This is a genomic window from Methylotetracoccus oryzae (genome assembly GCF_006175985.1).
Lineage (GTDB): Bacteria > Pseudomonadota > Gammaproteobacteria > Methylococcales > Methylococcaceae > Methylotetracoccus > Methylotetracoccus oryzae.
Genome location: NZ_SRSH01000020.1, coordinates 1 through 57,671 on the forward strand (window position 1 = coordinate 1; position 57,671 = coordinate 57,671).

A 57,671-nucleotide genomic window follows, 5' to 3' on the forward strand; every position below is an offset into this window, starting at 1 on the left:
GGGTCTGCTTCTTCTTCTGGTCATAGGCCAGCGAGGCGAAGGTCGTCTGTTTCATCCGGTCACCGCGTTCACGTGCTCTGTTGGCGATAGCTTACCAGCCGCATTTGTTCAGAGGCTCCTTAGATAAATCCTATGCGCCGCTTTTCGCTGCCTTCACGTTCCCGTGCAGGTGTCGTGCGCAAGGCAGCCAACAGGCTGGCCTGGTCCAGCCTGTCCTTGCCAGAGCGCGCTGCGAGCCTTGCACCTTCCCGCACAACGAAAGCGACATCAGACAACGGCCGTCCAGCGAGTTCTTGCGCCAGCGGCTTGGAGTCCACATCCGACTCCTTTGGCAAAGCAGACAACAGCTTGTCCAGAAGCGACTGCACCTCGATTTCGCTTGCAAAGTCCACCTTGATGATGTGATCGAAGCGTCCCCGGCGCTGGATGGCGGGGTCGATCATGTCGATCCGGTTCGTCATCGCGATGATCAATACCTCGTTCTTCACGGCCTCCGGGATGCGCCGCAGGAACTCAGCCACCTCTTCGACGCGGTGATGGCCCGATCCCATTTCGCGGTCAGCAAGAAACGCCTCCATCTCGTCGATCACGAGAACTGATGGCGCGTTTTCCATCGCCTTGTCGAACACCTGTGCGACCTTCTTGCTGGTCTCGTGGATGTACGGGCTGGCCACGCTGGATGCGTCGATCTGAAAGCTTGGCCACCCGAGGAAATCAACCAGTCGCTCGACCGCAAAGGTCTTGCCGGTGCCTGGAGGGCCGTACAGGATCACGGCTGATGGGAATTCAATACCGAGCGCCTTGTAGCGGTCGCGGTGCAGAATGATGTCGACGATATGCTCGTTGAAGAAGGTCGCCAGTTCGGGACGCCCGGCGAGTTCGAAGACCTTGTTGGGCTCTGGCTCGGCGCGTTTGACTTCCTCCACTTTCTCGGCAGGAGCAGCTTCCGTTTTTTCGGCAGGAGCCGCTGGCTTGCGCTCCAACGGGATGATTTCCGCAACTTCGAAGCCCGCCGCCTGCACAACATCCTTCAGGTGGCTCGCGCCCAGCCAGCTCATGGTCTGGCGAAGACGGCGGAAGGACGTGGCCGGAATGCTGGCGCCGCCTGTCAGCCAGTAGCCGAGCACGACGTCATCGCCAGTTCGGGAGCTGATGCTGTAGGTTGGCAGCAGCCGCGTGATCTTCTCAACGTAGAGCGCATCCTGGAGCGCCGAATCCGCATCGATATCGCGTGTTGCCTTCAATGCAAGAGCGAAGGCGAGCGCCTCGGCCTTGGTATCGGGTGACTTCGCCTCGCTGACCGGGCACAGCGTCTGGCTCGGACCGCAGGAGATGGACCGAAGCTGCTGATCGCCGAACTGGAAGGCGTTGAAGGTCCCGTCATCGATCAGCCCGGCATCTAGCCAATGCTCCGCCAGTGCGTCGCGTACGACGAGCGCCCGCCCACCGCCTTGGGTCTCAAGGATCTGCCAGTCCGCCCCTTCAAACAGGGCGACGCGCGCCTTCGCACCGTCGGGCAACTTGAAACCGATGGGAAGCCACGCGTCGAGTGCCATGGGTCAACTCCGCACGATGTTCGCGCCAGCAAGCATGTCGTCTTCACCCGCAGAGCCGATGCGGATGGAGTCGAGATGGGCTACTACGGCACGAAGCTTGTCGATGTCATTGGCCTTCAACGCCTCCGCTCCCGCAGCCACCAGCTGGGCATGCTCGCGGGCATCTGGGAAGAGGTAGGTATCCTCGGCCAGCCACTTGAAGCGCTCGATGACGAACCAGTCCTGACGCCACAGGATCATGAAGTTGCGACTGCGCAGATCATCCAGGTGCGACTCGAAGTCGCCACTGTTGTTGTCAATCGCGCGCTGCGCCGTCTTGACCAAGTTGTCGAAAGACGAGGCTTCGGTGGGTCTGGCGTGCTGGCGCACCACCTTGTCGAAGAAATCGACTGCCTTGTCCAGTTCCAGCTGGCGAATGTCCTTCAGATGCTCCTTGCGGGTCAGCGCCAGCAGCCGTTTGGCCTCCTGAACGTGATCCATCGCCTGCTTGGCCGTCTCGGGGTCGGCCTCGTCAGTTTTGATAGTGCTCGCTTGCTCGAGCTTCTCGCGGGCCTGCTCAAGACGTGGGTCATCGACCTTGGACGCCATCTCGTCGAGCCGCTGCAAGGTGTGGTCCGACTGTTCTTGGATGTTCTTCGCCTGGTTGGTGTAGTCGACCTTGCCTTCCTGGCTGGAGTAGAAGTTACGCCCGCTCTGGAACGACCCGCTGATTGAAGGGACTGAAACCTCCAGAACGATGTTGCCGGAGTCGAGCACTTCGTACTCGCAGATCAGCTCGGCACCGGCGGCAATAACGCCGTCGTCGAAATCCGTTCCCTTGATCTCGAACATGCCGATGAATCGGTTGTCGTTGATGGGGTCGGAGATGTCGCCCTCCCACAACTTGAACTTGATCGACCCAGCACTTCCAGCCTTGAGAGACTCGCCTGCCTTGAAAGTCTTCTTGCCTTTCTTGGGCAGCTGATCGCCCTCCCGAACGAGATAATCCAAGCTCAAGCGACCGCCCACCTTGTCGCGCGCTTCCACTCCGACGGAATGAGATGCCGGGATCGCATCGATGCTAGCGGCGGTGCGAGCAATGACAATCTTGTCTTCACGCAGCGATACGGGCCCGCCGTTGGAATCGAACACAAACACCTTGAAGGTGTTGTCGCCAGGCTTGGTCAGGTTGAGTTCGATACCTGCGCCATCCTTCAGGGCGATGCGTCCGGAAGACCACCCGGTGTCCAGACTGTCGATCTGAAACTCGACTCCGGCCGGAGCAGAACTTCCCAGTTTGGCGACGATCTTTGCCTTCGAGTCCGGCGTGCGCGCGATGTAGTTGAACGACAGATCAAGCGCGCCACCGGCGCTGATGGCTCCTCGGGCGCTCTTGCGTCCACGGCTTTGCGACGCCCAATCGATGGACTCGGCGAAGACCGCTGCGCCTTCCGCAACGGCGGTCATCGGGTTCACATCGGTGGACGGCGCGATACCTAGCTCGAAGGCCACCTTGTCACGCAATGGCTTGTAGTGGGTTGGGCCACCCACAAAGACAACACGCTCGACGTCGTGTGGGCTCAATCCAGCCTTTTCGAGGGTTTCGCGGGCGGACACGATGGACTCTTCCACCTTCGGCCCGATCAGGCCGTCGTATCGTTTGCGATCAATGGTGATGTCGATGTAGATCTCCTCACCAGCCTGATCGCGGACACCGAGTTCGGTCTCGGGCAGACTGACGACGGCCTCTTCCTTCTGCGACAACTCGATCTTTGCCTTCTCTGTCGCCCATGTAGCCATACGCAGCAGGGACTTGAACTGTGGGTTGGTCGTCAAGTCTTCCGGAAGATCAAAGTTTTCCAGCAGCCACGGCTTCACGATGTTGTCGAACAGAATCCGGTCGAAGTCGCGGCCGCCACACATGGCGATACCACCGTGCGCGAGAAGTGTCACGCGACCGGAAATACTCTCTGCAATTGCGATGTCGAGCGTTCCACCGCCGAGGTCATAAACGACAAACACGCCGTCATTCTTTCGCTGCCGCATGACGCTCATCACGGCGGCCACCGGTTCTTGCATCAAGGCCACTCGCCCCAGCCCAGCCGCATCAGCGGCAGCCATCGTCGAGTCCTTCTGCATCTGGTTAAACGCGGCTGGAACCGTAATGACGGTGCCGGTGTCGCCATCGCCTCGAATCTCTTCGGGCAGGTAGCCGTACAGCGCACGCAGCACCTCGGCAGAGCATTCCTCTGGTGTCATGGTGAGGTTCACCGCCGGGAGCTTCACGGGCGTGCTCGTACCCATGAGCCGCTTGAACAGCACTGCCGCGTTGTCTGGGTTGCGTGCGGCATTGTTGTAGGCGCGCGAACCGACGTACTTGTTGCCGCGCCGGTCAATGAAGATGGCCGACGGCGTGACGTCGTGCTGTTCTGGACTCTTGTAGAGCCGGATCGACTCGCCGTCGAAAGAGCAGATGGCACTGTTGGTCGTGCCCAGGTCGATACCGACGTACTTCATGCTTCCACCTTCCTGAGCATTACCGTGCCTTGTTTGCGCAGGCCGTTCGGCCCCATGATGATTGGCTCCACCATCTGATCGACAAGCAACACGTCGTCAGGGCCGAAGTCCCCGAGATTCAAAGCGGATGCCGCCATGCCCACGTCGTAGGGCTGCCCCTCGACGTTGACCAGTTTGAGGCCACTCGAGTCGAGGCTCTCCTCGACCTTCTTCTGGAAGTAGCGGAGCTGATTGACGTAACGACCCGACTCACCCGCATCGAGTTTGCTGACGACCTTTCCGAACAGACGCGAGAAACGCCAACTCTCGACAGCGATGTCGATCAGGGACTGCTCCATCTGCTCACTGCTTTCGGCCTGCTGGGTCATCAAATCCTCCTGTGGTTACGTCTTATCGGCTTTTCCGCCCTGCGTTTGCTGCTGAATCCATTCAGTGATCTCCGCCTTGGAGAACCGCCATGTCCCGCCAACCTTGAACGCGGGGATCTTCTTGGCTGCAGCCAGCCTGTAGATCGTCCGGTCCGTGACCTTCAGGAACTCTGCAACCTGTCTGAGGGTGAGGATCTCTCCCTCGTCGGCACTGGATGTCATGGTTCTGACCAATCGTGATCAATTGTGGGTAGAATAGTACAATCTTTTCATGGTCATAACCACATGCGTATGGCTTATTGACCCCGTCTGAAGGGCTGGCCCAGCGCGCCAGGCACACCAAACACCGATCCTCACGTTGTAACCGAGCGCCCGCAGCCCCTTGCTCGTCCGCATGTTCCTTGGTGGAAACTCGTCTGAACGAAGGGGTCAGTTCTTTACTCTACACCTACCGAAGCTTCCAGCGAGTTCCTTTCCCTATTCGGTTCTTCAACTTCCCGCTGGATTTGCGAAACGCGCGACACGGAGACACCCGCCATCGCTGCTACCTCCCGTAAGGGCAGATTGCAGCGGCGACGGAGCAGCTGAACCGCCTGTCTGAAGGCCATTCCGCTCGACCGGTCCAGGACCTGCGTCTTCGGAAGTCCGTATTCCTTGCCGATCGCCTCCAGAATTTGGTCCGCGGAAGGGCGCAGCAACTGGCGCTGAGCCCGAAGAACGTTGGCGGTGGCATGCGAGGCCACCCTGCTTTGCGGGAAGCAGGGGGTCAGGGAAGCAGGGGGTCAGTTCTTTACTTTTTACCCTCCGGTACTTCCATGGATCGATGAAACGCGCGACACCGAGACTCCCGACATGGCCGCCACCTCCCGCAAGGGGAGATTGCGGCGGCGGAGTCGGTGAACCGCCTGTCGGAAGGCCGTTCCGTTCGACCGATCCAGAACCTGCGGCTTGGCCAGGAGTGGAGCAGGGGCATCCGACCCCACGCTCCCTTGGCTCAGGATCACGCTCCGGCGTAGGATCCGAATTCATTGCCGTCTCGGGTGAGCAACTGCAGCAGTTTCGGATGAAGGTAAAGTTTCTCCCGTCCGATCGCCATTTCTCGCAGTATTCCGATTCCGCACAGGTCCTTGAGATAGCGTGAGGCGGCCTGCCGCTGAGCTACCTGCTTTTCCACCAGGTTACCGATCCGGCAATAGGGCTGTTCGAAGATCACATCGACCAACTCACGGCTGTAGATCTTCGGCAGGCGTTCGCGCACGTAAGCGGTGGTGTGCTCGACCAGTGCGCGTATCGCCGCAATTTTTGCCGTGGTCCAAAGAGCGGTTTGCTCTACCGCTTGTAGCATGAACAGCAGCCATGGCTCCCAATGTTGACTTCGGGTGACATCGAGAAGGAGCCGGTAGTAATCGGCTTTATGGCCGATGATGTGCCGGCTGAGATAGAGAATGGGCAAAGTCAGCAACTGCTCCTGGATCAAGTAAAGGATGTTCAGGATGCGTCCGGTCCGGCCATTGCCGTCGATGAACGGATGAATGGCCTCGAACTGGCAATGCCCGACCGCCATGCGAACCAGCGGGTCCAGGTGAGTTGCCTCATGGAGAAAGCGTTCCCAATTGGCCAGCAACTCGCGTAAATGCGCTTCGCCCTCGGGCGGGGTATAGATCACTTCGCCGGTGTACTGATGCGCCAACTGGATGCCGGGAACGCGACGAATGTCGATCTCTGCGGCCTTGATGATGCGGCAGACATCGATGGCTGTCGCCGTACACAAGGGCCGCCGGTCCAATGACTGAAAGCCGATGTGCAAGGCGGTCCGATAGCGGAGCGCTTCCTTGGTCGCGGCGTCCGCTTGGGTCTCGCTCCCCTGAGCATGCTGAAACAACTGGTCGGTGGTGGTGACGATGTTCTCGATCTCGGAGCTGTCCTTGGCTTCCAGGAGCGGGATCGTATTGATGAGCATCGTCTGGTTCGGGATCAATTGGGCGGCCTGTTTCAACTCCGCCAACGCGGCTCGCGCCGTGATGCACTGTTTGAGCACCAGTCGGGTTTCCAGTTCGACGGGCGGAGGAAGTAACGGCAACTGGTTGAAAGGACGCTCCGGTCGCCAACCCAGGGTCTCGTTCATGTTCTCAAAAGTGGCTTTTTACGACAGATGGGGCAGCGTATGTCGCCGTTGACGACACGTCAACAAAATGTGTCGATAGTTTCGCCTTATTGCGACATATCGACCCAGCCCATCGTCGGAGACGATCTCAGGTGAGGAGTCCAGCGGCCGGGTGCGGCAGGCGACGGTGCCGCTCGGAACGAGGGGGTCACCCTTTAGCCCGCTAAAGGGTGACCCCCAGCTCCCTCAAGTAGCTCCAGAACTGACCCTGAGCTCCGCGCAAGACCTACTGGTCGGGACGCGATGGTGCGTGCCGATGGGAAACAGTCGCTGAAGGGATCGGGGAGATCGATGACTCAAAAGTCATCGTATAAAGCGGGCTGATTGGCGGACAAAACCGGTGCCGCACCGTCGGCGCCTCGAGGCTGTTTTCCGTTTGGATTCCGTACGGAAAAGGCTCGGTATCTCTAGGTTGTTGTCTTATTGGTCGGGGTGAGAGGATTCGAACCTCCGGCCACTGCCTCCCGAAAGCAGTGCTCTACCAGGCTGAGCTACACCCCGAAACTGGGAACGGTCAGTACGTGCGATCGACCGAGAATCGTGCGAGGCCGATGAGGGCCTGCTTGTAAGTGGATGCCGGGAGGATGTCGACGGCGGCGATGGCTTTGTCCGCCTCCTCTCTGGCACGCCGCGCAGTGTACGCGATTGCGCGTGTGGATTCAATGATCTTGAAGACTTCGCCGAAGACTTCGCGGTTGCCGTGTTCGATGGCGTGCGTCAGCAGTGCGCGATCGGCTTCCGATCCGCGCTCCATCGCGTAGATCAGCGGCAGGGTCGGCTTGCCTTCGGCCAGATCGTCGCCGAGGTTCTTGCCCAGCTCGGCCGGATCGGCCTGGTAATCCAGCGAGTCGTCGATCAACTGGAAGGCGATGCCCAGATGCAGGCCATAGGCGCGCAGGGCCGTCTCCACTTCGGGCGGCTGTTCGGCGACCACCGCGGCCAGCTGTGCCGCCGCGCTGAACAGGATCGCCGTCTTCCGCGACACCACGTCGAGATATTTCTGCTCGGTCGTGGCGGGGTTGTTGCAATTGAGCAGCTGGAGGACTTCGCCCTCGGCGATGGCCGTGGTCGTGCGGGACATGATTTCCATGATCCGCATCTTCTGCACCCGCACCATCAGCTCGAACGCGCGGGAGTACAGGAAATCGCCGACCAGCACGCTGGCGGAATTGCCCCACAACGAGTTGACGGTGTCGCGGCCGCGGCGGAGCGAGGACTCGTCGACGACGTCGTCGTGCAGCAGCGTCGCGGTATGGATGAATTCGATGACCGTGGCGAGCGTGATGTGATTTTCGCCGCGGTAGCCTACGGCCCGTGCGGCCAGCAGCAGCAGGTTGGGTCGCAGGCGCTTGCCGCCGCTCTGAACGATGTACTGCCCAATCTGATTGATCAGGACGACGTCCGAGCTGAGTTCGGCCAGGATCAGGCGATCGACCGCGGCCATCTCTCCCTGGACCAACCCCTTGATTTCCGCTATCGACGGGGTGTTTTCCGTGGCGACCGATGCGGTGGTGGAAGCTTCATTCATCAAATGCGCTGACGCGGCTCAGGGTGGTCTTGGCGGTTGCCCCAAAATCGGAGCATGCTAAGTACGCGCAGGGCTGCTGTCAAGGAAGTGTTGCTGGGACGCGAACCGGGAAACTGAGCGCCGGGCCCGCGCGAGCCGCGGCAAAGCGGTTCAGGTCAGGGGGCCCGGTATCCTGTTCGCCGGGCCGGCGAGTCGATGCCCGAGTGCGCCATGGCCGGCAGCGGCGATCAGGCGGGACAACTCAGGCCGGACCCGGGGCCAGCCACGAGTCGACCGCGGCCAGCATGCGCCCCAACGGCGACTGGGCCAGGATCAGTCCGATGGCGACGCCGAGTCCGTTGGCGACGATATCGAACAGGTCCGCGACGCGCGCGCCTGTGAACCCTTGCAGCAGCTCTATCGTGATGCCCAGGCCCAAAAGGAACGCCGGCCAACGCCAGTGCGGCGCGAACGCCTGGCGGAACCAGAACATCAGGCCGGCATAGGCCGTCAGGTGCTGGGCTTTGTCCCACGCGAGCAGGGATGGCGGCTGTGGCGGATGCGGCGTTAGACTCAGCCACATGACGACGACGACCATCACCCAGCCGACGCCCTGCCAGAGGCGTGGAAATCTCAGTCGGGTTCGGGGATTGCGGCCGGTGGTCAGCGGCGAATGCGGGGAGGCGTCGTCCAAGCAGGAGTCTCCGGGAAGGAAGGGAAGCCCGCGAATTATAACGGCTGACGGTTTCGGGCACTGGCCGGTAGCCCTGCGGTGCGGTCGTCGGTGGCGAGCCCAGGGCTGCGGCCGTTGTCACTCGCGCTGCCCTGGTTCTGGCGGGGTCCTGGGTGATGCGCGTGGTGCGGGCGGTTTGGCATGACCGAACGATACGCCGCACTCCGCGCCTGGGTTCCGGCGCCCTTCGTCCAGGGGTCGATCTTGTTCCAGGTGGGCGGCTGGCCGCTGGCGCTGTCGGGCCTGGCGGGCGCGCCCTGGCTGGACGAGGCGCTGATCCTCAATCATGTGCTGCTGTTCGCGGCGAGTCTGCGGCCGCAGGACAGTCTGCTCGGTCCCAACCTGGTGCGTCTGCCCTCGGCACGGGCGGTACGCAGCGAGGTCGCCCTGACCTTCGACGACGGGCCTGACCCGGACACGACGCCGGCCGTGCTGGATCTGCTCGATCGGTATCGCGCGCGGGCGAGTTTCTTCTGCATTGCCGAACGCGCGCGGCGTCATCCGGAGCTGACCCGGGAGATCGTGGCGCGAGGGCATCGGGTCGAGAACCATAGCGAGCGCCATCGCAATGGCTTCGCGTTCCAGGGGCCGCGCGCCGTGCGCGACGAGATCCGCCGGGCGCAGCAAACCCTGGCGGAGTTGACCGGTCGCGTCCCCCGGTTCTTTCGGGCGCCGTTCGGCATACGCAATCCCTGGATCGCGCCGGTGTTGCGGCAGCTGGACCTGCGTCTGGTCAGCTGGACCCGCCGGGGCTACGACGGGGTGCTGGGAAATCCGGAGCGGGTTCTCGCCTTTCTGGTGCGCGGACTGAGCTCCGGCGACATCGTGCTGCTGCACGACGGCTATGGCCCGCGGGATGGCCACGGCCGGCCGGTCGTTCTGGAGGTGCTGCCCCGTCTGTTCGATACCTTGGCGGCCCGCGGACTGAGCGCGGCCCCGCTCGACCCGGACGACGCCTGACCCATAGCGGTTCGGCCCCGTTTCGCGGGTCGGCTCCGCATCGGTAGTCGCACGGATTGCGCGCGACTCGGCGCAGCTCGCATGCTGGCGCAGACCGGGACGGCCACGGCCGGCCCGGCGGCTTCGAACAGCGACCGACCCGGACGATGGAGGGCGCCATCGTGAATCCGCATCAAGTCCCCGTCAAAGGCTCGGCCTGTCTGGCCGCGCTGCTCTGGTTCGGCGTGTCGACGGCATCAGCCGCCGGCGATTGCTGGATCGAGGTTTTCGACCGCACCGATTTCGCCGGCAATCGGGTCCGCATCGAAGGTCCGGCTGTGCTGCCGTCACTGACCCAACTCGGCGGCGGCGACTGGAGCGACCGGATCGAGAGCCTCGTGGTCGGTCCCGCCGCCTCGGTCACCGTCTACCGGAATGAGGCATTGCGGGTCGACCCCGAGCCCGGTCCCGCGTATCACGGCGAAGCGATCAAGTCCTGGGGCGAAACCCCGGATGCCTACAGCGACCAGCAGGCGACCTTTGGCCCCGGCAAACGGGAGCACCATCTGGGTGAACTCCGTTTCCACCAAAACATCCGCTCGTTGAAGGTCACCTGCGGTCCGTGAGGCCGAGCGTGACGGCCGTTCGCCGTCACCCGCCAAGGCGCCGGATTCCCGTTGGTGCGGGAATGATGTGGTGGTCGGCCGGGTGAAGGGCGGTGTGTGATCGCCGAAACTTGAGAACCCTTTTCCCGACGGCCTGCGCTCGACGGGATCGGTCTTGTTCTTCCAGCGCCAGCAGGGGGCTTTTGGGCGCGGCAGCACCGTTCTCGGGGCGAAAGACACTCTCTGCGACAGCAGTAATCTGATCCTTTGCGTCACTGACGCCGACGCTGCTCGGGCGAATATGTCATTATTTGACTGGAGCGAGACCCGGGGTCTGCTCGTCTAAACGGTTTCGTGATCACAGGGTGTCGCGTTCCGCGGTCCACCGCTCATTCGGTAACACCGGTATGCTGCAGACGCCGCGCCACGAATTGTTCGGAAACAGGAGGTTTTCATGGATTCGCGTTCCATCATCGATCTGTTGTTGAAGTCGGGCCAGGACCTGGTAAGCCACGGGCGGACACTGGCCGAGGCCAAGCTCAAGATTCCGGAGTCAGGGCCCGAGCGCGACGCCATGCTCGCCGGCCTGGGGAAGGGCGCTGCGGTCGGCGGCGTGTTGGCCGTGCTGTTGGGCACCGGTGCCGGGCGCAAGCTGACGGGGACGACGCTCAAGCTGGGGAGTCTGGCCGCCGTGGGTGGGCTGGCCTACCAGGCCTATCAGCAATGGCAGCGCGGACAGAGCGCACCGGTCGGCGATCCGGGCTTGTCGGTCGACCAGCTCACGGGGCCTGCGGCGGAACAACGGGGTCTGACGCTGCTGCGGGCGATGATCGCTGCGGCGGGCGCGGACGGCCACATCGACGAGGCGGAACGCAGTCGCATCGAACAGCAACTGCAGACCCTGGGCCTCGAAGGCGCGATGCTCGACCTGCTGCAGCAGGAGTTGCGCCAACCCCTCGGCGTCACCGACATCGCAGCGGCTGCGGACTCTCCGGCCGCCGCCCGCGAGATCTATCTGACTTCCATGAGCGTCATCGACGACAGCAACGAGCAGGAACGCGCCTATCTGCGCGAACTGGCTGCGGCGCTGGCGTTGCCTCCGGACCTCGTCGCCTTGCTGGAGTCGCAGGCGCGAGCCTGAGCCGGTCGCCGCCGTCCCCGCGAAGGACGATAGCGCTGGGCGGGAGTGGGTCTGCGAGAGGGTTTTGGCGATATCCGCCGGATGGTGAGGCGGGTATCCGTTCCGGACGACGGTGATCAAATCGACAACTGGGGATGACGACATGGCTTTGAATATTCTGGAAATGCTGACCGATGCGCTGGGTGACGAGATCGTCAAGCAGGCTTCGGAGTATCTCGGCGAATCGAAGGCGGGCACACAGGCAGGGTTGAGCATGATCCTGCCGGCCTTGCTCGCCGGACTCGTCAAGCAAGGGTCCACAACCGACGGCGCCGGCAGCCTGCTGGAGACGCTGACGGGCTCGAACGTCGACAGCGGTCTGCTCGGCAATCTGGCCGGGTTGTTTTCCGGCGGGACGCGCACCGAGTCGCTGGTCGGCCTGGGTACGAGTCTGGTCAAGGGACTGCTGGGCGAGAAGGCCGCCGCCCTGGCAGGAACCGTCGCCTCCCTGACCGGCCTGAAATCCTCGTCCAGTTCGAACCTGCTCTATATGGCCGCTCCGCTGCTCTTCGGCTTCCTCAAGAAGCTGATCGGCGAGCAAAACCTCGATGCCTCCGGGTTGATGCGCCTGCTTGCCGGGCAGCTCGGCTTCCTGAAGGGCGCCGTGGATGAACGCGTTGCCGGCGTGCTGGGCCTGGGCTCGTTGCTGGATATGAAGGCGCCGCGTCCGGCCGAGATGCCACGGACTGCCGGACGAACCGCGCTGGAGGCGGTCGACGAGGAAGCCCCTTCATCGCTGCGCAAAGTGTTGCCCTTTCTGTTGGCGATCGCGGCCGCGCTGACGGCCTTCATGGCGATACGGAGCTGCAAGCCGGACGTGGAGCCAGTGGCCGTCGCTCCGGCGCCGGTCGCTGCGCCGGCCCCAGCCGCCCCGGCCCCGGCCCCGGCCACGGTTCCCGCTCCGAAACCGGCACCGGTGCCGGCAGCCCCCGCGCCGGCCCCGGTGGTTGCCGTGCTGCCGGCAAAGGTCTACTTCTCGGTGGGGTCCGCCGTCCTCGATGATACGGCCAAGAAGACCATTGCCCAGGTTGCCGCGGCCGTGAAGGCACAGGGCCAGGCGGTGGATCTGACCGGCTACACGGACCAGACCGGCAACGCCGCGGCCAACAAGGCACTGGCGAAGCGTCGTGCCCAGGCGATCAAGGGCGCGCTGACGGCAGCGGGGGTCGCTGCCGAGAAGATCAATATGAAGCCGCCCCTGACGATCACGGGCACCACGACTGGCAGTGGCTCCAATGCCGAGGCGCGGCGCGTCGAGATCTCGGCGGCACGATAACGAAGGACCCATCGCTCCGCGCGTGGCGGCATCTGCGCCGTCACGCGCTGGCGGGTCTGCCGGCCCGGGAAGGCTGATGTCTTGAGTAAGTCCGTTGGAAGTCATGGAACCTCTGCATTCCCTCGTATACGTCAGTGCCGCGGTCGACAGTTTCAGCGACGATGCCCTGCAGGAACTGCTGACGCGGGCCCGTCGGAAGAACGCGCAGTTGGACGTAACCGGGCTGCTGCTCTATGCCGATGGCAACTTCATGCAGTGCCTGGAGGGGCCACAGGCCACAGTGGGCAGGCTGTTCGAAGAAATTTGCCGCGATCCCCGTCATCACCGGGTCATCACCCTCGTTGACGAACCGGTTGCGCAGCGCGAATTCGGCGATTGGGCCATGGCCTACCGTCGCGTGGACTTGCCGCAGTGGCTGCGTATTGCCGCGGCCTCGGCTCCGGACCGGGCCGGCTCGAACCAGCCCAGCGCCGTGCGCGAAATCCTGATCGATTTCTGGCGAACCTGCTCGCGCTAGCGGAGCGCGAATCGGGAAGGCTTATTCGGAGTTCGCGCGAGTTCTCCGCTGGCGTGGGTGGCGCTGCGGTCGGTGGAACTGCCGCTCGCCCCATCCGCGACGACGCAATACAACGACCAGGAGTTGCCGATCATGCCCGTCGTTCTGGAAGTCGAGCACATCACGACCTATTCCTACGCCAACCCGGTGACTTTCGGCGAACACCGGGCCGTCTTCCTGCCGCGCGGCAACCACGGCGGGCGGATTCTCAGCTACGAAGTCAAGACCAGCGTGCCGTCCCGCACCCGCTGGATCAGCGACACCCTTTCGAACAACGTCGCGGTCATCGAGTTCAGCGAGCCGGCGACAGAGGTGATCTTCACGTGCAAGTTCCGCCTGGTGCACTTCGGATTGAAGGGTGTCGAGGCTTTTCCGATAGACGGTCGCGCCGAATCGATTCCGGTGCAATACACGCCGTCCGAGTGGACCGATCTGGTGTTGTACCTGCAGCCTTGCGATGAGGACTTCGACGGCCGCTTGTCCGCCTGGGCCAGGAGCTTCACCTTGGGCGATCGGCGCGATACCCGCGATGTGTTGCAGCGGATGATGGATACCGTCCGCGACACCTTCACCTATGAAGCCCGCGACGAGGAAGGAACCCGGAGGCCGGGCGAGACGCTGGCCAAACAGTCGGGTACCTGCCGCGACTATGCCTGGCTGATGATCGAAGCGCTGCGGCGGCTCGGTATCGCCTGCCGTTTCGTAACAGGGTATCTGTACGACTCCGCACTGGACGGTGGTGTCGACGGCAAGACCGGGTCCGGCGCCACGCATGCGTGGCTGGAGGTTTACCTGCCGGGCGCCGGTTGGCTCAGCTACGACCCGACCAACCGGATCACCGGGGTGTTCGACCTGATCCAGGTCGCGATCGCGCGGCGGCCCGAACAGGCGCTGCCGCTGTCCGGCACCTGGTTCGGCGCGACTGAGGATTTTCTCGGCATGAAAGTCGACGTTGCGGTGCGCAAGCTCGGGGTGCTGCCGGATTTCGCCTGAGCGGGCGAAGCGCTTGCCGCCTCCCCGCCGGCATCGGGGCCGATCCGTCCGCAAAACGAAGAACCCCGCCGAGGCGGGGTTCGGTTCCAGTCATCAGGCCTATAGGAGGCCGGCGCGATCAGTCGCCATCATGGGCCGTGTTCGCGTTGCCCGCCCGCCGCTGCCCGAGCTAGCAGAGATTGCCAGCCGGGCAGCGGGTGAAGACCCAAGCCGCATTTTCCGCGGGGTCGTTATGGAAGTAGTGCAGAGTCAGCACATCACCGAGTTGTGCCGCTCCGAACACGTAGGCCGCAAACCAGTTCGCTAGGAATCCGTTGTTCGAGCCGATCACACCCCAGCTGTAAGTGGTCGTAGTTATGCCGAAGGCGGTCAGGGTCGTCCCGTTGGGATGGCCGGTGACCGCACCGGTGGCCCACGTGGCGTTGAAGTAGGCACCGGCGCCCGGGGCGATCCAGTTCATGGTCCAACCGGTGCGACCGCCGGCCAGCACGCTCGGACCGGAAACCTGCACATGCCGATTCAGTGAGTCCTTGTAAATGCCGGCGCGGAATGCGGCGACATTCAGGCTGGGCGATGTCGTCACGACGGGCGAGCCCGCTCCTAGCGTCACGACGCCGGTATTGCTGACGTCGAAGCTCAGTTCGATATCCTTGTAGGTTATCTTGCCGGTCGAGTCCCGCACCGGAACGCGCGTGACATTGAGCGTGTTGCCCGAGCCGGAGACATTGGCTGACTGGAGCAGCATGTCCGGTGGTGCGGCGGAGGCTCCACTCGTGACAACGATCAGCCCGGCGGCAAGCGAAATCAGTAAGTCGCGAGTCGTCAACGTTTTGAAGTTCATTAGTGCACCATTTTTTGGATTGGGTGAATCGAACCGGCTCGGCAGCGCGGCGATCAGTTTGAATCGCTCTGAATTCGCGCCAACGTCCCGGCCCATCATAACGCTGACGCGGCTCACATTACGTGCTATCACGTACGTACTACCCCACCGTCGATAGCAAGACCGGATCCGGCGCCACGGATGCGTGGCTGGAGGTCTACCTGCGGGGCGCCGGCTGGCTCAGCTACGACCTGACCACACGGATCACCGGGGGCTTTGACCTGATCCAGGTCGCGATCGCGCGGCGGCCCGAACAGGCGCTGCCGCTGTCCGGCACCTGGTTTGGCGCGACTGAGGATTTTCTCGGCATGAAAGTCGACGTTGCGGTGCGCAAGCTCGGGGTGCTGCCGGATTTCGCCTGAGCGGACGAAGCGCTTGCCATCGCGTCATGCCCCTCGGGGTCTCACATCCCACATGGAGAACCCCGCCGCGGCGGGGTTCGGTTCAGGTCGTCAGCGTGGCACTTGTAGCCCAATCGTCAGGCGGCAACGATGTGCACGTGTTGCCAGACTGCGGCCGGGCCGCGGCGATGGTTAGCAGAGATTGCCGGCCGGGCAACGGATGAGGACCCAACTCGAGGTCTCGATTGTGTCCGAGCCAAAGTAGTGCAAGGTCAGGGCGTCAGCGGACTGCGCAGCGCCGATGATGGCTCCTTCGGTCCAGAGGAGTTCCCAGCTGTCGCGGTTACCCACGATACCCCAACTGTATTGTCCGGAGCTGGTGATCCCCGCGTTATTGAGCGTGGTCTGATTCGGGTGGCCGGTGACCGCGCCGGTCGCCCAGTTGGCATTGAATGAGTACGAAGTGGTCGGCGGATCGATCCAGACGACCGTCCAGGCCGTGCGGCCACCGGCCAGGACGCTAGGCCCGGCCACTTGATAGTGCCGTCCGTCCGAATCCTTGTAGATCCCCGCGCGGAACCCCGCGACATTCAGGCTGGGTGACGTTGTCACGACGGGCGAGCCCGGACCCAGCGTGACGACGCCCGTGTTGCTGACGTCGAAGCTCAGCGCGATGTCCTTGTAGGTGACCTTGCCGGTTGAGTCCCGCACCGGAACGCGCGTGACATTCAGTGTGTTGCCCGAGCCGGACAGATTGGCCGACTGCATCAGCATATCCGGCGGCGCGGCGGACGTGGTGCCGGCACTGACGACCAGTGCGGTGGCGGCGAGTGAATTACGGAAGTTGCGAATCCTTATGTGACCAAATTTCATGATACCCCCAAGTTGAAGCCATTAAGTCCCGTCAGGCTGCGGTCCGGCAGCCTATGCTGTCGATCGCGCATAAGACCAATAAAAACATCATCTTGGGGGTCTACACAATACGTGCTAGTACGTACGCACTAGCACGTATGCGGGGCTAGCGCGCGTGCGGTGCCCGCTTGCGCGCAGGGGCGGCCGAGGGCGTGCCGAGGAAGATTCCCCGTACGCGGGTTGCACCCATCACCCGTATCATCTCGACGACGATGCAGTAGATCAGCAGCCACAGCAGCAGGACGATATGGTTGGCCCAGAACTTGGGCCAGACGATCTCCGCCAGCAGATGCTCGGCAGCAACGGAAGCCGAGCGGAACTTGAATAGCAGCGGCACCCATTCCTCGGCCAGTTGGAACATCGAGCCGAGTATTCCAAAAACCAGCGTCTTCCACAGAATGCCGAAGATCATGGGCCGTGACGCGAAGAGGTTCAGGAAGGAACACCGGTTGAATACCAGGATCACCTTGGCGAGGATTAGCGCCCCGACCGTCGCCATCGCGGAGCCGGCGGGCGTAACGCCGTAGCTTTCCATCATCAGCCCGCGGGTGAAGGCAGTGACGTGAAAGACGATCAGGAAATAAATCGTCGGGGGCAGTACGGCTTTATATTCCTTTGCCAGGAATGCCAGGACTTTGCGCATCGCAGGGTCTCGCCAGCGGGGAAGGAGGGGTTTCTATTGGCCGAACGTGAGTCGATTGCGGTCTCGCCGCTGCGAGAATCCCGGTGACTGATGGGAAGTTCAGCGGCGTGCCGGCGCGATTATACCGGTCGCAGAAAGTGTGTGGATCGCCGTCTGAAGACTGCCTGGCTTGCCATGCAGGGACCCTGAGGATGCTCGATGGCGGCGCTCCCGCCTTAGGCAATCTCACGCATGTGCGCGTGCCGCAGCTCGTGGCAGGATGGGACTTCGCCCGGAGGCCAGCCGTCGCCCCGCCGCCGGCGGTGATGGCGCGCGGCGCGGCATGCCGTCGCCTATCAAGCTGATCCCTTTACAATTTGCAATCGTTTTTTTTATGCTTTTTGGCCGCGCAGGCCAGCCCGGGACACGGCGGCCGCTGACGCACGGATGGGTTGTCTGCAGGTCCTTCATGGCCACCGCTGCAGGCCGCCCGACAGGTAGCGCGCTCGCAATGCTCCATTAGAAACCATTTCAGACTGCATCGACCCGCTCGCCGGATCCCCGGATCGCGGCGGCTCGGCGAGGTGCGGTCGCAATACGCTCGCGCGTCGGGCGGATAACGAGGGATTACAAGGGTAGACTGGAGATGATCGAAACCTCTCAACTGACCAAACACTACGGCAACCTCACGGCTGTCGATCACATTTCGTTCAAGGCCCAGCCTGGGCAAGTGCTGGGCTTTCTCGGGCCTAACGGCGCGGGCAAGTCCACCACGATGAAGATGATCGCCGGCTTCCTGGCGCCTTCGTCGGGTTCGGCCCGGGTGTGTGGCTTCGATGTCGAAACACAGCCGCTCGAAGCAAAGCGCGTGCTCGGGTATCTGCCCGAAGGGGCGCCGAGCTACGGCGAGATGACACCGCGCGTGTTTCTCGAGTTCGTGGCCGACCTGCGCGGGCTGACGGGCGATCTGCGCCGCCGCCGTCTCGATGACGTGATCGGCCGCCTGCATCTCGACAAGGTCCTCTCGCAACCCATCGACACGCTGTCGAAAGGTTTCAAGCGGCGGGTGGGTCTGGCACAGGCGATCCTGCACGATCCGCCGGCGCTGATTCTGGACGAACCGACGGACGGGCTGGACCCGAATCAGAAGCACGAGGTGCGTGCCCTGATCAATGCGATGGCCCGGGACAAGATCATCGTGATCTCGACTCACATCCTCGAGGAAGTCCATGCGGTCTGCAACCGGGCGGTCATCATCGCCGCCGGCAAGCTGCTGGCCGACGCGACGCCGGCCGAACTCGAAGCGCGGTCGCGCTACCACGGTGCCGTGTCCCTGACGGCGGCCAATGCCGAGCAGGCACGGGCCGCGCTCGCTGCGGTGGCCGACATCGAGTCGATCGAAATCGACCCGCAAGATCAGCGCCTGACGGCCTTCCCGCGGGCTGGCAAGGCGATCTTCGCTGCGGTCAGCGAAGTGGTGAAGGCACAGGGCATTGCCGTCAGCGAACTCCAACTGGAAGCCGGGCGCCTCGACGAGGTGTTCCGCACGATTACCCAGCCGCACGTCAAGGAGGCCCGCGCATGAATCCCGTGTTGACCGTTTTCAAGCGCGAACTGCGCAGTTATTTCGCGACGCCGGTCGCGTACGTGTTCATCGAGATCTTCCTGCTGCTGTCGGGTTCGTTCACGTTCTATCTCGGTGGCTTCTATCAGCGCGGTCAGGCGGATCTCGAGCCGTTTTTCAGTTTTCATCCGTGGCTCTACCTGTTTCTCGTGCCGGCTGTCGCGATGCGCTTATGGGCCGAGGAACGCAAGACCGGGACGATCGAACTGCTGCTGACCCTGCCGATCACCATGTGGCAGGCCGTGCTCGGCAAGTTCCTGGCGGCCTGGGCTTTCGTCGGCGTCGCGCTGGCGCTGACCTTTCCGATCTGGATCACCGTGAATTACCTCGGCGATCCCGACAACGGCGTGATCGTGACCAGCTACATCGGCAGCTTTCTGATGGCCGGGGCCTTCCTGGCGATCGGTGCCTGCATCTCGGCAACGACCCGCAATCAGGTCATCGCGTTCATCCTGACCGTCGTCGTCTGCTTCCTGCTATTGCTCGCGGGTTATCCGCTGGTGCTCGATTTTTTCCGCTCGTTCGCGCCGCAGGCCGTCGTGGATGCGATCTCCGGACTCAGCTTCCTGACCCATTTCGACGCGATCTCCAAAGGGGTGATCGACTTGCGGGACCTGATTTATTTCGCGCTGACGATCGGCTTCTGGCTCTACGCCAACGCCATCGTCATCGACTTGCGGAAGGCTGACTGAGGAGGGAACCCGCCATGACATTCAACCGTAAGACCCTGACAGGCGGCGCGCTGGCGCTCATCGCCGTGCTGTTCGTCGCCGCCGTGTTGGTCAGCAACCTGCTGTTCCGGGGGGCTCGGCTCGACCTGACCGAGCACAAGCTCTACACCTTGTCGGAAGGAACCCGGAATATCCTCGGGAACCTCGACGAGCCGCTCAACCTGACGCTTTATTTCTCCGACAAGGCCACGGCGGACAGCAACCGGCCGGATATCCGGGCCCTGCGGGTCTACTACAACCGCGTCCACGAACTGCTCGAGGAAATGGCGGCGCGGGCCGGCGGCAAGCTGCGGCTGACGCTGATCGATCCGCTGCCCTACTCGGAGGACGAGGATCGCGCGGCCGCCGCGGGGATACAGGGCCTCCCGCTGGGGCCGTCGGGCGAGAAGGTCTCACTGGGCCTGGTCGGCACCAATGCCACCGACGGGCAGGCGGTCATCGCTTTCTTCGATCCAGGCAAGGAGTCGTTTCTGGAATACGACGTCGCGAAACTGATCCACGATCTCGCGGCCCCCAAGAAGCTCGCCGTGGGCCTGCTGTCGGGGCTGCCGCTGGCCGCCGGGTTCGATCCGATGACGCGCTCGATGCGCGAGCCCTGGGGCGTCTATCAGGAGCTGTCGCAGTTGTTCGACGTGAAGGAACTGGACGGCTCGACCCTGAAGGCGGTCGACAAGGACATCGGGGTCCTGGTGGTCGTGCATCCCAAGCAACTCAATGACGACGCGCAGTACGCGATCGATCAGTTCGTGCTGCGCGGCGGCCATTTGCTGGCTTTCGTCGACCCGAACGCCGAGCTCGACACGACCGGCGCCGATCCGTCGAATCCCCACATGGCCATGCTGGCGGACAAGTCGTCCGATCTGCCGGCCTTGTTCAAGGCCTGGGGCGTCGAGTACACGCCGGACCAGGTCGTGCTGGATCGTGCCCGTGCGGTCCCGGTCGGGGTGGCGCCCGGGGCGCCGCCCGTCCGCCATCCGGGAATCATCGGCCTCAAGGCGCCGGATCTGAATCGCGACGACATCGTGACGGCCAACCTGGAGTCGATCAACGTGGCCAGCGCCGGCTATTTCAAACTGGCGCAGGGCAGCGCGCTGAAGCTGGTACCGTTGTTCGAATCCAGCGCCCAGTCGATGACCGCACCCGCGCAGCGCGTCAAGCTGGTCCGGGATCCGACCGAACTGTGGGAAGGTTTTACGCCCACGGGTGTGCGCTACACGATCGCCGCGCGGTTGCAGGGTACCTTCAAGACCGCCTTTCCGGATCGCCAGGGTGAGGGCCATCTGACCGAGGCCAAGGAGCCGGGGCTGGTGGTGCTGGTGGCCGATACCGACCTGCTCAGCGACCGGATGTGGGTTCGGGTGCAGAACTTCTTCGGGCAGAACATGATGAACGCGTTCGCCAACAACGGCGATTTCTTCGTCAACGCCGTCGACAACCTGACCGGCTCGACCGACCTGATCTCGATCCGGGGCCGTGCGACATCGCAGCGGCCGTTCACGAAGGTCGAGGAGCTCAAGCAAGCGGCCGACGACCGCTTCCGCGACAAGGAGCGGGAACTGCAGAAGGAACTGACCGACACCGAGCGCAAGCTGGCTGAGTTGCAGACAGGCAAGAGCCGCGATGAGGCGCTGGTGCTGAGCCCCGAGCAGAAGGCCGGGCTCGAGCAATTCCTGAAGCGCAAGCTCGAGATTCGCAAGGAGCTGCGTGAAGTCCGCCGGCAGCTCGATAGCGATATCGAGGCCCTGGGCGCCTGGCTGAAGTTCATCAACATCGCGTTGATCCCCATCCTGCTGACTTTCGGTGCGGTGGGTTACGTCTGGTGGAATGCCAGGCAGCGGGCGCATTGAGGAGACCGAGTCATGACGCATATCAATTCCCGAACCGTTGGCCTGCTCGGCGTGGCCGCCGTGCTCGCGATCGTCGCTGCCGTGGCGTTGAACCATGCCCGGCGGCCGGTCGCTGAGCCCGATCGCTCGGCGACCTTCGCCGTGCCGGCCCTGCATGGACACATCAACGACGTCACCGGCCTGACGATCACCGGTCCGGAAAACAAGGTGCTGGTCACCCTGACGAAAAGCAGTCAGGGCTGGCGCGTCAAGGAACGTGGCGATTACCCGGCCGATACCGGCAAGCTGCGGGAACTGCTGTTGAAGCTGACCGATGCGGCCCTGTTGGAACCGAAGACTGCGAATCCGCAGCGCTATGCGGAGCTCGGTGTCGACGAGCCAGCGGGTGCGGACGCGAAAGGCGTGCTGCTGACGCTGGACGGACTGGGTCAGCCCGTGCGGTTGATCGTCGGCACGACGGCCAGCCGCGGCGGTGCGACCTTCGTGCGCCGGCCCGATGAGCCGCAGAGCTGGCTCGCGAAGGGGGAACTGACGGTTGCGAAGGCCCCGACCGACTGGCTCGAAACGGCCATGGTGGATCTGCCTGCGGCCCGCATCCGGCAGGTCTCGCTGCGTCGGCCCGACGGCAAGACGGTCCGGATCGAGAAGGCGCAGGAAAGCGATACGACCTTCCGGCTCCTCGATATCCCGAAGGGGCGGGAGGTGGCGGAAGGAGCGCCGGCGCGTCTGGCCTCCATTCCGGGAGGTTTGATGCTGGCCGATGTCATGCCCCAGCGCGATGCGGAGGTCCCGGGGAACGGCCAGGTCACGACGGCGGTCTTCACGACTTTCGACGGACTGGTGTTGCAACTCGATGCCTGGAAAAAGGACGGCAGGCCGCTGGCCCGACTGAGCACGCAAGTGGATGCCGCGCTGGCCGATGCCCGGATCGCTGCCGATCAGGCCAAGGCCAAGGCCGAGCATGAAGCACCGCAGAAGGCGACCGATCCCAAGTCAGGCAACAAGCCGGCAGGCGATGCGCTGTCGCAGGCGGTGGGTGCTCCGGCAAGCCCGCCGCTGGCCGTCAGCGATCCGGCGGCAGACCGGCGCCAGCGCCTCGACAAGCTGAATGCCGATGCGGCCGAGTTGTCGGCACGCTTCGCCGGTTGGACCTTCGTGCTGCCGGATTTCAAGTACGCCGAACTCGACAAGACGATAGACAGTCTCTTGAAGCCGTCCGCTGCGGCCGCGCCGAGCGCCGGCAAGAAGCCGGCGGCGCGCAAGTAGTTCTCTTGCGATCTGATTTGGGGGTGCCACGGCTGCCGCGCAAGGTGGCAGCCAGGGCTTCCCCCTGACCGAGGCCGGTGAGGCAACATTCACCGGCGCGCCCGCGAAGTGCTTCCCTTACGCGGTCGGGGCGAAGCCCCGTTGCGACTCCCGTGTATCGCGTGGTTGGTGCCCCGCGACCCTCCTCATCGAGCAAGCTCGCCCCAGGTGGAAACATTGCGGCGTTTATGCCAGCATTCCGCTCGCGGCGAAGTGGGGTATCGTGTTGGGGGCGGCCTTGGAAGACATCATCTCGGGACTCAAGCAGGTCCCATATTTTTGCGACGTTTCGGAGGAGACCTTGCAGGCCCTGGCCTCCAAGGCCCATGTGCGGACATTTCCAAAGAATGCGGTGGTGATCACCGAGGGTGATCAGGCCGGTCCGCTCTACGTGATCCTGAGCGGCAAGGCGCGGGTGTTTCTGTCCAGCGCGGCGGGCAAGGAGATCACGCTATCGATCCAGACACCGGGATCCTACTTCGGCGAGCTGTCGCTGCTCGATGACGATCCCCGTTCGACCTCGGTCATGACCCTCGAGAAGACCGTCTGCGGGCTGATTGCGAAAGATGACTTCAAGAGCTGGCTGGCAGCCCGTCCGGACGCGGCTGCTTCGGTCATCAAGGGGCTGACCCGGCGAGTCCGGGCGCTGACCGAAAGCACGCGCAGCCTGGCCCTGTTCGACGTGTATGGCCGCCTGTCCCGACTGTTGTACGAATTGGCCGAGGATGTCGATGGTTGCCCGACGGTGATCGAACGGCCCAGCCATCAGGACATCGCCAGCCGTATCGGTTCCTCGCGCGAAATGGTCAGCAAGATCATGAAGGATCTGGTGAGCGGCGGTTATGTCGCGAACGCGGGAAAGGCGTTGCTGATACAGCGCAAGCTGCCGGCCTTCTGGTAGCCCTCATGCCGCCGCGTCTTGCGGTGCCTGCTCGGGCCGGCGAATCCGCTGACCAAGCCATGCTGGCTGTGCATCTGATCTACGGAGACCGAAAGTGAAGTGTTCGCACTGCGGAACGGAGTCCCACCCGGGACAGCGCTTCTGCACTGGGTGCGGCCGGGAATTGGCGGCGGGGGCGCCCGGCGTTTGCGGCCGCTGCGGGTTCTCCAACGAGATCACGGCGAACTTCTGCGGTGGCTGCGGCCTGATCTTGAAGTCGAATCCGGCGCGTGTCGCAGTCAGTCCGGAACCGCGTCGCCCGCCTCCGGAAGCCGATCAGCGCAAGCGGCAGATCACGGCGATGTTCTGTGATCTGGTGGATTCCAGTGGTCTGGCGACCGCCTTGGACCCGGAGGACTATCGGTCGGTTCTCGCCGCGTATCAGCAGGCGTGCGCGACGGCGATCACCGAGTACGACGGCTACGTTGCGCAATACCTGGGCGACGGTGTGCTGGCTTACTTTGGCTACCCGCAGGTCAGTGAGGACGATGCTCAGCGTGCCGTCTGTGCCGCCATACGCGCGATCGCCGCGGTCAGTGACGTGCATCCCGGCCATGGTCTGTTGCTGCGGGTACGGGTGGGGCTGGCGACCGGCGTCGTGATCGTCGGCCGGGGTGGCGGTATGGGCGATCGGGTCGTCGTGGGTGAGGCGCCTCAGCTCGCAGCGCGCCTGCAGACGCTCAGCGGACCCAACGGCATTGCGATCGACGCGGCCACCCGGGCCCTGTTGGGCTCTGAGTTCCTCAGCGAAAGTCTCGGTTTTCAGAGCGTCAAGGGGTTTTCGCAACCGGTCGAAGCGTGGCGGCTCGCGGACGCTCAAGGGGTGCCGGAGCACCTCCGGCGGGCTCCGCCCAGACTGGCAATTCCGCTGGTGGGGCGGTCGCAACAGCGCGCCGTGCTGACCCGTTGTGCCGCGCGCCTGCACGATGGATCGGGACAGATCGTGTTGATCCGGGGCGAGGCCGGCGTCGGAAAGTCACGGCTCGCAAAGGAAGCCCTGCAGTGGCTGGGCAGCCGGCATAACACGTTTGCGATCGAACTCTCTTGTTCGCCCGCACACACGGACAGTGCCTACCATCCACTGATCCAGTGTCTGAACCAACTGTTTTTCGCGGGCCGCCGGCCTCCGGAAGCACTGGACGCCTGGTCCGGCATCTGCCGCTTGCTGGCAGAACTGGCCCTGGAAGACCTGGCAGAAGTGCCGCCGCTGTTCGCGCAATTGCTGTCCGTGCCGCTGCCGTCCGAAGCAGGCCAGGCGACCCGGGCTCCGCATGCGCCGGAGCGGCAGCAACGCCTGATACAGCAGTCCCTGTTGTCATTGATGCTGCGGCGAGCCGGCGGCAAGCCGTTGTTGCTGGTGATCGAGGACCTGCAGTGGGCCGACCCCTCGACGCTGGATTTCGTGGCGTTTGTCGCGACCCAGGCCGCCTCGCTGCCGGTGTTGGGGCTGATCACGGCCGCCGCCGACTTCAACCCCGCCTGGTTCCTGCAGCGCAACGTCACCCTGATCGCTCTGGAGCGCCTCGACACGGCGGATGCGACCGTGATGGCGGCTGCGGTGGCCGCACCGGCGACGCTGGATCCCGCGACTACCGCCAGGGTGTTGGCGCGCAGCGGCGGCTTGCCGTTGTATATCGAGGAATTCACCAAGGCGCTCGTTGCCGCCAGTGTACGGCGCGACATGACCGCTGACGACCGGATCCCGGAGCCGGGATCGCTGCGGGACGCGGTGCGCAGCCGGCTAGGCAGCGGTGCGGCTGTGGCGCGATTGGCCGCGGTGCTCGGCTACGAATTCCGGCTGCCGGTATTGGCCGCGGCCTGGTCCGGCGCTCCGGACGCGCTGGCGCCCGGACTGACCGATCTGCTGCAGGCCGGTTTTGTGGAGACCCGGGGCCCGTCGTCTGCGGGTCGCTATGTGTTCAAGCATGCCTTGATCCGCGACGCCGTGTACGGACTGTTGTCACCCACGGAGCGGGTGGCGGAGCACGCCCGTATCGCCGGTATACTCGAACGCGATTTCCCCGAGCTGGCTGCCTCGGAGCCCGAGACACTGGCCCAGCATTTTGCCGGGGGCGACATGGCGATGCGCGCGGTGGGGTGTCTCGAGTGGGCCGGGCGACGCGCGGTCGAACTGGGCGGGCACGCGGAAGCCGGCGTCCATTTCTCCCATGCACTGCGCTTGCTCGCGACGCTCCCCGAAAGTGCGGAACGTCAACGTCTGGAGCTGGATCTGCTGGTGCAGGCCGGGGTCAGCCTGTCCATGCGTTCCGGGTACGCCGCGGCGGAGGTCGAGGCCACCTACGATAGGGCGCGTGAACTTTGCCGCCTGCGCGGCGACAGCGCGGAGTTGTATCCGGTGTTGAGGGGGCTCAGCGCGTTCTATCTGGTGCGGTCCAAGCTGCAGACCGCACGTGAACTGGCCGAGGAGTGCGTGCGCCTGGGCAAGGAACTGCAGCGTGTCGATTATCTGATCGGGAGTTACGACGTGCTCGGTTATGCGCTGGTGTTCGCCGGCGAACTGGGCGCGGCGCGTTCGGCGCTGCTCGCGGGTTTCGATCTGTTCCTGACCCACGACGACGGGCAGTTCACGTATCCGACGCCCCAGCATCCGGCGATTGCCTACGGTTGCCTGCTGGCCGTGATCAGCTGGATGGCCGGGGACGATAACGGGGCCACGCGCTACATGCGGGAAACCTTGGAGCGTGCCGAATGCTCGGGACGCCCTTTCGATCAGGCCTACACGCACGGTTTTGCCGCGCTGCTCGAGACGCTGCGGCGCAACCTCGCGGCGGCAGTCGATCAGGCGAATCGGGTGATCGAATTGTCGCAGCAGCATGGGTTCGCCGTCTGGTTGCAGGCCGGCACCCTCTATCTGGCCGTGGCCGAAGGCTTGCGCGGCGGCGGGAGCGAAGCCATCAACCTGCTGATCACCGGGCTGCAGGGGTGGCGGGCGTCAGGCGGCGAAATCAATCGCTCGTTCTTCCTCGGCCATCTGGCCGAGATCTACCGCAACAACGGTATGCTGGGTCCTGCCTTCGATACGATCGAGGAAGCGGTCGAACATGCGCGGCACCACAACGAGCACCTGTACGACGCGCTGCTGTTCCAGCTTCGCGGCGAATTGCGGGCGCTCAGTGAACCCGCAGACGATGAGGCGGCGCAGGCTGACCTGATGCGGGCCATCGAGATTGCCCAGGGCCAGGGAGCCGTGATGTTCGAACTCCGGGCTGCGACCAGCCTGCACAAGCTGTGCATTGCCCGCGGTTGCCCCGAGGTGTCGCGGGCGGCGCTGGAATCGATCTGCGAAGCCGTCGGGCACGGCAGTTCGGGCGACATGCTGGCCGACCTGCACGACGCGCGCGCGCAACTCGGCAAGACGATCTTCTAGGCGATCGCGTATGCCTCGGGCATCCCCCGCCCAAGACCGTCGCCGCTCATGCCGACGTCGCGATGCTCTCCTCGGTCAATGCCTTTGCCGCCAGCACATCGACTTCTTCGGCAAAGCCGCCCGCGGTCAATTCCTCGCACAGTGACACCAGTGCAGCGCGGTCCGCGGCCGGGCGCCCGGCCTGACGGTCCAACCGAAACAGCGAGGCCAGGGCCCGCAGATGGAAGAATCGCGCGCCCTGCCGCTCGGCAAAGTCCCGCGCGCGCTCCAGATCGGACCGAGCTGCAGGCGATCCAGGGCCTTCCCTGTGCGCGCGCAGTTCCCCACGCAGCCGCAGGATTTCCGCAAGAAAAAAATGTTCGTGGAAGTCTTCGGCATGTTCGCGAGCCTGTTCGATGATGCTCAGCGCGTCGTCGTGGCGACCCGCGTCACGGTAACTCTCCGCGAGCCCTGCCAGGAAGTACGCCCGGTGCAGACCGGCGCCCTTTTCCTGCCACGCATCCAGCGACTTTTCCAGAAGGCGGATGGCCTCGTCGCTTTTCCCGAGACCGTTCAGCGCCATGGCCTGGTGGAACCGCGCGGCCTCCTCCCATAGTGTGAAGCCATAGCGGTGCGCCAGTTCCAGCGTCAAGGTCGCGTAGCGGGCACCGTCGACGTACCGCCGCCGCATGATCTGCAACTCGGCCGTGTAGCAGCAGGCGTAGGTGCGATCGAAGGGGCGGTCTAGCCGTTCGGCGGTCGCAATCGGGTCCATGCGCCCATCGCGCGACAAGGCGCGGTTGCCGGTCAGCCAGGCCAGGTGCACCAGCAGCGCCTGCCCGGCGACCAGTGGATGGTGCTGCGTGGCATAGTGATCGACCTTGTCGTGTTCGCTGCAGATGCGGACGCATTCCTGCAGCCGCTCCACGCTCGCCTGGAAGTCACCGCGGTACATCAACGCGTAACCCAGGGCGGAGAAGGTTTCCGCGAGGCAGTCGGTCCGCCGTTGATCCGTACCGAGGCGCAGACAGTCCTCGGCCAGGCCGATGGCCGTGTCGATGTCGCCGCGGACCAGATAAAAGCTCCACAGGCCCAGTAGTACCGGAAACTGCTCGATCGCCTCGCCGAGTTGCCCGCACAGGTCCCGCGCGCGCTGAAAGGCTGCACCGGCCTCCGGCGCGGTATAAACGAAGGTCGACAGGCTCATTCCCAGCTGCAGCTGCAGGCTCAGCTCGAGTGCATCGCGGTTCATCTCCGGCGGCAGTCGCGCCAACAGGCCCAGCGCCGTCGAGAAATGCTGACCTGCCTCGTAGGGCGCGGCCAGCGCATTCGCGCGCTGCCCGGCCTTTTCCCACCAGGTGATGGCCTTGAACGTCGCTTTCGCCGCACTGTAGTGATGGGCGAGCAGTTCCGGCTGCGTGTTCGCGATTTCGGGGAAACGGTTCTCCAGCGTCTCGGCGATCCTTCCGTGATACTTCAGCCGGGTGCTGCGCAGCAGCGACTCGTAGGCGGCGTCCTGCAGCAGCGCGTGCCGGAAGATGTAGCTTTCCTGAGTGGGCTCGGGATGCGCGTTGACGACCTCTTCGTCGATCATGCGCTTGAGGCCGGTCCAGAATGCATCGGAACTGCCGGTCCAGACCGCCTCCAGCACCGGCGCGCTGAACTCCCGTCCGAGCATCGCGGCGAGTTGCGCCAGAAACTTGGCATCGCCCAGGCGATCGAGGCGGGCCAGCAGCAGCTCGTGCAGCGTGGTCGGGATCGGGTTGGCGCCGCTGCGCGCAGCGGCTACATCGCCGCGCGTATCGGACATCGCGCGCGCATACTCCTGGACATAAAGCGGTATGCCGTCCGTTTTCTCGACCACGGCGGCGACGATGTCCGGCGCCAGATCGGCGCTGCCGATACTCTCGCGGGCCAGGGCCTGAGCGTCCTGGCCGGCGAGTCGGCCCAGGGGAATGACGGTCACGTGAGGCCTGAAGGTCCACGGCGGGGTGAAGTCGGGGCGCGTCGTGAACAGGGCCAGCAGCGAATCCGAGCCACCGCGTTCGACGATGAAGTTGACGAACTCCAGCGTGGAGGGATCCGCCCAGTGTAGATCCTCCAGCAACAGCAGCAGCGGCTGGCGGCGCGCCAACTGCGCCACCAGGGCAAACAGGTACTGCATGGTCAGCCGCCGCTGGCGCTCGGGTGTCATCAACGGGGCGGTGAGATGCGCGGGGACGGGTATGGACAACAGGCTCGCGAACAGCGGCAGCGCTTCCTCGGCGGGCGTCACTTCATGGCTGTCCAGAAAGGCCGTCAGCCGCGCCCAGGCGGCGGCGGTGTCCGCCGGCCGCGCGCCGCCGAACACCAGGTGCTCCAGCGTGTTGATCAGGGGAAACAACGCGCTCTTCGTGTGCAGCGGCGAACATTGGATCTCGAGCAACTGGGCGGACCATTCCGTCCGCATCCGGTCAACCAGATCGCGCGCCAGCCGCGACTTGCCAATGCCGGGTTCGCCGCCGATCAGCACCACCTGCCCGGCGCCGGCCATGACCCGGTTGCAGCGTTCCATCAACAGGGCCCGCTCGTGCGTCCGGTCGATCATGCGCGTCATGAACGACGCGCGCACTGCCTTGAAGCGGCTGTCGACCGCGCGTTGCGAGACGACCTGCCACACCTGGGCCGGTTGCTCGAAGCCCTTGAAGGCATGCTGGCCGGCATCGGCGTATTCGAATTGTTCCCCCAGCAGGCTGCGTGTCAGGGAGCCGATGTAGACCGAGCCGGGTTGGGCCACACTGGCGATGCGGGCCGCGAGGTTGGGTGTTTCGCCGACGACGCCGACTTCCCAGCTCTCACCCTTGGCGATGCGATCGCCGACTACGACCAGCCCCGTCGCGATCCCGACCTGGGGCCGCCATTGCAGGCTGATGGCCGCCGGCAACGCGGACACGGCTTCGATGATCTTGAGTCCGGCACAGACGGCCCGCTCTGCGTCGTTCTCGTGTGCCTTCGGATAGCCAAAATACACCATGACCTCATCGCCCACGAACTGGGCGACGAACCCGTCGAACTCGGCGGTGACCCGGGCACAGGTGCGCTCGTAGTCGCGCAGCAGGTTGCGCAACACTTCCGGGTCCAGGCTGTCGGCCGAGGTTCCGCACTTGACCAGCTCGCAGAACATCACCGTCAGCTGCCGTCGCTCGACCTGGGATTCATCGTGGAACGTCGTACCGCCGTCGCCGGGCTTGGTCAGTGCGGCCGCTGTCAAGTCCGGGGAGGCGACGCCCGCTCCGACTGCCAGGGGTTGTCCACAACCACCGCAAAACCGGGCCTCCGGCAGGTTGAGAAAGCCACAAGCGGCGCAGAAGTTGTGCAATGCGGTGCCGCATGCGCTGCAGAACCGGTGACCCGGGCGGACTTCAGTGGAACACTTCGGGCAATGCATGCTGGGCTACCATCGACTTGACTGACTCTGACCCGCCCGGCCCGATCGCAAAGCGGCACCGCGGTGCGCTGGCTCAGGCCGAGGGCGTGGGCGCGGCCCCGGAGTCGAGGGTGCGCGCGGGTTCCAGATAACCCACGGAAGCATACCAGTTGATGGCGTCGCGTAAAGTCTCGAGCAGCGGACGTGGCACGATCCCGAGCTGCTGCTGGGCCGGTCCCGGCGTCATCGGATAGCTGTAGCGCGCCAGCAGTGACGGCAGCGAAGGAACCGGCGAGTTCAGGCCAAGTGCGCCCCATCCGGCTTCGCCCCAAAGCGCGAGGCCCGCCGCGCATCGGGTCGAGCCGTACAGTGGGGGCGGGCGGACGCCGGCCAGCGCGCAGGCTTCCCGGGTCAGCTCGCATAGCCGCAGGTTATGACCGCACAGCGGCAGGCGGGCGCCGAAGCGCCCGTTCAGCACGGCGCGGACCAGCCCGGTCGCGACCTCCCGGACATCGATCACGTTGATCACGCGGGTGCTCGCAAACGGCAGCCGGCCGTTGAGGGTCAGAGGCAGGAAGCACAGGTCCCGATCCTTCCCGTCCCATGGGCCGAGCACGGCGGTGGGACTGATCACGAGCCCCTGCAGGCCGCGACGGGCGGCCCCCAGCACCGAGGTATCGATGGCCCGCTTGACCTCGAAATAGGGGTGTAGCCGATCGAGCAGTCCGGCTTCGATACGTTCCGCCAGCCGCCCCGGGCGCGGCAGCGTGGTGAACGAGCCGACGACGGCCAGCCGGCTGCGGGCCCGGCGCGCAGCGGCGATCAGGGCCTCGGACCGGCAGGCCGCGTAGTCCATAGGGTTCATGCCGCAGGGGCGGTCCCGGTCGAAGATACGCAAGGGATAGGGGGCGGCAGCGTCGACGACGAGATCATGGCCGCGAACCAGATCGCCGGCCTTGTGGGGGATCTCGCCGCGGACCCTGACGAAGTCGATGTCCAGTTCCTGGAGGTTCGGTGTTGGCTCTGCACGCCGGGAGGTCACGGTGACCTTCGCGCCGCATGCCAACAGCTCGCGCACGACGGCATTGCCGATGTGGCCCGAGCCGCCCAGCACGAGCGCCCGCACGATGCCCTGGCTCATGCCGGTGGCCGGAACGACGCCACTCGCCGGCGCATCAGGACGACGGGAAAGAAGCGGTGGGGCTGCTGTGGGCGCGGATCCGCCCCGAGCGGCGTTCCGGTCGGTTCAATCCGGGTCTCCATCGAGCCAGCGTCCCTCGTGGGTTCGCCAGCACAAGGTTCGAGCGAGTTCTTCGCGCAGGTGAGCGCGGAGTTGGAAAGACGCCTTCGGTGCGATGATCTGGAATCGCCGTTTTCCGTTCGGCTTCTCGTCCTTGGTCGCAAGCCCAAGGGTCTGAGCGATGGGGTAAGCGGGTGTCGTCGCGAGGCGAATAGTCACGCTGGGCTCGATGGGCGTGAGTTCGTAACCCTGCTCCACGTACCAGGGCATGGCGGTCACGGCCTGATAGCAGGCACGTCCCACCTGTCGGGCATCGCGGTACTGTTTCAGGTTGTAGCGCGTCAGGGACGGCTGGCCTTTGCCCTGCCCGGAGCCCGCAGCGTCGAGCTTGAGCCAAGCAGGCAGCGGGGTATCGAATTTAGGCGGTGTGCCGGCCGTGTCGCGCCGGGCTTTCTCGTTCTTGGCGGCTTTCGCAGCCTCGACCGCCCCGCCGGTCCCGCAGAGTTCGATCAAGGTGTCCCGCTCGGCCTCCTGGCCCATGAAGAAGGCCGGAAACATCTCCGTCGACACGGTCAGCAGCGGGCGCAGGGCATTCGGGTCGTCGTCTTGGTTCAGCCATGGACCGACGACGCTGTCGATTTCGGCATAGATCGTCGAGCGCCCGTTGATCTCGCGGTCCGAGATTACGGCCCGGCTCCGGTTCGCGAATGCGAACGGGGTGACGAGACCCATCTCGACCAGTTCCCACGCCGAATCCGGCGCCTCGGATGCGTCCGTCCGCCGGTAATGCTTGACGGGGATGGCAAAGGATACGTCCTTGTCGGCCCACCACCCAATGTCGTTGGTCTCGGACCACATTCCGCCACCCTTGCGTCCCAGCGCCGACACCAGCAGATAGACCTGTGCGCCAGACGCTTCGAAGCGGTGTTTGCCAGCCGACGGTTTACCGCCCAGTGGCATGTTCAGGTAGTCGTCGACGAAGCCTTGCATCACCGACGGATCGGCGTCGAGCCCATACACCTGCAGCGTCAGGTCGGGAAACTCGAAGGGGCCCGAGACAGCCTGGGTTCCCGCGCCCTGCAGCGTGTTGTAAAGCAGAAAGTTCGATTCAGCTTTGCTCTGGGCGGCGGCCGCCGACGCATGGCCGCTGGCTGCGGTGAGGCTCTCCGTCGCGCAGGGAGCCGCGGCCTTATCGACTTGCCAGCCGGTGCAGTGGGCATCCGGATGCGCACACTGGGCCCGCCAAGCCAGTGTTTCGCCGGTTCCGTAGCGGAGATCGACATCGGTCCAGAACGGAAACGTCGGCTTCAGCACGTCCACGGCGGTGCCGTCGTGGGTTTCGCTGCGGTTAACGTGCAGGCCCAGGCAGTCGACGATGGGTTGCGCGGCATAGCGGTGAATGCGGATCGCGTAGCCACCGGAAGGGTCTCCTCGGAGCAGGTTGTAGTCACCCAGCAGGCCGCAGCGATTCACGCGGTCGATGCTCATGCGGGAATTCACCAGGGCCTGGTAGCAGGCCTGAGCCGGATCGCCGGCGTCGCGGAACTGCTTCAGCGTGATCATGTCGATGCCGAGTCCGCCGGAGTCCCCGGCATGGCGCCCGCTGGGGCCCATCATGCCGCGGACCTGCGGCAGGAAGCTGCGCAGATTGCGACCCGCCACCCGGCACATCGGTGCCAGAGCGGACAGGTCCCAGCCGTGCCGATAGCCGCGTGCCCCGGGGCGCACCAGCATGTCGAAGGCATCTTCCATCAGACCTAGCGCACTGCGCGCGCTGCCAGCCAGGACGGACAGGGGATTCCAGGGGTTGTCGGGATCAGGTGGAATTTCCGTGAAGCGCGGAACCGAATCGCGGTCGACCTGCAGCAGTTCGCGCATGGTCTCGCCGGCTCCGTCGTAGAGGTCGGCAATGATGGGGGTGCGCAGCGAAAACAGTCGTGTCGGGGCGCGGGGATTCGAAGCCCAGAGCGGCACGTCGGCGCTGACTTCGGCGAGGACCTTGGGCCAGCCGTAGACTTCGCGCCCGGTGCTCAGGGACAGTGCGTCATCGACGAAAATGAACGGTGACACGCAGGCCCAGTCCACGAACCGCCAGGCACAGGTCGCCTCATCGCGGACCCAGCGTTCGAGTGGCACCGTGAACGTCACCTCGCGTTGTGCGACCCAGCCGAAGTTCTGCGCCCTCGCCGACGCGGCCGACATGCTGCCGTAGTTGATGACCATCATGTAGACGTAAGGCAGCGACGGCCGGAAATGCACCAGCGTGTCGGGGATGTCGAGGTTCAGGTACTGGTCGCAGAACGTGTACAGGCGGGCGATGTTGGCCCTGATCGGAAAGACCCGCGACGTCACCTCGCGGAACAGGAAAGGCGGGCATGAAGCCAGATCCGCCAGCTCGGTCGGGCCATTGACTTCGTTGTAGCGTGGTTTGCCGTCGTGCGAGTGTGCCGTCATGTCGATTCCCCCATTGATCGATCGGGCTTTCCCTGCGTCAGGGTGTCGAGCCCGAGGTGCGTTCGAAGACCCAGGTGACCAGGCCGCGGATGAACTGTTTGTCGCGCGAGTCGGGCAGATTCCGGTAGATTTCCGAGTATTCGTGCAAGGCGGCGCCGGCCAGGCCGTGCGCGATGCCGCGCGCGTACTCCACCGAGCCGTAATAGTCCATCCGCTCCCGAATCCAGCCGATCTGTTCCGCCGTGCGCTGCTCCCGCGGCAGCGCCAGTATGGCCTCCAGGCGGCACCGTTCGACGGCGGTGGCCTTGCGGAGCAGGTCGTTCAGCATCAGGGTCCGCTTGCCTTCCCAGATGTCGCCGTCCGGCTCCTTGCCGTAGCGCGTGTCCGCGCCGAGGTTCAGCAAGTCGTCCTGGATCTGGAAGGCGGCCCCCAGAAAGAAGCCGAAGCGTATGAAGGGTTCGAGCTTCATCCGGCCGCGGGTGCCGATCAGTGCGCCGACCCGGCTCGGATGGATGATTGCGAGCCAGCACGTCTTTTTCAGGACCATCGTCAGATAGTCCTCGTCGGTCAGGTCAGTGGCATTGTCGCGCCGCCAGCCGAGTTCGAGTGCCTGACCCTCGGCGCTCTCCCAGGCCATGCGCTCCGTTTCGCGGAAGATTGCCATGGCCAGGCCCGGACCGATCCGGTGAATGTTGTCCAGCAGCGGTCGCAGGCTCAGCAGACACAGCGAATCGCCCGCGTTCAAGGCGAGCGGAATGCCATGCAGCGCATGCAGCGTCGGGCGTCCGCGCCGCTCCTCGCTGGCGTCCTCGATATCGTCGTGGATCAGCAGTGCGTTGTGCAGCAATTCGATCGAAGCCGCCGAACACAGCGCGTCCTCGACGCGCGCGCCGAAGGCCCGGGCCGTGGCCACGCACAGGCTGGAGCGCATCATCTTGCCGCTGCGCAGCGGATAGTCGGCGATCAGGTCGTAGAGGTAGGCTTGCGGTTCGCCGGCGGGCAGGTAGTTCAGCAGCGCCTGCTGCGTCAGCGTGCCGTATTCCGCGAGTACGTCGGGGATCAGGCGCGGTGTCCTGACCGAGGCCGGTTGCGGCGTCACGGCACCGATGGCTCCGCCGCGACACGCACCGTCAGGGTACCGGCCGGATCATTGGTCTCGGCGTCGACGACCACGCCGCTGTAGAGGCCGGGGACTTGGCGATCCGGAATGCGGACATCGAGCACGAGCGTGCCGTGAGCCGGCTCGAAGCGCAGCGTGATCGCCGTCAGCGGCGGCGCGTCGGGTCCGGGCGCGTGCAGCGCGTGCACCCGCAGCGCCGTCGTGCGTAGCTCGGGATCCAGCCTCAAATCGATACGTGCGTGTTGCCGGGACAACACTTCGACGACGACCCGAGTGGCCGGGCCGACCGGGTTCGCGCGGGCGTCGCCCAGCGGATCGGCGTCGGCGCGGGCCGCCGGCTGAACCGCCCTGGCCAGGCCGCGCAGCAGGGCCGGACTTCTGGTCAGTGTTCCCAAGGCATCGAAACACAAGCTCCCGAGATCCTGGTACACGCGCTGGGCCTGTTCGATGAAGGCGTCGAGCTCGCCGTCGCCGTCCCCCGGTTCCGTGCGGGTCTGACGCAGTTGCCGCGCAGCTCGCTGACCCTTCAGAATGTGCTCCTCGATCACCTTGTAGCCGAGATGAACGCCGTGCGTGATTACGTCGTCCAGTGTCTCCGCCAACGACTCGCTATGCTCGGCGGTGGCATCCGGATCGGGCGCTCCCTCGTCCCAGGAATGGGAGTCGCGAAAATAGGTCGTGGCATTGCGGATGGGGCCACTACGCTTCGGGTCTTCGCGTTTCAGGCGCTCCCGCTTGACGCTGCGGGGGGTATCGGCGGAGTCCGCAGGCTCCTGCGGAGCCGGTTCAGGGGTGATCGTAGCCAATGATGTCCTCCAGGGCGGGGGTCTGTGCGATGGCATGCGCGGCGAGTCGGCCCGACATGACGGCAGCCTCGACGCAGCCTTCGTTGAAGCCGCAGTCGGTCCAGTCGCCGGCAATCGTCAGATTGTCGTACGTGTTGTCGAGCGGTGAGATCCGGTACTGCAGCGTGCCGGGCAGGGCCAGCACGTAGCGGTCGGTCGGGTTCACGTTCGCGCGCCAGTATTGCGAATCGAAGCGGCTTGCGTCGGCAGGACTGGCGTTGTCGTGGGTCCGGTCCGCATCCGCGAGCAGTTCCCAACGGAACTCGCCGGGTTGGCGAACGGCCCCAGGCCACAGGTGGTGGATCTCGTGGTTCAGAAAACGCACTGCGTTCGCCTTGACCTCGGCGGCTCGCCGCCGCGGATAGTCGGTATCGGCGTCGTCGGGGGGGTGCTCCGGATCCCGCAGCACGTTGCAGAAATACGCCAGGGCCTCGGGGGGCGGTTCGGGCCAGCTTTCCTCGGCGATCGCGTGTGTCATGTCGGCCCAGGTGTCGAAGGGCTTCACAAAGCTCGAAAGCGTGATGGGGGGCTCTTCCCAGCCGAGCGCCGCCATCTCTTCGGTCAGCCAGATCTGACAGGCCTGACTCGCGACCGTCTTCACCTGTGTGGTCATGTTCCGCCAGCGCTCGTCGCGTGCGACGATCTCGCGGCAGACGTGCGGAATCGCCCCGACGCTGACGCCGAGCACGACGAAGTCGAAGTCACGGGTGACTTCCAGGGTTCGCTTTGCAACGTGGCGCCGGTCCCAGTGCGATTCGAAATCCCACCCCTCACGGCGCAGTCCATCCCCGTCCTCGAGTTGATCGAAATCGGCCTGCGCCGGCCAGCAGGGGACATTCTTGACGGTAACCAGCGGCTGATACTCTCTGCCGCCGCGGATTCGGGCCTGCACATCGAATTCCAGGGCCTCGACATAGGGTCGTTCGCCCGGCAGCAGCCGCGAAACGTCGCACAGCCGCACGTTTTCCAGTCGGTGGAAGAATTCAAAGCGGACGCCGCGGCGTTTCAGCACCTCGTAAAACGGTGCGAAGACGACATCGCCCATGCCCGCCCGCATTTTCCAGAAGATCGATCCGCGATAGGTGAAGAACATCCGCAGCGAGCCGCGCAGCGCCTGGCCGGCGGCCAGTCCCGGTCGTTCCGGATCGCCGTCCTCGTACGCCAGCGCGAGATCGTACAATCCCCGGACGAACGAGGAATTCAGCGACCGTTCGGAAGCGCCGTTGAGTCGCAGCCATTCACGGCACTCGTAGTCGTTGATCGCATCGAGGCCGCGCGGATCCCACAACAGACCGAAGCGGATCACGCCGACGACGATTGCGACGACGAGGTCGATGATCTCCAGCTTGCAGCGCGTCTCGTCATCGGTGGCGACCCAGCCTTCGAGTTGCAACCTCAGGTTGCCGGCGAGGGTTTCGATGAATTGCAGCAACAGGGGACGGGGACAGCTGCCGATGGATCGCAGGATGGCTTCGAGTACCGCGAGTGCTTCGATGACACCCACTGCGGTCGTCATCAGTCCACCGCGCAACAGGCGCAGCACGCTTTCGGCAATCCGGTCCGCCGAGGGAACGGCGCCAATCTTGTCGCTCTTGGCCCGCGCGAGATCGGCTTCGGCCTCCTGCAGGGGAACGCCCTGTTCCGGGTCGAACTTCCGGCGCGTATGCAGGCTGAGCACCAACGAGCGCAGCAGGGCGGCCGTCCGGGCCAGGTAACTGCCGAGCGCAAAGGGGTTGTGCGCGGTCAGCGGATCGCCGGGCAAGCCCTTGCCCGGGGGAAAGAACGAGGACCACAAAACCCATCCTCCCTGGCGGGCCGCTCCAGCCATGCCGACATGGGCGTCGGGAAAGAAGGCATCCCGCCAGTCGGCCAGCGGGCAGGCGGCCGGGTCGCGGTCGAGTTCGCGATAGCACTGGCGCAGCAGCCGGAACGCGTTCTCGTAGAAACCCAGCCAGACGTGCAAGCCGTGCTCTTCGATCCGGTCAGCCTTGCCGCGGCCCGATGCGCCCTTGCCTCCGAGTCGCCACCCCAATTGGTAAACGGTCACCCGATAGCGTCCTTCCAGTTCGGGCCGCGTCAGTTCAAAGGCGGTTGCCATCGCAGCGCAACCGCCGCCGACGATGGCGACCTCGATCGGCTTCGTATCCTTCAGAGGCAAGGGAGCCTCCGCCCGGAGCGCAGCGGTATCGGTTCGGGCGCGAACCCCGCCCCACGGCGTGGGACGACTGGCCCAGATCGGACCCTGTCGGCAAAGGGGCGGGATGGAGTGCTTTCCCTGGTGCGTAGCGCCAAATCGGATGTCCTGATCAACAGAAAAACCCATGTCCTACCCCGATTCTGTCAAGTCATGGCCGGCGAGGCAACCTCGATGCACGCAATACGCCTGTTCCGGGCCGCGGGTAGTCCGCGGCGGCGGTCGAGCGCGTTGCCCGTTGCCGGCGCTGGCCTGTCTTGACAGTGGAGGTTGTGGGCGGTTAGCTTCCTGCGCCCCTTCGATCGGTTTAGGCCACATGGTTTAGTCCGCGGGGCACTTTCCCCTCCTCGAGACTCGTCAACTCAGCATAAAGGCGTTCCGAACGATGCGATCCATCAACGAGCTTCTCGTACGCGATTCGGTAGGTGCTTCGGAGGGTTCGCGTTGACCGTTGTCCTCGTTCGGCAGCGCTTCGCGCGCACCCTGGCTCGTCGGCTGCCAGCCGCGATTGGCGCCGTGGTCTTCTCGGCGGGGCCGGGGGCGGCGCTGGCCGATGCCTATCGGGTTCCCTATCAGGGCGCCGCAGCAGCCGGGCAGGGCGAGGCGTTTTCGGCACAGGCCGACGACCCGTCGGCAATCTACTACAATCCCGCGGGCCTCACGCAGCTGAAGGGGTGGCAGGTGTACACCGGCACGAATCTGGTCGGCGGCACGGTCGCATTCGAAAACGCCAGAGGTCAACAGATCGAGGGCGATCTGGGCGGTAGCGTCGCCGTGCCGCCCCCGAGCAATCTCTATCTGACGGCGAATCTCAAGGACCTCGGCATCGATGCCTTCGGCCCGTTGTCCGTGGGCGTGGGGCTCACCGGCACTTACGGCCTCATCGTCCGCTATCCGAAAAACGGTCCGTTCTCGTCGGTCGTGACGAGCGCAAAGCTTCCGTTGCTGACGATCAAGCCAACAATCGCGTACCGCGTGCATGACTGGGTGTCGTTCGGGCTCGGGCTCGACATCTATACCTTTGCGTCGTTTCTTGGCGAAGGGCATTACGAAAGTAAGCGGGCACTGCCGGGCATCGGGGGGGATGAGGTGAACGGCAACGGTACCGGCGTCGGCTACAACGCCAGTCTGATGGTTACCCCGTTGCGCACCGCCGCGGGCAAGCCTCAGTTCAACATCGGATTCGTCTATCGGGGGCAGACGACACTGCCGCTCAGCGGTCAGTATCGGCTGAATGGTGTGCAAGTTGCGAATGCGAAAACGGAACTGCCCCTCCCCCAGGTCGTCACAGGGGCCGTGGCCTATTGGCCGGTGCGTGATGCGGAGCACGAGTGGAAGCTCGAATACGACATGGACTTCGTTGGCTGGGATTCCTCCCGCAGCTTCGACGTCCATCTGTCCAACGGCGGTACGGCGAGCACCCCGCAGCACTGGCGCTCGATTTTCACAGCCAGTGCCGGGACCGAATTCCGGTGGCTGGCTCCGGATTTCCTGCCGGGCTGGGAAGTTGCGTTGAGGACCGGTTACCAGCGCTCGAACACGCCGGTGCCGGAGTACACGTTCACTCCGACGGTGGCCGACGCGGACTGGAACATTTTCGCCGTGGGGGTGGGGCTGCTGTGCAACGGCAATGGCTCGCTGTTTGGCCTCGCTGGCTGCGGGCGCGGAGAGGGTGGCGGGCCAGGGGCTGTCGGGATCGATCTGGCTTTCCAGGCGGCCTTCTTCGAACCGCGCACGATTGCTGTGAACCGCCAGCCCAGCGTGATCGGCCGTTACGACACCACGCTGTATATCGGGTCGGTCAATTTTCGGGTCGCGTTCTGAGACCTTCCATCAGGTCTGACGGGAATGAGCGGTAACCTTGTCGGTTATTGGTCTTTCGGGGCCAGATCCGGCTGATTAGGGCGGGGCTGCTCCTGGCGCGACGCAGTACCGGCTCGCCAGCGCGCGGAAGTGTTCGCTCAGGTGGCGCTCCGCCGCAAACGCGGAACGCCGTTACCGTCCCCGGATCGAGCCCCGGAGGCCCGGGGCCAGCCCGAGCGAGGTCAGGATGCGGTGCTGGCGCAGGCCTGATAGTCGCAGATCAGTTGATGCAGCTTGTTGCTGTCACCGGCACACTCTTCCAGCCGGCTTGCGATCAACTGTTCGTAATGCCGACGGAGGGCCGAGTCGCTGGGACGGGGGAAGGTCAGCGCCTCGACCATCGAGGCGACATGCGTCAGGTAGTGACGACGCAAGGTTGCGTCCTGAGGAATCTGGGTGACCGGTGTTGCAGCTGCTGCGCAACAGGCACTGGCCGGGGCCGCCGCAGCGCTGTGCGATGCCGGTGCAGGCTGTGCTGCCGGCTTCGCCGGGGCGGCGTCACGCGGTGCCGCCGGCGTGCTGGCCGCCACGCGTTTGCTCGGTTCCGGTTCTGCGCGCTTGGGTGCGGCCGCAGGGTTGGTTTCCCCTGCCTTTTTTTTCCGATATGAACTGATCGCCATCAGCAGGAACAGGATGATCACGATGATGGGCAAAATGGAAGTCATAACTCGACACGCCTCCTGATTATCTTTTTCGAATCCGACAACACGCACGCCCCACCGGAGCAGGCCCGGTGCGCAGTGCGACGGGCAGAATGCTCGCGAGGCATGGCCTTGTCAATCGGGAGGTCGGCCCGCACCGTTGCGGGGAAGGGCCGGATCGAACGTGATGCCCTGGCGCCGGCGGTGTTTCCGGCGCCTGCTGCGGGTGTGGGTTTCAGGCCGGGGCGCTGAGCGCCTTGCGCAACTTGGACATCGCGCTGTTCTCGAGCTGGCGTATCCGCTCGGCAGAGACGTTGTAGCGAGCCGCCAGATCGTGCAGGGTGAGCTTCTGGTCTTGCAGCCAGCGGCTTGCCAGGATGTCCCGCGAGCGTTCGTCGAGCGTCTCGATGGCTGCCGACAGCCGCTTCTGCTCGTTCTCACCGTGATCCAGCGTCTCGAGAACGTCAGCCGGGTCGCCATTCTCCTGGCTGAGGTAATGAATGGGCGCAGTCGCGTCATACTCGCCGGTGTCATCGTCGGCGCTGCCTTCCATCGCGACATCGTAGTTGTGCAGCCGGTTTTCCATTTCGTACACGTCGGCGACATCCACACCCAGTTCGCCCGCGACGGCCTGCGCTTCATCCTGATTCAACCAACCCAGGCGGGTCTTCAGCCGCCGCAGGTTGAAGAAGAGCTTGCGCTGCGCCTTGGTCGTGGCAACCTTGACGATGCGCCAGTTCTGGATGATGAACTCGTGGATCTCGGCGCGTATCCAGTGCACGGCAAAGGACACGACCCGCACGCCCAGCGACGGGTCGTAACGCTTTACGGCCTTCATCAGTCCGACGGTGCCTTCCTGTACGAGATCGGCAATGGGCAGTCCGTAGCCCGCATAGCCGCGAGCGATGAACACCACGAAGCGCAGGTTGGCAACGACCAGTTTCCGCGCGGCCGCGAGGTCGTTGTGGTCTCTGAAACGCTCGGCCAGTTCTCGTTCCTCTTCCGCCGTCAGCCGGGGAAACCGGTTGACGAGCGCAAGGTACTCGTCGAACGATCCAACCGAAATGTTGGTGGGAAGGGAAAGCGCGTTGGTCATCTCTGCTGTGATTCCTGTTGTCTGTGTGCCGGACGAAGATGTTAGCACTCTGCCGATTGGAGTGCTAATCCTCCGACAAGTTCAACCCGAGGCATGACGGCTAATGCAGGCGTTCCTCGAACAGCGCGGCGATGAATTTCCCGGCGTCGAAGTCCTGCAGGTCTTCGATCCCTTCGCCGATGCCGATATAGCGGATTGGAATCCCGAACTGCTTGGCCAGCGCGAAGATCACGCCACCCTTCGCCGTGCCGTCCAGTTTGGTCAGTGCGAGGCCGGTCAGACTCACGGCTTCGTTGAACTGCCGCGCCTGCGCGATCGCATTCTGGCCGGTGCCGGCGTCGAGCACCAGCAGCACCTCGTGCGGCGCCGTGGCATCGAGCTTCCCGATGATGCGCTTGATCTTGCGGAGCTCTTCCATCAGGTTGGATTTGGTATGCAGCCGGCCGGCCGTGTCCGCGATCAGCACATCGATGCCGCGGGCCTGGGCCGCCTGCACGGCGTCGTAGATGACCGAGGCCGAGTCCGATCCCGATGATTGCGCGATGACGGGTATCTCGTTGCGCTCGCCCCAACGCTGCAACTGCTCGACCGCAGCGGCCCGGAAGGTGTCCCCTGCGGCCAGCATGACCGAATGTCCCTGATTCTGCAGACGCTTGGCCAGCTTGCCGATCGTCGTGGTCTTGCCGACGCCGTTGACGCCGACGACCAGGATCACGAACGGGCGAGTGTCCGGGGGAATCACGAGGGGCGCGCTGCAGGGGGAGAGTATGTCGAGCAACTGGCCGCGCAGCCGGGCATTCAAGACGTGCCAGTCGCGGAGTTCGTGGCGTTCGAGGCTGCCGGTCAGATCGTCGATGATGGCGCCCGTGGCCGTGACGCCCAGATCGGCCATCAGCAGGCGCTCTTCGATCTCTTCGAGCAATTCGCGGTCGATCGTTTTCCGGCCCAGCGCCAGGTTGGCGAGGACACCCGTGAACCCGCCCCGGGTCTTGCCCAATTGCGAGCGCAAGCGGTCGAACAGGCTGACCGGTGCGGCCGGAGGGACGGCTTCGGGGGCCGGTGCGACGACTGGTCGTGGCTGAAGCGGCTGGCGCTCTTCCGGGATGGCAGGGGTGGGCGAACGTTGCGCGACCAGGGTCGGCCGTCGCAAACGCAGGTTCACATGCAGCACGTTCAACAGCAGCACGCCCGCGACGACGCTGTGCGCGACGACCGCTGCGGCATGCAGCTTGAAGATCAGCGTGGCGATCCCCAGGGCGACTTCTGCCAGTAGCCAGAAGCTAAGCCACACGCCCGTGCGGCTGAGGCCGGGAAAACGCCGGCTGGAGCTGATCCCGAGGGCGAGCGCGGTCAGCAGCAGGAACGTGCCCAGCGCGCCGATCCGATGCAGCCAATGGATGGCCACGCGCCCCCCGATCGTCAGGCTGCTGGTTCCCGACGCGGCAGCGGATGCGCCGAAACCGGTCGCGTAGTCCGCCTCAGGCCACGGCTGGCCCAGACAGGTCGGGAAGTCGGGGCAGGCCAGACCGGCGAAGTTGGCACTGGTCCACGCGCCGGCCGCGACCTCGACCACCAGCGCGAGTAAGGCCAGCCGCGCCAGTCCGCGCTGGCCGAGGCCGACGCCGAAGGTCTTCAGGCCGCCCGGCGTCGCGCTCAGATAGGCGCTGTACAACAGCGCCAGCAGCGTGAATCCGAGCAGGAGATGCGCGGTCACCACCAGTGGCAACAGCCGCAATTCGATCAGCCAGAAGCTCAGCGCACCCTGCAGAATGACGACCCCGAGGCTCGTCAGAGTCAGTATCGCCGTGCGGAGCCGATTTTCGCGGAGCCGCCAGACGACCAGCGCCAGCACCAGAATTGCGGCGGCGACGACCGCCGACAGATAGCGGTGACCCATGGCGATGCCGGTGTCGAGCGCCGCCGCCTTGGCCTCGCCGGCACCCGTGCCCATGGCAGGCGGAGGTGCGGTGCCCAGTACACCGGCGGTGCAACTCGGCCAGTCGGGGCAGGCAAGGCCGGCGCCCGATACGCGAACATAGGTACCCAGGGCGATGGTGCAGAGCGCCAGCAGGATGGTGAACAGCGTGAGCTTTCTAAACATGGCGAAGGTCGGGTGGTGCGGTTCCGTCACGAGTGTGACTGCATGCCGTCAGCGCATCGCTGCGGGTGGCCCGTGCGGCAATCGGCGTGCGGGCAACTGCTAGTCGTGACGGCGGCATGGACTCGTTTGGAGCCGGGTGGAAAGAGTCGGCGGTGGGGTTCGCAGAGTGTTCGTCGCGCTCAGCCGATTTGCGAATAGCGCAGCAGATGCTTCAAATCCCTGAGCACGCCGTGAGGATCGAAATCGGGTGCGTACCACATCATCACGTTGGCGAAGGGGTCGATCAGGACGACGGTACCGTCGTCCGGCTCATGGCCGACGATGGCGGTGAGTTTCTTCCGCAGTTCGTCAGGCAGGCCGCCGTACTGGAGATCGGTATCCTCCTGCAGACCCTCGACCGGCTTGCGGTTCGCGACGGGCGTCAGCAGCAGACGCCGCACGCGGACGATGTCCTTGTTCAGCAGCAGGCGAATCTGGCGCGTCATCTGCAGGCTGTTCCGGCAGGGGGCGCCGCAACCGGAGGCACCCTCGACCTGAAGAAGAATCCAACGGCCCTTGAGCGCATCCAGCGGCGCGGCGTCGGGGCCGACCGGGCGCAGCAGGTCGGAATAGGGGACCGGTTGGGCGGGCACGATCAGGTTTCCATAGTTGCTGCGCCCGGATACCCACTGCGGATTCTGAAAATAGAGCCAGGCCAGCAGGAACGGAACCAGCGAGATCAGCGCGATAAGCAGCAGCATCAGCCGGTTGCGACGCTGCGGGGTTGATTTGGTGGCCACTGGGTGGGATTTGCTCCGTCTTTACTCGGGTCTGCTACACCGCTTATCGATCGCTGCGGACTTTGTTGCGGCGCAGTCCGTGCCACAGGAACAGGATCGTGAGAACCCCGGCAAAGGCAAACCATTGCAGCGCATAACCCCGATTTTTTCCCGGGTCTACGCTGGCCGGCTTCCAGTCGCGGACATAGCCCTGCGCTTCGGCGGGCGACAATAATACCTGATACGGAAGAATCGAGTAGCCGAGGCGTTCCGACAATGCCGCCGGCTCGGCGACCAGGGTGACGGCCGGCCAGCCGGGCGCCGGAATCTCGGCGCCGGAGAGGTGCCAGGCCACTTCCGGAAACTTGTCGGCGATGCCGTGCAGCGTCACGCTCACGGGCGCAACGTCGACCGGCGGCAGCCGCGTTCTGTCCGGACCAACGCCGATCCAACCCCGGTTCACGAGGACGGCCCGATCGCCTGGCCCATCCAGTTTCAGCGGCGTCAGCACGTGGTAGCCGGCCTGGCCGCGGTGGATCTGATTGTCGAGCAGGAATTGATGGTCGGCATCGAAAGTGCCCCGAACGACGACCGGGCGATAGCGGATCTCATCCAGCGACGGGCCCGGTGCGTCGATGACCCACTCAGCGCCCCCGAGTCGTTCGTCCCGCAAGGACAACAGCGCTTCCTTGGCCGCGGCGCGGTCGAGCTGCCAGTTGCCGAGGGCCACAAAGGTCGGTACCAGCAGGGTGACGGCAAAGGCGGCGGCCCATCCCGGTTTGAAGCTATAATCGGCGTTCATTGCAGTGACAGGCCCTCGGGTCTCGTCGTCGTCATCATTTCTTGATGTCCCCTGGGGACGCGGTGGCCGGAGTTCATGCAAACCCTGATCGTCCTCGTGCTGCTGATCATTGTCGGAAGTCTCGGTTCGGCGCTCTATTATCTGCTGAAAGATCGCGGCCGTTCGCCGCGGACGGTCAAGGCCCTGACCTTCCGCATTGGACTGTCGATCACGCTGTTCGTGCTGCTGCTGCTCGGTTTCCAGTTCGGTCTGCTGCATCCGCACGGCCTCGCGCCGGCCCAGCGCGGTATGCCAGCGACCGGCACGGTCTCTCCGGAGTCCGGGAGTCCCGCCCGGTGAAACGCCGTGCCACGTTTCGCTGCCTGGCGTAACGGGCTACCGGTCCGAGTTGCGCCATGCCCCTCCCCGCCACGCCCGCGATAGACGTCCTGCTCGATCAGACGCCGTGCGGTATCGGTTTGCGCGAGCCCGGACGACTGGTATGGGCCAACGGGACGCTGCGTGAACTGCTGGGCCTTGCCGCCGACGAAGCGATGCCGGTCGGGTTTCCACCCGATGCGCGTCTCGAAGCCCTGCTCGGAGACGACGAAACATTTGCCGTGACCGATCGCGCCGGGGCCACGCGCTGGCTGAGACGCCTGCCGGTCGCGGGGTCGACGGACCGGGAACGATGGGAGTACTTTGTCGATGTCACCCGCGAGATCGAATTGACGGCTGAAGTCGAGGTGCTGGAACTGCGTGACCGCGAGACGGGGGTGCTGAATCGCAAGGGCATCCTGGCGGCGCTCGAAAAGCAGCTTGCGCGCACACGCCGCTATGGCAACCCGCTCGCCGTCGCACGTCTGGAGTTTCGCTCCGAGGCACCTCGGACGGAGTGCGCTGAGTCGGTTGCTGCCTTGGTCCAGGAGTTGCGGGCGCAGTTGCGATGGGTCGATGAGGTCGGGCGGCTGGATGCGACCCGGGTGTTGCTGGTTCTGCCCGAGACCGATGCCGCCGGCGCCCATCAGTTGCTCGACACGCTGCAGCGGGAGCGGATCGAGCCATTGCAGCGTGATCGCGCCATCACGACCGCGGTCGCCGTAACCGCCTGGCAGAAGGGCGACGATCAGCGTCGCTTGCTGGAACGTCTGGGCTGGCCGCCTGCGACCCGCGCTTGATCCACCCAACGCCCAAGGCGGTGTCGGGCTGACATGCCGGACACCAATAGGTCGAGCGCCAGTCCTTGCCGCAGCGCCGATAGTGAATTGCCGATCCGCATTCGAAGCACGGCAGCCCGGCCCGCCGGTAAACCCACAGGCGTCCGCCGGCATCGTTCTCGAACCGCGTCACACGCGGTCCGGGCCGGAGATTGCGGTCGAGCAGAACAGCCGCGTTGCGGTAGAGCGTGAGCAGTACGGCGTCACTTACCGTGCCGAGCGGGGCCAGCGGGTGTAAACGGTGCAGGAACAGGAGTTCCGATTTGTAGACGTTGCCGATGCCACAGGCCACGCGTTGGTCGAGCAATACGTCGGTCATGGGGGTGTCGGGTTCGCAGAACTCGCGGGCACGCGCCGGGACCGCGGCCAGATCGGCTTGTCGCTCGAGCAGGTCCACGCTCAACCGGGCTTTCAGCGTTCGCTCGCGGATGCCGTCGGTGCGGAGGATTTCGCATTCCTTGGCGTTGAAGCAGACGTACACCTCGGCTCCGATCACCAGGGTCGCGGAAGCCTGACGCCGCGGTTTCTGCCATGGCTCAGCAAGACCATAGCGATGCCAGGATCCATACATGCCCAGGTGCGTGCGCAGCGTGATGCCGTGCTCGAAGGCGATGAGCAAATGCTTGCCGCGCGCCATCACCGAGTGGATGCGCCGACCGCTAAGCGCGGCGCCATCCGCGGTTTTGAGCTCTACCCGTTGGGGGGCTTGTCCCACCCAGCGGGGTGCCAGGGCCGCGGCCAGCTTGTGGATGGTGTCGCCTTCGGGCATTGCGGCTCGGCCTACACGCTGGGGCGTGCAGCAAGCGATGGTAGCGACTGGCTGCAGCGAATGGAACGCTCTAACATGCAGAATGACCTGGCTTCCGAATTTGGTGAAATACCCGGCGCTTCCGCGCTGGATCCGTCGGCTTTCGTGAGTGCGATCCCACTCACGAGATTTCCTGTCCGGCCGCCGTTTCGGAGCACCTGCCGCTTCGACCGTAGAGGTCGCGCTCTGAACTCTTCGACCCGCCACCCGACATAAGGACCACCCCAATGGCAAAAGACACTCCGACGACGATCGTGATCTTCGGCGCATCCGGCGACCTGACCAAGCGCAAGTTGATGCCGTCGCTGTTCAACCTTTACCTAAAGGATCGATTGCCGAAGAACTTTCGCATCGTCGGTTTCGGCGGTACCGCGTTCACGGACGAGGCCTTTCGTGAGCAGCTGCTGGCCGGGGCGCGCCAGTTCGCCACCTACGCGTTCACCGACGAGCAATGGACGGCTTTCGCCGCCGGTCTGCACTATCTGAGCGGCAAGTACACCGAGGCTCCCGACCTCCAGCGTCTCGACGAGCTGATCTCCGGGTGGGAAAGCGGTAACGCCAGTCGGCTGTACTACCTGGCGGTGCCGCCAAAGCTGTTTCCGGTCATCATCTCGAACCTGGATGCAACCAACCAGCTCAGCGAGGATAGCGGCTGGCGCCGGGTCGTCCTTGAGAAACCCTTCGGCACCGATCTCGCGTCTGCGGTCGAACTGAACGAGCAGGTCCACAAGGCGCTGCACGAGAACCAGATTTTCCGCATCGACCACTATCTCGGCAAGGAAACCATCCAGAACATCCTGTTCACCCGTTTCGCCAACACCATCTTCGAGCCGATCTGGAATCGCACGTACATCGATCATGTGCAGATCACGGTGTCGGAGCAGGTTGGGCTGGAACACCGGGCCGGTTTTTACGATGGGGTCGGTGTCCTTCGGGACATGTTCCAGAACCACCTGATGCAGTTGCTGATGCTGGTGGCCATGGAACCGCCGGCCTCGTTCGAGGCCGGGCACCTGCGGAACGAGAAGGTCAAGGTGCTGAGCGCGATCAAGCCGATGACGCCCGAGCAGGTCGCGGCGAACACCGTCCGGGCACAGTATCGCGGGTATCGCGAGGAGCCCGACGTCAAGCCGAACTCGTCGACGGCCACGTTCGGCGCGATCCGGCTGTTCATCAACAACTGGCGCTGGCAGGGCGTGCCGTTCTATCTGCGCTCCGGCAAGTCCCTGGCCGAGAAGAAAAGCCACATCATCATCCGCTTCAAGGAGCCGCCGCTGTCGATGTTCCCGATGCAGACGCTGAAGCCGAACATGCTGGTGCTGTACCTGCAGCCGGACGAAGGCGTGCATCTGCGGTTCGAGGTCAAGGCACCCGATACGGTCGCGGAATCGCGGTCGGTCGATATGGAGTTCCGCTATGCCGAGGCCTTTGGGCAGAGCGCGATCCCGGAGTCCTACGAACGTCTGCTCCTCGACGCGATTCAGGGCGACGCTTCGCTGTTCACGCGGGGCGATGAGGTCGAGGCTTCCTGGACGCTGATCGAGCCCATTCTGGAGGCCTGGGAAAAGCGTCAGTCCCCGCCGCTGGCGACGTACCGCCCCGGCACCTGGGGGCCGGTGGAAGCCGACTCGCTTCTGGCTCGCGACGGGCGCTGGTGGATGCACGACGAAGCGGAACTGATGCTGGAGCGCTAAGCCACCGACTCACCGCTGCAGCGAGACGTGCGATGGTATTCCGCAGTACCCCGGATCCGCGGCTGATGCCGCCGGTCCGGGGCGCGGGCCGCGCTATCAGTCCTCGGCCGTTTCAGTCGAGACGAGGGCGGCTGCGGTTGTCGTCGCCTGAATGACGGTCGGAGGGATGGTCTTCAGCACGATGCCGCCCAGCGGTGGCAAGGTGATCACCAGCGAGTAAGGCTGCCCCATCCAGGGCCGCTCTTCGGCGATCAGTTCGCGCGCGCCATTGCCCATGCCGCTGCCGCCGTAGACACCGGCATCCGAGTTGACGATTTCCCGATAACGGCCTGCGGCGGGCACGCCGATGCGGTAGTCGCCGCGCGGCGTCGGCGTGAAATTGAGTCCCACGGCGACGAACTCATCGTCCGACTGGCGCAGGTAGGTCAAGACAGAATTCTGCGCGTCGTGGCAGTCGATCCACTGGAAGCCGGAGCCGTCGAAATCCCAGTGGTGCAGGGCGCGCTCGGAGCGGTAGATCACGTTCAGGTCGCGCACCAGGGTTTCGACCCCTTGATGCGGTGCATAGTCGCGCACGTACCAGTCGAGCACGGCGGTGCTGTCCCACTCGCGACCCTGGGCGAACTCGCTGCCCATGAACAGCAGCTTCTTGCCCGGGTGCGTGAACATGTACACGTACAACAACCGGAGATTCGCGAAGCGCTGCCACTCGTCCCCGGGCATCTTGTACAGCATCGAATGCTTGCCGTGCGCGACCTCGTCGTGTGAGAACGGCAGCAGGAAGTTCTCGGTGAACGCATAGAGCATGCTGAAGCTCAGCTCGCCCTGATGGTACTGGCGATAGATCGGATTCTTCTCCATGTATCGCAGCGTGTCGTTCATCCACCCCATGTTCCACTTGAGGTCGAAGCCGAGTCCGCCGAGGTAGGTGGGACGCGTCACCTGCGGCCAGGAGGTGGATTCCTCGGCCATGATCAGCGCGCCGGGAACCTGCGAATGCGTGACTTCGTTGAGTTCGCGCATGAACTCGATTGCCTCGAGGTTCTCGCGTCCGCCGTGGCGGTTGGGGATCCATTCGCCTTCGTTGCGCGAGTAGTCGAGGTAAAGCATCGACGCGACCGCATCCACGCGCAGACCGTCGATGTGGAACTCCTCCAGCCAGAACAGCGCGCTGGAAATGAGGAAGTTCTTAACCTCGTAGCGGCCGAAATTGAAGATCAGCGTGGACCAGTCGAGGTGTTCGCCCAGGCGCGGGTCTTCATGCTCGTACAGTGCGGTCCCGTCGAAACGGCCCAGGCCATGCGCATCCTTGGGGAAATGCGCGGGCACCCAGTCCAGGATCACGCCGATCCCGTTGCGGTGGCAGTGATCGACAAACCAGCGGAAATCGTCGGGTGTGCCGAAACGGCTGGTCGGCGCATAGTAGCCGGTCGTCTGGTAGCCCCAGGACTTGTCGTAGGGGTGCTCGGTCACCGGCATCAGTTCGATGTGCGTGAACCCGAGTCGGAGTGCATGGTCGACCAACATCGGCGCGAGTTCGCGGTAGTTCAACAGCTCGCCTTCCGGGCCTCGCTGCCACGAACCGAGATGCACCTCGTAGATCGACATCGGTTCGTGCTGCCAGTCGAACGCGGCGCGCTTGTCCAGCCATAGCGTGTCGCTCCAGGCGAAGGTGCTCGGCGGCTCGACGATGGAGGCGGTCTTGGGCCGCAGTTCGAAGCGCCGGCCGTAGGGGTCGGCCTTGAGCTGAATGCTGCCATCCTTGCCGCGAATCTCGTACTTGTAGACGATGCCGGTCGGCAGGTCGGGGATGAAAAGCTCCCACACGCCGTTGCCGTGCACGCGCATCGGGTGAGCACGACCATCCCAACGGTTGAAATCACCGACGACGCTGGCGCGCTCGGCGCTGGGCGCCCAGACCGAGAACAACACGCCGGCCACGCCCTCGCACTCGTGCACACGCGCGCCGAGCAGCCGGTGTGCATGCCAATGCTTGCCCTGGCCGAACAGGTGCAGGTCGAAGTCGGGCAGTTGCGGCGGATAGCAGTAGGGGTCGTGTCCGATATGTTCCCGCCGCTGATCATCCCGCCAGATGAACCGGTAGCGCGCCGGCAGGTCGCTGCTCTTGCCGCGCCATTCGAAAAGGGCGGTGCCCTCGATGCGTTCCAGGCGATGGCCACCCTCGGCGATCGTCACTTCTTCGGCATGGGGTAGGAAGGCCCTGACGAGAACGCCTTTCTTGTCATCCTGCCGTCCGAGAATCGAGAACGGATCGCTGTGCCGTGCCTCGACCAGTTTCTGCAACTCGGCAGAGAGTTTCTTGGAATTCATGATGCGCCATCTCGTAGTGGGTTCTGGAATCCGGTCCGCGGCCACTGCGCCGCGCCGCGCGCGGGCGGGGCATTGCCCCTGTGAGTTCGGATGCGGGCATTCTACAGCCTGCCGTCCGCGTTGTGTGCCGGGTGCCCCGTCTAGCCCATGGACCGCCTTTCCAAGGCTCGGCGAGAACCAGGTTGGCCTCGATGCGGGAACGTTCCGGCGTCGGCGAAACACGGTACCCGGCACCTCCCAAGGCACGACGGGACTCGCGGCTTGAGCCAAGAGCTGTCGTTGGGCAGCAGTGCAGTGGCCCGATCCGCCGTCCCGGGTGTGTTCCCCTCTCCGTCAACGGCTGGATGAGGGACCTAGACCAGTGCCACCTGGCCGGTCAGCAGGGTCGCGTTGGCCTCGACGACGCCGATCAGTGTCAGCTCCGTGGCGCTGACAGGGTTATCGATGGAGGTGCCGGTGCTGCTTTCGGTGTAGAGCCACAGGGTGCTGTGATGGCTGCCGGTAGTGTTGTCGTTGACCAGCAGCAGGGTGCGCTGGCCCTCGGCGACGGTCAGGCGGAATTCGGCGTTGAGTTCGGTGGCGAGGGCCGTCGCGTTGGTCAGGTCGCTGGTCGCGAGGCCGTCGTTGGCGGTACCCCCCAGATACAGCGCTTCGGTGCTCGCAAGATTGACGGCGGTGTTGCTGTTGTTGGACGTTCCGCTACGGCCGAAGCTCAGGGTGCCGCTGGCGTTGTCGTCGAGCCAGACGCGCAAGGTGCTGCTGAGGTCGATGGTATCGGTCTGGGCAGCGGTTCCAGTCGCGTCGAATTTCCGAATCACTTCGCCCAGGCCACCCTCGCTGAGATCCCCGTAGACGGCATGATCCTTGAGATTGTCGCCGCTGTTGCCGAAGTCGAGCGTGTCCCTGCCGAGTCCACCGTAGAAGGTGTCGCCGCCGGTGCCGCCGTACAAGCTGTCGTCGCCCGCGCCGCCGAACAGACTGTCGTTGCCGTTGCCGCCGAAAAGTTTGTCGTCGCCGTCGTCACCGAACACGCTGTCATCGCCGCCCGCCGCATAGAACACGTCATCGCCGGTGGAGCCGTTGAGCGTGTCGGCGACGGTGGAACCGGTGCGGACAGTGACCGTTTCGTCATGGCTCAGGCCGGTCTCGTCGGTGGCGCGCAAGATGAGTCGATGGGTGGCATTGGTACCGAGGAGCGTGCTGCGAGTGACGTTGCCGTCGGTCAGGCTGAAGCCGGCACTGCTGCCGGGAAGCAGGGCGTAGGTGAAGGCGGAGGAATCGGCATCGCTCGCGTCCAGGGTGGCCAGCACTTCGCCGGCTTTGGGCAGGGTGCCGTTGGCCGGCACGGCCGCGTTCCAGCGGATATCCGAGGGGGGCGCAGCGACGATATCGGACTGGCCGATGATCGTGATGGCAATGGTCCGCGTGGTGCCGTCGGCGGTGAGGACGTCGAACCGATCCTGCAGTTCCTCATCGGTCGCCAGCGCATTCACCGTGCCATTGGCGTTATCGAGGATATACGTCCAGGTGCCGTCGACGGTCAGGGTGAAGCGGCCATAGCCCAGGCTGCTGACGGTGGGCGAAGTGATGGCCTGGAAGCTTGCGGGACTGTCGATATCGGTGACGGTCAGGGTGCCGGTGACGCTGTTCGGCGCGGCGTCCTCAATGATAGAGCCGGTGAGGGTGCCGCCAACCTCGGCGGGGTCGTTGACATTGGCAATGGTCAGCTTGAAGGGCGGCGCCGCGATGGCGGCGCCGCTGCTGTCCGTGGCTGTCAGGAGTATGGAGACCGTACCGACGTCGTCGTTGGTCGGAGTGCCGCTGAAACTGCGGGTCGCGGCGTCGAAGCTGAGCCAGGCGGGCAGTGCGGCTCCGTCGGCAAGGGTCGCGGTAAAGGTCAGTATATCGCCGGCATCGACATCGCCGAACGTGCCGGCGGGAACGGTGAAACCGAACGGGGCGTCCTCGATCGCTGACTGGTCGCTCAGCGGAATGAGGAGGATCGGAGCGTCGTTGGTATTGACCACGGCGATGTCGAACGTATCGCTGGCGGTTTCGCCGGAGGTGTCGGTGGCGGTTACGGTCACGCTGACGGTGCCGACAGCGGCGTTCGGCGGGGTGCCGAAGAATCCGCCGGTACTCGAATCGAAGCTGAGCCAGGCGGGCAGCGCTGAGCCATCGGCGAGGCTGGCGGTATAGGTCAGCGTGTCGCCGGCGTCGACGTCGCTGAAGGTGCCGGCGGGGACGGTGAAGTTGAACGGGGTGTCCTCCAGGGCGAACTGATCGCTCAGCGGCGTCACGACGGTCGGGGCAGTGTTCGTCGAGTTCGCAAGATTTTCGAAATAGTTCAGGTTGCCGTCGTTTCCACCGACGATGATGTCGACGTCCCCGTCGGCGTCGAGGTCGGCCAGCGTCGGCAGGCTGAAAAACGGCCCCGCGTCGATCCCCCCCAGGGGATTGTCGGTGCCGGCGCGTTCGATGAAGATTGGGGCTCGGGCGGTGCCGATGTTCTCGAAGTAATGCAGCAGGCCGTAGGTTTCCCCGACGACGGCGTCGAGGTCGCCGTCGCCGTCGAGGTCGGCCAGGGCCGGCGCGCTGTCACCGCCGACGTCCAGTCCATTGAACGGGTTAGCCGTGCCGGTGCGCGCGGTGAACACCGGTGCCGTGGCACTTCCCGTATTCTGAAGATACTGCAGGGTGCCCGAACCTTGGCCGATGATGGCGTCGAGGTCGCCGTCAGCATCCAGATCGGCCAAGGTCGGGATGCTGAAAGAATCCACCGAAATGCGATTGAAGGGATTGGCCGTACCGGTGCGTGCGGTGAAGACCGGTGTCGTGGCACTGCCGGTATTCCGGAAATAGCTTAAATCTCCATCGGCATTACCCATCACGGCGTCGAGGTCGCCATCGCGGTCGAGGTCGCCCAAAGTCAGGGCGACATAGGGTCCTACGTCGATACCGTCGAAGGGATTGCTGCTGCCGGTGCGTTCGATAAAGATCGGCGCGGTGGCACTGCCGACGTTCTCGTAGTAGGACAGTTGTCCGCTGCTGCTCCCGACGACGGCATCGAGGTCGCCGTCACCGTCGATGTCAGCCAGACTTGGTGTGCTGTCCGTGCCTTCATTGAACTCATTGAAGGGATTCGCGGTACCGGTCCGTTCAGTGAAAGTACTCATGACTGGCCTCGGAAGAAGACGGAGCAAAAGGATCGTAAGCTTGCGTTCACTGAATCTTACATCACGGAACATGCCCGGCGCCGCCGATTCATGCCAACGCGAGTCGGTCTTTCCCTTACTGATTCATCGATTGGTGTGCAGCTTCCCGGTGGCCCCGGTGAGATCGATGACGGTGCCGTTGGCGCCGGAGCCGACCTTGTGGGCAGCCCCGCACCAGATAAGGGTGACGTGGAACGCCGGGGTCGGACCGATGCAACGGACCTTCGCGTGACGCCGCAGGCCATGCCCGGATTGGCCGCAGGCCGGCGCGAATCGCGATAAACTTCGCCCATGCAAACTCCCAGCTTCGACACAGCGCTGATCGAGCGCTACGGCGGCCGCGGCCCGCGCTACACGTCCTATCCCACCGCCGTGCAGTTCCAGCCCGGTTTCGGCGAGGCCGAGTATCGCGCCGAGGTCAGACGTTCCGATGCCGCAGCACCGGATGCGCCGCTATCGATCTACGTGCACATCCCGTTCTGTCACTCGTTGTGCTACTACTGCGGCTGCAGCAAGATCGTCACGCGCCATACGGAACGGGCCGAGGACTACCTCGGATTGTTGATCCGCGAGATCGAGTTGCAGGGTGCGCTGTTCAGTCGGACGCGCACGGTCGAACAGCTCCACCTGGGGGGAGGCACGCCGACTTACCTCGACCGGGAACAGATGCGCCGGCTGTTCGAGGCGCTGAACGCGAATTTCAGCCTGTGCCCGGACGGGCGCCGCGAATTCTCGATCGAGATCGATCCGCGCACGGTCTCGCCCGCCGATATCGGGGCGCTGGCAGCGTCCGGCTTCAACCGCATCAGCATGGGCGTGCAGGACTTCGAAGCGGACGTGCAGCAGGCGGTGAACCGCATCCAGTCGGCCGAGGATACCGGGGCGTTGGTGCGCGCTGCGCGTGAAGCCGGATTCGGGTCGGTGTCGCTCGATCTGATCTACGGCCTGCCGCTGCAGACCGTTGCCGGGTTCGAGCGAACGCTGGAGCGCGTGCTGGAGATGCGCCCAGATCGCCTGGCCGTTTACAGCTATGCCCACCTGCCACAGATGTTCCGGGCCCAGCGCCTGATCCATGAAGAGCAGCTCCCGGAGCCCGCCGTGAAACTGGAGATTCTCCGGACCACGATCGAGCGGCTGACTGGCGCCGGCTATGTGTACATCGGCCTGGACCACTTCGCGCTGGCCGACGACGAACTCGTCAAGGCCCAGCAGCGCGGTGAACTCCAACGCAACTTTCAGGGCTATTCGACGCACGGCAATAGCGATCTGGTCGGTCTGGGGATGACGTCCATCGGCCAGGTCGGCGATTGCTATGCACAGAATGCCAAGGAGGTGGCGCCGTACCGCGCCGCTCTGGAACAGGGCAAGCTGCCGATCGTGAAAGGCCTGCTGATGACGGCGGATGACCGGATCCGCCGCAGCGTGATCCAGGACATCATGTGTCGCGGTGAACTCGATTACGCCGCCGTTTCCGAACGGAGCGGTATCGAGTTCGAGCGCTACTTCGCGTCCGAAATCGCCCACCTCCGTCCGCTCGAACGCGACGGTCTGATCGAACCGACGCCGACCGGATTCCGTGTTTGCGAGCGAGGGCGCCTGCTGCTGCGGGCGATCGCAATGACCTTCGACGGCTATCTCGCCGCGAATCGTCCGCAGCAGGCCTTTTCCAAGATCATCTAAACTTTCGCGGCGCTAAACGCGCACGCCCTTACGTGCTGTCCGGCTTACCTTGAGCCGGCGACGGCGTTCCTCAGTCGGAGCATCTCCATGACCCGCTTTCTGACCGTTTATTCGACCACCGACGGGCAATGCCTGAAGATCTGCGAGCGGCTGCGTGATCGCTTGGAGCAGGCCGGTCATGCCGTGACGCTGGTCTCCATCGCCGATGATCCAGGCGTCGATCCCGCCCCCTACGATCGGGTCGTGATCGGCGCGAGCATCCGTTACGGGCGGCATAGTCCATTGATACTGGCCTATATCAAGCGCTACGCCGCGGTACTGAAGGCCAAGCGCGGCGTCTTGTTCTCGGTTAACCTGGTCGCGCGCAAACCGGGCAAGGATCAACCCGCGACCAACCCCTATCTGAAGCGTTTCCTCCGCAAAATTCCCTGGCAACCGGAATTCTGCGCAGTCTTCGCCGGCCGGCTGGACTACCCGCGTTATGGCGCGCTCGACCGCTGGCTCATCCGGATGATCATGTGGGTGACTGGCGGTCCGACGGATCCCAGCGCCGTGGTCGAGTTCACGGATTGGGACCAAGTGGATGCGTTCGCGCGGCGACTGGTTGCAGCGGCGGATGCGTCCTGACGGGCCGGATGGCCACTGCCGATCGCCGGTTCCGGTTTCTTGCGTCGCAGCATGAATGGTTCCGCGTCTTGAGCTTTCCACTCGCAAGGGAAGTCGATAGACTGTAGGCGTCGCTTCGGATATCGTCTGTGTGGAGGCCTCGGATGATTCTAATTGCCAGAATTACAGGGGTTTTCTGTGGGGTGTCCTGCCACGTGGCGTTAGGTGCCACTGCGCATAGGGTGATTCCCTCCGCTTCCAGTTTGTTCCGTGCCGCAGGGATCTCGCATTGCGCTGCCGCATCGCGGCCGTTCTGGCGCCTCGTTTTGGCGAGCCTGACGCGATGATCCGCAAGATCCTGATTGCCAACCGCGGCGAGATTGCCGTGCGCGTGCTGCGCGCCTGTTCGGAGATGGGCATACGCTCGGTCGCGATCTACTCCGAAGCCGACCGCTTCGGTCTGCATGTCAAGAAGGCGGACGAGTCGTATTGCATCGGTCAGGAAGAACTCGCCGGCTATCTGAATCCGCACCGTATCGTCAATCTGGCGGTCGAAACCGGTTGCGATGCGATCCATCCCGGCTATGGCTTTCTGTCAGAGAACCCCCTGCTGGCGCAGATCTGCACCGACCGGGGTGTCCGGTTCATCGGTCCCGACGCGGGTGTGATCCGTCGCATG

Annotated in this window: 45 protein-coding genes, 1 tRNA gene and 1 pseudogene (1 of these 47 running past the window's edge); 20 read left to right on the forward strand and 27 right to left on the reverse strand. The window is 64.5% G+C overall.

Features of this window, described 5'->3' with window-relative positions; genetic code table 11:
- Positions 1 to 119: 119 nt before the first annotated feature.
- The 9 genes from BWR02_RS17240 to BWR02_RS17285 form a co-directional block, all read right to left on the reverse strand.
- Positions 120 to 1,556: an ATP-binding protein gene (locus BWR02_RS17240; protein ID WP_139559155.1), complete on the reverse strand. Its 1,437-nt coding sequence runs from the start codon at positions 1,554 to 1,556 to the stop codon at positions 120 to 122.
- Between the two features lie 3 nt (positions 1,557 to 1,559).
- Complete coding sequence (locus BWR02_RS17245) at positions 1,560 to 4,052, reverse strand: Hsp70 family protein (protein ID WP_139559156.1); 2,493 nt, start codon at positions 4,050 to 4,052, stop codon at positions 1,560 to 1,562.
- Positions 4,049 to 4,420 carry a hypothetical protein gene (locus BWR02_RS17250; protein ID WP_139559157.1) on the reverse strand — a complete coding sequence of 124 codons (372 nt, stop codon included), beginning with the start codon at positions 4,418 to 4,420 and terminating at the stop codon, positions 4,049 to 4,051. The genes BWR02_RS17245 and BWR02_RS17250 overlap by 4 nt, the downstream gene beginning before the upstream one ends.
- A gap of 15 nt (positions 4,421 to 4,435) precedes the next feature.
- The gene (locus BWR02_RS17255; RefSeq protein ID WP_139559158.1) at positions 4,436 to 4,642 is read right to left on the reverse strand and encodes a helix-turn-helix domain-containing protein; all 207 of its coding nucleotides are present in this window, start codon (positions 4,640 to 4,642) and stop codon (positions 4,436 to 4,438) included.
- Positions 4,643 to 4,857: 215 nt separating this feature from the next.
- A complete protein-coding gene (locus BWR02_RS21730) occupies positions 4,858 to 5,028 on the reverse strand; it encodes a sigma factor-like helix-turn-helix DNA-binding protein (RefSeq protein WP_407941087.1) in 171 nt (56 codons plus the stop codon).
- 392 nt (positions 5,029 to 5,420) lie between these two features.
- Positions 5,421 to 6,545 (reverse strand): protein adenylyltransferase Fic, encoded by a 1,125-nt coding sequence (gene fic, locus BWR02_RS17270; RefSeq protein WP_139559160.1) that lies wholly within the window; start codon positions 6,543 to 6,545, stop codon positions 5,421 to 5,423.
- A 463-nt stretch (positions 6,546 to 7,008) separates the two neighbouring features.
- Positions 7,009 to 7,085 (reverse strand) — tRNA-Pro (locus tag BWR02_RS17275).
- Positions 7,086 to 7,098: 13 nt separating this feature from the next.
- The gene (gene ispB / locus BWR02_RS17280) at positions 7,099 to 8,112 is read right to left on the reverse strand and encodes an octaprenyl diphosphate synthase (protein WP_139559161.1); all 1,014 of its coding nucleotides are present in this window, start codon (positions 8,110 to 8,112) and stop codon (positions 7,099 to 7,101) included.
- A gap of 241 nt (positions 8,113 to 8,353) precedes the next feature.
- Complete coding sequence (locus tag BWR02_RS17285) at positions 8,354 to 8,785, reverse strand: VanZ family protein (RefSeq protein ID WP_139559162.1); 432 nt, start codon at positions 8,783 to 8,785, stop codon at positions 8,354 to 8,356.
- A gap of 180 nt (positions 8,786 to 8,965) precedes the next feature.
- Between BWR02_RS17285 and BWR02_RS17290 the strand changes: the two genes are divergently transcribed.
- From BWR02_RS17290 to BWR02_RS17325, 6 genes are all read left to right on the forward strand, one after another.
- Positions 8,966 to 9,784, forward strand: coding sequence for a polysaccharide deacetylase family protein (locus BWR02_RS17290; protein WP_139559163.1), 819 nt, complete (start codon positions 8,966 to 8,968; stop codon positions 9,782 to 9,784).
- A gap of 161 nt (positions 9,785 to 9,945) precedes the next feature.
- Positions 9,946 to 10,389 carry a beta/gamma crystallin domain-containing protein gene (locus tag BWR02_RS17295; protein WP_139559164.1) on the forward strand — a complete coding sequence of 148 codons (444 nt, stop codon included), beginning with the start codon at positions 9,946 to 9,948 and terminating at the stop codon, positions 10,387 to 10,389.
- Positions 10,390 to 10,822: 433 nt separating this feature from the next.
- A complete protein-coding gene (locus BWR02_RS17300) occupies positions 10,823 to 11,509 on the forward strand; it encodes a tellurite resistance TerB family protein (RefSeq protein ID WP_139559165.1) in 687 nt (228 codons plus the stop codon).
- 142 nt (positions 11,510 to 11,651) lie between these two features.
- Positions 11,652 to 12,824 carry a DUF937 domain-containing protein gene (locus tag BWR02_RS20975; protein ID WP_162560213.1) on the forward strand — a complete coding sequence of 391 codons (1,173 nt, stop codon included), beginning with the start codon at positions 11,652 to 11,654 and terminating at the stop codon, positions 12,822 to 12,824.
- Between the two features lie 103 nt (positions 12,825 to 12,927).
- Positions 12,928 to 13,341 (forward strand): BLUF domain-containing protein, encoded by a 414-nt coding sequence (locus tag BWR02_RS17320; RefSeq protein WP_139559166.1) that lies wholly within the window; start codon positions 12,928 to 12,930, stop codon positions 13,339 to 13,341.
- A 72-nt stretch (positions 13,342 to 13,413) separates the two neighbouring features.
- Complete coding sequence (locus BWR02_RS17325) at positions 13,414 to 14,373, forward strand: transglutaminase family protein (protein WP_201276309.1); 960 nt, start codon at positions 13,414 to 13,416, stop codon at positions 14,371 to 14,373.
- 169 nt (positions 14,374 to 14,542) lie between these two features.
- Here BWR02_RS17325 and BWR02_RS17330 read toward each other — a convergent pair whose 3' ends face one another.
- Positions 14,543 to 15,214, reverse strand: coding sequence for a hypothetical protein (locus BWR02_RS17330; RefSeq protein ID WP_139559167.1), 672 nt, complete (start codon positions 15,212 to 15,214; stop codon positions 14,543 to 14,545).
- Between the two features lie 122 nt (positions 15,215 to 15,336).
- Between BWR02_RS17330 and BWR02_RS17335 the strand changes: the two genes are divergently transcribed.
- Positions 15,337 to 15,615: a hypothetical protein gene (locus BWR02_RS17335; RefSeq protein ID WP_201276310.1), complete on the forward strand. Its 279-nt coding sequence runs from the start codon at positions 15,337 to 15,339 to the stop codon at positions 15,613 to 15,615.
- Positions 15,616 to 15,786: 171 nt separating this feature from the next.
- Here BWR02_RS17335 and BWR02_RS17340 read toward each other — a convergent pair whose 3' ends face one another.
- Complete coding sequence (locus BWR02_RS17340; RefSeq protein WP_139559168.1) at positions 15,787 to 16,467, reverse strand: hypothetical protein; 681 nt, start codon at positions 16,465 to 16,467, stop codon at positions 15,787 to 15,789.
- 145 nt (positions 16,468 to 16,612) lie between these two features.
- Positions 16,613 to 17,149, reverse strand: coding sequence for a hypothetical protein (locus BWR02_RS17345; RefSeq protein WP_139559169.1), 537 nt, complete (start codon positions 17,147 to 17,149; stop codon positions 16,613 to 16,615).
- A gap of 625 nt (positions 17,150 to 17,774) precedes the next feature.
- On the opposite strand from BWR02_RS17345, the gene BWR02_RS17350 reads away from it, so the two are divergent.
- The 6 genes from BWR02_RS17350 to BWR02_RS17375 all read left to right on the forward strand — a co-directional run bounded on the left by BWR02_RS17350 (position 17,775) and on the right by BWR02_RS17375 (position 26,963).
- On the forward strand, positions 17,775 to 18,713 hold the full coding sequence (locus BWR02_RS17350) for an ABC transporter ATP-binding protein (RefSeq protein WP_139559170.1): 939 nt from the start codon (positions 17,775 to 17,777) through the stop codon (positions 18,711 to 18,713).
- Positions 18,710 to 19,444, forward strand: a complete 735-nt coding sequence (locus BWR02_RS17355; protein ID WP_139559171.1) for an ABC transporter permease subunit — start codon at positions 18,710 to 18,712, stop codon at positions 19,442 to 19,444. The genes BWR02_RS17350 and BWR02_RS17355 overlap by 4 nt, the downstream gene beginning before the upstream one ends.
- Positions 19,445 to 19,458: 14 nt before the next feature.
- Positions 19,459 to 21,330 carry a GldG family protein gene (locus tag BWR02_RS17360; protein WP_139559172.1) on the forward strand — a complete coding sequence of 624 codons (1,872 nt, stop codon included), beginning with the start codon at positions 19,459 to 19,461 and terminating at the stop codon, positions 21,328 to 21,330.
- 12 nt (positions 21,331 to 21,342) lie between these two features.
- Positions 21,343 to 22,596, forward strand: a complete 1,254-nt coding sequence (locus tag BWR02_RS17365; RefSeq protein ID WP_139559173.1) for a DUF4340 domain-containing protein — start codon at positions 21,343 to 21,345, stop codon at positions 22,594 to 22,596.
- Positions 22,597 to 22,873: 277 nt separating this feature from the next.
- Positions 22,874 to 23,536, forward strand: a complete 663-nt coding sequence (locus tag BWR02_RS17370; RefSeq protein ID WP_139559174.1) for a Crp/Fnr family transcriptional regulator — start codon at positions 22,874 to 22,876, stop codon at positions 23,534 to 23,536.
- 94 nt (positions 23,537 to 23,630) lie between these two features.
- Complete coding sequence (locus BWR02_RS17375; protein ID WP_139559175.1) at positions 23,631 to 26,963, forward strand: adenylate/guanylate cyclase domain-containing protein; 3,333 nt, start codon at positions 23,631 to 23,633, stop codon at positions 26,961 to 26,963.
- A 46-nt stretch (positions 26,964 to 27,009) separates the two neighbouring features.
- Here the strand turns inward: BWR02_RS17375 and BWR02_RS17380 are convergent, their stop codons facing one another.
- The 7 genes and pseudogenes from BWR02_RS17380 to BWR02_RS17405 all read right to left on the reverse strand — a co-directional run bounded on the left by BWR02_RS17380 (position 27,010) and on the right by BWR02_RS17405 (position 38,165).
- Positions 27,010 to 30,192, reverse strand: a complete 3,183-nt coding sequence (locus tag BWR02_RS17380) for an AAA family ATPase (protein WP_236102377.1) — start codon at positions 30,190 to 30,192, stop codon at positions 27,010 to 27,012.
- Positions 30,193 to 30,243: 51 nt separating this feature from the next.
- Positions 30,244 to 30,369: pseudogene (locus BWR02_RS21735) on the reverse strand (double zinc ribbon domain-containing protein); the annotation flags it as partial.
- Between the two features lie 73 nt (positions 30,370 to 30,442).
- On the reverse strand, positions 30,443 to 31,489 hold the full coding sequence (locus BWR02_RS17385; RefSeq protein ID WP_139559177.1) for an NAD-dependent epimerase/dehydratase family protein: 1,047 nt from the start codon (positions 31,487 to 31,489) through the stop codon (positions 30,443 to 30,445).
- 105 nt (positions 31,490 to 31,594) lie between these two features.
- Entirely contained in the window at positions 31,595 to 34,042 is a 2,448-nt protein-coding gene (locus tag BWR02_RS17390; protein WP_139559178.1) for an acetoacetate decarboxylase family protein, read from the reverse strand.
- A gap of 37 nt (positions 34,043 to 34,079) precedes the next feature.
- On the reverse strand, positions 34,080 to 35,141 hold the full coding sequence (locus BWR02_RS17395) for a polyprenyl synthetase family protein (RefSeq protein ID WP_201276311.1): 1,062 nt from the start codon (positions 35,139 to 35,141) through the stop codon (positions 34,080 to 34,082).
- Positions 35,138 to 35,968 carry a hypothetical protein gene (locus BWR02_RS17400; RefSeq protein ID WP_139559180.1) on the reverse strand — a complete coding sequence of 277 codons (831 nt, stop codon included), beginning with the start codon at positions 35,966 to 35,968 and terminating at the stop codon, positions 35,138 to 35,140. Before BWR02_RS17400 ends, BWR02_RS17395 begins: the two co-directional genes overlap by 4 nt.
- Positions 35,949 to 38,165: an FAD-dependent oxidoreductase gene (locus BWR02_RS17405; protein ID WP_201276312.1), complete on the reverse strand. Its 2,217-nt coding sequence runs from the start codon at positions 38,163 to 38,165 to the stop codon at positions 35,949 to 35,951. Before BWR02_RS17405 ends, BWR02_RS17400 begins: the two co-directional genes overlap by 20 nt.
- Before the next feature lie 480 nt (positions 38,166 to 38,645).
- On the opposite strand from BWR02_RS17405, the gene BWR02_RS17410 reads away from it, so the two are divergent.
- Complete coding sequence (locus tag BWR02_RS17410; protein ID WP_162560214.1) at positions 38,646 to 40,025, forward strand: OmpP1/FadL family transporter; 1,380 nt, start codon at positions 38,646 to 38,648, stop codon at positions 40,023 to 40,025.
- 221 nt (positions 40,026 to 40,246) lie between these two features.
- Here the strand turns inward: BWR02_RS17410 and BWR02_RS17415 are convergent, their stop codons facing one another.
- From BWR02_RS17415 to BWR02_RS17435, 5 genes are all read right to left on the reverse strand, one after another.
- A complete protein-coding gene (locus BWR02_RS17415) occupies positions 40,247 to 40,729 on the reverse strand; it encodes a hypothetical protein (protein WP_139559183.1) in 483 nt (160 codons plus the stop codon).
- A gap of 211 nt (positions 40,730 to 40,940) precedes the next feature.
- Complete coding sequence (rpoH, locus tag BWR02_RS17420; protein WP_139559184.1) at positions 40,941 to 41,801, reverse strand: RNA polymerase sigma factor RpoH; 861 nt, start codon at positions 41,799 to 41,801, stop codon at positions 40,941 to 40,943.
- Between the two features lie 100 nt (positions 41,802 to 41,901).
- The gene (ftsY, locus tag BWR02_RS17425) at positions 41,902 to 43,902 is read right to left on the reverse strand and encodes a signal recognition particle-docking protein FtsY (RefSeq protein WP_139559185.1); all 2,001 of its coding nucleotides are present in this window, start codon (positions 43,900 to 43,902) and stop codon (positions 41,902 to 41,904) included.
- Between the two features lie 179 nt (positions 43,903 to 44,081).
- Positions 44,082 to 44,681, reverse strand: a complete 600-nt coding sequence (locus tag BWR02_RS17430) for a redox-active disulfide-containing membrane protein (protein WP_236102379.1) — start codon at positions 44,679 to 44,681, stop codon at positions 44,082 to 44,084.
- Positions 44,682 to 44,724: 43 nt separating this feature from the next.
- Positions 44,725 to 45,462, reverse strand: coding sequence for an SURF1 family protein (locus BWR02_RS17435; RefSeq protein WP_139559186.1), 738 nt, complete (start codon positions 45,460 to 45,462; stop codon positions 44,725 to 44,727).
- A gap of 75 nt (positions 45,463 to 45,537) precedes the next feature.
- Between BWR02_RS17435 and BWR02_RS17440 the strand changes: the two genes are divergently transcribed.
- Together BWR02_RS17440 and BWR02_RS17445 are read left to right on the forward strand one after the other, a co-directional pair.
- Positions 45,538 to 45,801: a twin transmembrane helix small protein gene (locus BWR02_RS17440; RefSeq protein WP_139559187.1), complete on the forward strand. Its 264-nt coding sequence runs from the start codon at positions 45,538 to 45,540 to the stop codon at positions 45,799 to 45,801.
- A 56-nt stretch (positions 45,802 to 45,857) separates the two neighbouring features.
- Positions 45,858 to 46,619 (forward strand): GGDEF domain-containing protein, encoded by a 762-nt coding sequence (locus BWR02_RS17445; protein WP_139559188.1) that lies wholly within the window; start codon positions 45,858 to 45,860, stop codon positions 46,617 to 46,619.
- Here BWR02_RS17445 and BWR02_RS17450 read toward each other — a convergent pair.
- Complete coding sequence (locus tag BWR02_RS17450) at positions 46,525 to 47,427, reverse strand: DNA-formamidopyrimidine glycosylase family protein (RefSeq protein ID WP_139559189.1); 903 nt, start codon at positions 47,425 to 47,427, stop codon at positions 46,525 to 46,527. The genes BWR02_RS17445 and BWR02_RS17450 overlap by 95 nt on opposite strands.
- A gap of 266 nt (positions 47,428 to 47,693) precedes the next feature.
- On the opposite strand from BWR02_RS17450, the gene zwf reads away from it, so the two are divergent.
- Complete coding sequence (gene zwf / locus BWR02_RS17455) at positions 47,694 to 49,160, forward strand: glucose-6-phosphate dehydrogenase (protein WP_139559190.1); 1,467 nt, start codon at positions 47,694 to 47,696, stop codon at positions 49,158 to 49,160.
- 96 nt (positions 49,161 to 49,256) lie between these two features.
- Here zwf and glgB read toward each other — a convergent pair whose 3' ends face one another.
- Complete coding sequence (glgB, locus tag BWR02_RS17460) at positions 49,257 to 51,491, reverse strand: 1,4-alpha-glucan branching protein GlgB (protein WP_139559191.1); 2,235 nt, start codon at positions 51,489 to 51,491, stop codon at positions 49,257 to 49,259.
- A gap of 353 nt (positions 51,492 to 51,844) precedes the next feature.
- Positions 51,845 to 54,739 (reverse strand): putative Ig domain-containing protein, encoded by a 2,895-nt coding sequence (locus BWR02_RS21505; RefSeq protein ID WP_139559192.1) that lies wholly within the window; start codon positions 54,737 to 54,739, stop codon positions 51,845 to 51,847.
- Between the two features lie 258 nt (positions 54,740 to 54,997).
- Here BWR02_RS21505 and hemN point away from each other — a divergent pair, with 258 nt between their 5' ends.
- From hemN to BWR02_RS17480, 3 genes are all read left to right on the forward strand, one after another.
- Positions 54,998 to 56,386, forward strand: a complete 1,389-nt coding sequence (gene hemN / locus BWR02_RS17470; RefSeq protein WP_139559193.1) for an oxygen-independent coproporphyrinogen III oxidase — start codon at positions 54,998 to 55,000, stop codon at positions 56,384 to 56,386.
- An 87-nt stretch (positions 56,387 to 56,473) separates the two neighbouring features.
- On the forward strand, positions 56,474 to 57,013 hold the full coding sequence (gene hemG / locus BWR02_RS17475; protein ID WP_139559194.1) for a menaquinone-dependent protoporphyrinogen IX dehydrogenase: 540 nt from the start codon (positions 56,474 to 56,476) through the stop codon (positions 57,011 to 57,013).
- A gap of 322 nt (positions 57,014 to 57,335) precedes the next feature.
- Positions 57,336 to 57,671, forward strand: the 5' end (the start) of a protein-coding gene (locus BWR02_RS17480) for an acetyl-CoA carboxylase biotin carboxylase subunit (protein ID WP_139559195.1). 1,083 nt of this gene lie beyond the right edge of the window; only the first 336 of its 1,419 coding nucleotides appear in the window; it begins with the start codon at positions 57,336 to 57,338; its stop codon lies off the right edge, out of view.

Excerpts from the sequence above, each read along its gene's own strand:
- BWR02_RS17240 (WP_139559155.1), bottom strand. The coding sequence starts at position 1,556 with ATGGCACTCGACGCGTGGCTTCCCATCGGTTTCAAGTTGCCCGACGGT.
- BWR02_RS17245 (WP_139559156.1), bottom strand. The coding sequence starts at position 4,052 with ATGAAGTACGTCGGTATCGACCTGGGCACGACCAACAGTGCCATCTGC.
- BWR02_RS17250 (WP_139559157.1), bottom strand. The coding sequence starts at position 4,420 with ATGACCCAGCAGGCCGAAAGCAGTGAGCAGATGGAGCAGTCCCTGATC.
- BWR02_RS17255 (WP_139559158.1), bottom strand. The coding sequence starts at position 4,642 with ATGACATCCAGTGCCGACGAGGGAGAGATCCTCACCCTCAGACAGGTT.
- BWR02_RS21730 (WP_407941087.1), bottom strand. The coding sequence starts at position 5,028 with ATGGCCTTCAGACAGGCGGTTCAGCTGCTCCGTCGCCGCTGCAATCTG.
- fic (WP_139559160.1), bottom strand. The coding sequence starts at position 6,545 with ATGAACGAGACCCTGGGTTGGCGACCGGAGCGTCCTTTCAACCAGTTG.
- ispB (WP_139559161.1), bottom strand. The coding sequence starts at position 8,112 with ATGAATGAAGCTTCCACCACCGCATCGGTCGCCACGGAAAACACCCCG.
- BWR02_RS17290 (WP_139559163.1), top strand. The coding sequence starts at position 8,966 with ATGACCGAACGATACGCCGCACTCCGCGCCTGGGTTCCGGCGCCCTTC.
- BWR02_RS17300 (WP_139559165.1), top strand. The coding sequence starts at position 10,823 with ATGGATTCGCGTTCCATCATCGATCTGTTGTTGAAGTCGGGCCAGGAC.
- BWR02_RS20975 (WP_162560213.1), top strand. The coding sequence starts at position 11,652 with ATGGCTTTGAATATTCTGGAAATGCTGACCGATGCGCTGGGTGACGAG.
- BWR02_RS17320 (WP_139559166.1), top strand. The coding sequence starts at position 12,928 with ATGGAACCTCTGCATTCCCTCGTATACGTCAGTGCCGCGGTCGACAGT.
- BWR02_RS17330 (WP_139559167.1), bottom strand. The coding sequence starts at position 15,214 with ATGAACTTCAAAACGTTGACGACTCGCGACTTACTGATTTCGCTTGCC.
- BWR02_RS17340 (WP_139559168.1), bottom strand. The coding sequence starts at position 16,467 with ATGAAATTTGGTCACATAAGGATTCGCAACTTCCGTAATTCACTCGCC.
- BWR02_RS17345 (WP_139559169.1), bottom strand. The coding sequence starts at position 17,149 with ATGCGCAAAGTCCTGGCATTCCTGGCAAAGGAATATAAAGCCGTACTG.
- BWR02_RS17350 (WP_139559170.1), top strand. The coding sequence starts at position 17,775 with ATGATCGAAACCTCTCAACTGACCAAACACTACGGCAACCTCACGGCT.
- BWR02_RS17355 (WP_139559171.1), top strand. The coding sequence starts at position 18,710 with ATGAATCCCGTGTTGACCGTTTTCAAGCGCGAACTGCGCAGTTATTTC.
- BWR02_RS17360 (WP_139559172.1), top strand. The coding sequence starts at position 19,459 with ATGACATTCAACCGTAAGACCCTGACAGGCGGCGCGCTGGCGCTCATC.
- BWR02_RS17365 (WP_139559173.1), top strand. The coding sequence starts at position 21,343 with ATGACGCATATCAATTCCCGAACCGTTGGCCTGCTCGGCGTGGCCGCC.
- BWR02_RS17385 (WP_139559177.1), bottom strand. The coding sequence starts at position 31,489 with ATGAGCCAGGGCATCGTGCGGGCGCTCGTGCTGGGCGGCTCGGGCCAC.
- BWR02_RS17390 (WP_139559178.1), bottom strand. The coding sequence starts at position 34,042 with ATGACGGCACACTCGCACGACGGCAAACCACGCTACAACGAAGTCAAT.
- BWR02_RS17415 (WP_139559183.1), bottom strand. The coding sequence starts at position 40,729 with ATGACTTCCATTTTGCCCATCATCGTGATCATCCTGTTCCTGCTGATG.
- rpoH (WP_139559184.1), bottom strand. The coding sequence starts at position 41,801 with ATGACCAACGCGCTTTCCCTTCCCACCAACATTTCGGTTGGATCGTTC.
- ftsY (WP_139559185.1), bottom strand. The coding sequence starts at position 43,902 with ATGTTTAGAAAGCTCACGCTGTTCACCATCCTGCTGGCGCTCTGCACC.
- BWR02_RS17435 (WP_139559186.1), bottom strand. The coding sequence starts at position 45,462 with ATGAACGCCGATTATAGCTTCAAACCGGGATGGGCCGCCGCCTTTGCC.
- BWR02_RS17440 (WP_139559187.1), top strand. The coding sequence starts at position 45,538 with ATGCAAACCCTGATCGTCCTCGTGCTGCTGATCATTGTCGGAAGTCTC.
- BWR02_RS17445 (WP_139559188.1), top strand. The coding sequence starts at position 45,858 with ATGCCCCTCCCCGCCACGCCCGCGATAGACGTCCTGCTCGATCAGACG.
- BWR02_RS17450 (WP_139559189.1), bottom strand. The coding sequence starts at position 47,427 with ATGCCCGAAGGCGACACCATCCACAAGCTGGCCGCGGCCCTGGCACCC.
- zwf (WP_139559190.1), top strand. The coding sequence starts at position 47,694 with ATGGCAAAAGACACTCCGACGACGATCGTGATCTTCGGCGCATCCGGC.
- glgB (WP_139559191.1), bottom strand. The coding sequence starts at position 51,491 with ATGAATTCCAAGAAACTCTCTGCCGAGTTGCAGAAACTGGTCGAGGCA.
- BWR02_RS21505 (WP_139559192.1), bottom strand. The coding sequence starts at position 54,739 with ATGTTCCGTGATGTAAGATTCAGTGAACGCAAGCTTACGATCCTTTTG.
- hemN (WP_139559193.1), top strand. The coding sequence starts at position 54,998 with ATGCAAACTCCCAGCTTCGACACAGCGCTGATCGAGCGCTACGGCGGC.
- hemG (WP_139559194.1), top strand. The coding sequence starts at position 56,474 with ATGACCCGCTTTCTGACCGTTTATTCGACCACCGACGGGCAATGCCTG.